The sequence below is a fragment of the Microbacterium sp. 5K110 genome (assembly GCF_005774735.1).
Classification (GTDB): Bacteria; Actinomycetota; Actinomycetes; order Actinomycetales; family Microbacteriaceae; genus Microbacterium.
In genome coordinates this window covers 1-56511 of sequence record NZ_VBUM01000009.1, presented here as the reverse complement: position 1 = coordinate 56511, position 56511 = coordinate 1, and the positions used below count along the sequence as shown (strand labels likewise).

56 protein-coding genes (1 of these 56 only partly in view) are annotated in these 56511 nt (G+C 69.9%); 34 read left to right on the top strand and 22 right to left on the bottom strand.

Annotated elements, in window-relative coordinates:
• The 3 genes from FE256_RS04355 to FE256_RS04345 form a co-directional block, all read right to left on the bottom strand.
• Nucleotides 1-151 carry the start of a universal stress protein gene (locus tag FE256_RS04355; RefSeq protein WP_138173144.1) on the bottom strand. 680 nt of this gene lie to the left of the window's left edge, so the window shows 151 of its 831 coding nt (coding positions 1-151); its start codon is at nucleotides 149-151; its stop codon lies beyond the left edge, outside the window.
• A gap of 71 nt (nucleotides 152-222) precedes the next feature.
• Complete coding sequence (locus FE256_RS04350) at nucleotides 223-858, bottom strand: response regulator (RefSeq protein ID WP_138173142.1); 636 nt, start codon at nucleotides 856-858, stop codon at nucleotides 223-225.
• Nucleotides 855-2534 carry a sensor histidine kinase gene (locus tag FE256_RS04345; RefSeq protein ID WP_171024195.1) on the bottom strand — a complete coding sequence of 560 codons (1680 nt, stop codon included), beginning with the start codon at nucleotides 2532-2534 and terminating at the stop codon, nucleotides 855-857. Before FE256_RS04345 ends, FE256_RS04350 begins: the two co-directional genes overlap by 4 nt.
• Before the next feature lie 162 nt (nucleotides 2535-2696).
• Between FE256_RS04345 and FE256_RS04340 the strand changes: the two genes are divergently transcribed.
• A complete protein-coding gene (locus FE256_RS04340) occupies nucleotides 2697-3233 on the top strand; it encodes a pyridoxamine 5'-phosphate oxidase family protein (RefSeq protein ID WP_138173138.1) in 537 nt (178 codons plus the stop codon).
• A gap of 66 nt (nucleotides 3234-3299) precedes the next feature.
• Here FE256_RS04340 and FE256_RS04335 read toward each other — a convergent pair whose 3' ends face one another.
• Nucleotides 3300-4136, bottom strand: coding sequence for a universal stress protein (locus tag FE256_RS04335; RefSeq protein ID WP_138173136.1), 837 nt, complete (start codon nucleotides 4134-4136; stop codon nucleotides 3300-3302).
• A 138-nt stretch (nucleotides 4137-4274) separates the two neighbouring features.
• Here FE256_RS04335 and FE256_RS04330 point away from each other — a divergent pair, with 138 nt between their 5' ends.
• Nucleotides 4275-5333, top strand: coding sequence for a zinc-dependent alcohol dehydrogenase (locus FE256_RS04330; protein ID WP_138173134.1), 1059 nt, complete (start codon nucleotides 4275-4277; stop codon nucleotides 5331-5333).
• Between the two features lie 114 nt (nucleotides 5334-5447).
• Here the strand turns inward: FE256_RS04330 and FE256_RS04325 are convergent, their stop codons facing one another.
• The 7 genes from FE256_RS04325 to FE256_RS04295 form a co-directional block, all read right to left on the bottom strand.
• On the bottom strand, nucleotides 5448-6194 hold the full coding sequence (locus FE256_RS04325; RefSeq protein ID WP_138173132.1) for an IclR family transcriptional regulator: 747 nt from the start codon (nucleotides 6192-6194) through the stop codon (nucleotides 5448-5450).
• A 21-nt stretch (nucleotides 6195-6215) separates the two neighbouring features.
• Complete coding sequence (locus FE256_RS04320; protein WP_138173130.1) at nucleotides 6216-7229, bottom strand: cyclase family protein; 1014 nt, start codon at nucleotides 7227-7229, stop codon at nucleotides 6216-6218.
• A 3-nt stretch (nucleotides 7230-7232) separates the two neighbouring features.
• Nucleotides 7233-8318 carry an extracellular solute-binding protein gene (locus tag FE256_RS04315; RefSeq protein WP_138173128.1) on the bottom strand — a complete coding sequence of 362 codons (1086 nt, stop codon included), beginning with the start codon at nucleotides 8316-8318 and terminating at the stop codon, nucleotides 7233-7235.
• A 110-nt stretch (nucleotides 8319-8428) separates the two neighbouring features.
• A complete protein-coding gene (locus FE256_RS04310; RefSeq protein ID WP_138173126.1) occupies nucleotides 8429-9556 on the bottom strand; it encodes an ABC transporter ATP-binding protein in 1128 nt (375 codons plus the stop codon).
• Between the two features lie 21 nt (nucleotides 9557-9577).
• On the bottom strand, nucleotides 9578-10447 hold the full coding sequence (locus tag FE256_RS04305; protein WP_138173124.1) for an ABC transporter permease: 870 nt from the start codon (nucleotides 10445-10447) through the stop codon (nucleotides 9578-9580).
• Nucleotides 10444-11322: an ABC transporter permease gene (locus FE256_RS04300; RefSeq protein WP_138173122.1), complete on the bottom strand. Its 879-nt coding sequence runs from the start codon at nucleotides 11320-11322 to the stop codon at nucleotides 10444-10446. The genes FE256_RS04305 and FE256_RS04300 overlap by 4 nt, the downstream gene beginning before the upstream one ends.
• 19 nt (nucleotides 11323-11341) lie before the next feature.
• The gene (locus FE256_RS04295) at nucleotides 11342-12193 is read right to left on the bottom strand and encodes an IclR family transcriptional regulator (RefSeq protein WP_138173120.1); all 852 of its coding nucleotides are present in this window, start codon (nucleotides 12191-12193) and stop codon (nucleotides 11342-11344) included.
• 196 nt (nucleotides 12194-12389) lie between these two features.
• Between FE256_RS04295 and FE256_RS04290 the strand changes: the two genes are divergently transcribed.
• From FE256_RS04290 to FE256_RS04225, 14 genes are all read left to right on the top strand, one after another.
• Entirely contained in the window at nucleotides 12390-13394 is a 1005-nt protein-coding gene (locus FE256_RS04290) for a DUF6282 family protein (protein ID WP_212743473.1), read from the top strand.
• Between the two features lie 8 nt (nucleotides 13395-13402).
• Nucleotides 13403-14335, top strand: a complete 933-nt coding sequence (gene kce, locus FE256_RS04285; protein ID WP_138173118.1) for a 3,5-dioxohexanoate:acetyl-CoA acetone transferase — start codon at nucleotides 13403-13405, stop codon at nucleotides 14333-14335.
• 23 nt (nucleotides 14336-14358) lie between these two features.
• Complete coding sequence (locus tag FE256_RS04280; RefSeq protein WP_138173116.1) at nucleotides 14359-15300, top strand: cupin domain-containing protein; 942 nt, start codon at nucleotides 14359-14361, stop codon at nucleotides 15298-15300.
• A complete protein-coding gene (locus FE256_RS04275) occupies nucleotides 15300-16085 on the top strand; it encodes an HpcH/HpaI aldolase family protein (RefSeq protein WP_212743472.1) in 786 nt (261 codons plus the stop codon). The genes FE256_RS04280 and FE256_RS04275 overlap by 1 nt, the downstream gene beginning before the upstream one ends.
• Nucleotides 16082-16540 carry an acyl-CoA thioesterase gene (locus FE256_RS04270; RefSeq protein ID WP_138173114.1) on the top strand — a complete coding sequence of 153 codons (459 nt, stop codon included), beginning with the start codon at nucleotides 16082-16084 and terminating at the stop codon, nucleotides 16538-16540. Before FE256_RS04275 ends, FE256_RS04270 begins: the two co-directional genes overlap by 4 nt.
• Before the next feature lie 14 nt (nucleotides 16541-16554).
• On the top strand, nucleotides 16555-17313 hold the full coding sequence (locus tag FE256_RS04265) for an SDR family NAD(P)-dependent oxidoreductase (protein WP_138173112.1): 759 nt from the start codon (nucleotides 16555-16557) through the stop codon (nucleotides 17311-17313).
• The gene (locus FE256_RS04260; protein WP_171024194.1) at nucleotides 17310-18545 is read left to right on the top strand and encodes an iron-containing alcohol dehydrogenase; all 1236 of its coding nucleotides are present in this window, start codon (nucleotides 17310-17312) and stop codon (nucleotides 18543-18545) included. The genes FE256_RS04265 and FE256_RS04260 overlap by 4 nt, the downstream gene beginning before the upstream one ends.
• 17 nt (nucleotides 18546-18562) lie before the next feature.
• A complete protein-coding gene (locus tag FE256_RS04255) occupies nucleotides 18563-19990 on the top strand; it encodes an NAD-dependent succinate-semialdehyde dehydrogenase (RefSeq protein ID WP_138173108.1) in 1428 nt (475 codons plus the stop codon).
• Between the two features lie 351 nt (nucleotides 19991-20341).
• Entirely contained in the window at nucleotides 20342-21226 is an 885-nt protein-coding gene (locus tag FE256_RS04250; protein ID WP_138173106.1) for a hypothetical protein, read from the top strand.
• Between the two features lie 133 nt (nucleotides 21227-21359).
• Nucleotides 21360-22790: an HNH endonuclease signature motif containing protein gene (locus tag FE256_RS04245; RefSeq protein WP_138173104.1), complete on the top strand. Its 1431-nt coding sequence runs from the start codon at nucleotides 21360-21362 to the stop codon at nucleotides 22788-22790.
• A 127-nt stretch (nucleotides 22791-22917) separates the two neighbouring features.
• Nucleotides 22918-23610, top strand: a complete 693-nt coding sequence (locus tag FE256_RS04240) for a phosphatase PAP2 family protein (protein ID WP_138173102.1) — start codon at nucleotides 22918-22920, stop codon at nucleotides 23608-23610.
• A 16-nt stretch (nucleotides 23611-23626) separates the two neighbouring features.
• Nucleotides 23627-24430, top strand: coding sequence for a DUF1206 domain-containing protein (locus FE256_RS04235; RefSeq protein WP_138173100.1), 804 nt, complete (start codon nucleotides 23627-23629; stop codon nucleotides 24428-24430).
• A 90-nt stretch (nucleotides 24431-24520) separates the two neighbouring features.
• Nucleotides 24521-27355, top strand: coding sequence for an aminotransferase class III-fold pyridoxal phosphate-dependent enzyme (locus FE256_RS04230; protein WP_138173098.1), 2835 nt, complete (start codon nucleotides 24521-24523; stop codon nucleotides 27353-27355).
• Nucleotides 27356-27431: 76 nt separating this feature from the next.
• Nucleotides 27432-28451, top strand: a complete 1020-nt coding sequence (locus FE256_RS04225) for a zinc-dependent alcohol dehydrogenase family protein (RefSeq protein WP_138173096.1) — start codon at nucleotides 27432-27434, stop codon at nucleotides 28449-28451.
• Between the two features lie 80 nt (nucleotides 28452-28531).
• Here the strand turns inward: FE256_RS04225 and FE256_RS04220 are convergent, their stop codons facing one another.
• Nucleotides 28532-29338: a DeoR/GlpR family DNA-binding transcription regulator gene (locus FE256_RS04220; RefSeq protein WP_138173094.1), complete on the bottom strand. Its 807-nt coding sequence runs from the start codon at nucleotides 29336-29338 to the stop codon at nucleotides 28532-28534.
• Nucleotides 29339-29571: 233 nt separating this feature from the next.
• Between FE256_RS04220 and FE256_RS04215 the strand changes: the two genes are divergently transcribed.
• The 5 genes from FE256_RS04215 to FE256_RS04195 all read left to right on the top strand — a co-directional run bounded on the left by FE256_RS04215 (nucleotide 29572) and on the right by FE256_RS04195 (nucleotide 34871).
• Nucleotides 29572-30864 (top strand): ABC transporter substrate-binding protein, encoded by a 1293-nt coding sequence (locus FE256_RS04215; protein ID WP_138173092.1) that lies wholly within the window; start codon nucleotides 29572-29574, stop codon nucleotides 30862-30864.
• 73 nt (nucleotides 30865-30937) lie between these two features.
• Nucleotides 30938-31867 carry a carbohydrate ABC transporter permease gene (locus FE256_RS04210; RefSeq protein ID WP_138173090.1) on the top strand — a complete coding sequence of 310 codons (930 nt, stop codon included), beginning with the start codon at nucleotides 30938-30940 and terminating at the stop codon, nucleotides 31865-31867.
• Between the two features lies 1 nt (nucleotide 31868).
• Entirely contained in the window at nucleotides 31869-32714 is an 846-nt protein-coding gene (locus FE256_RS04205) for a carbohydrate ABC transporter permease (protein ID WP_138173089.1), read from the top strand.
• A gap of 33 nt (nucleotides 32715-32747) precedes the next feature.
• Nucleotides 32748-33611: a ketose-bisphosphate aldolase gene (locus tag FE256_RS04200; protein WP_138173087.1), complete on the top strand. Its 864-nt coding sequence runs from the start codon at nucleotides 32748-32750 to the stop codon at nucleotides 33609-33611.
• Between the two features lie 18 nt (nucleotides 33612-33629).
• A complete protein-coding gene (locus FE256_RS04195) occupies nucleotides 33630-34871 on the top strand; it encodes an ADP-dependent glucokinase/phosphofructokinase (RefSeq protein ID WP_138173085.1) in 1242 nt (413 codons plus the stop codon).
• Nucleotides 34872-34884: 13 nt separating this feature from the next.
• Here FE256_RS04195 and FE256_RS04190 read toward each other — a convergent pair whose 3' ends face one another.
• Nucleotides 34885-35850, bottom strand: a complete 966-nt coding sequence (locus FE256_RS04190; RefSeq protein WP_138173083.1) for an alpha/beta fold hydrolase — start codon at nucleotides 35848-35850, stop codon at nucleotides 34885-34887.
• Between the two features lie 78 nt (nucleotides 35851-35928).
• Between FE256_RS04190 and FE256_RS04185 the strand changes: the two genes are divergently transcribed.
• On the top strand, nucleotides 35929-36174 hold the full coding sequence (locus tag FE256_RS04185; protein ID WP_138173081.1) for a DUF3072 domain-containing protein: 246 nt from the start codon (nucleotides 35929-35931) through the stop codon (nucleotides 36172-36174).
• Nucleotides 36175-36194: 20 nt separating this feature from the next.
• Here FE256_RS04185 and FE256_RS04180 read toward each other — a convergent pair whose 3' ends face one another.
• Nucleotides 36195-36674, bottom strand: coding sequence for a MarR family transcriptional regulator (locus FE256_RS04180; protein WP_171024193.1), 480 nt, complete (start codon nucleotides 36672-36674; stop codon nucleotides 36195-36197).
• A gap of 147 nt (nucleotides 36675-36821) precedes the next feature.
• On the opposite strand from FE256_RS04180, the gene FE256_RS04175 reads away from it, so the two are divergent.
• Together FE256_RS04175 and FE256_RS04170 are read left to right on the top strand one after the other, a co-directional pair.
• Nucleotides 36822-37358 (top strand): MarR family winged helix-turn-helix transcriptional regulator, encoded by a 537-nt coding sequence (locus tag FE256_RS04175; protein WP_138173077.1) that lies wholly within the window; start codon nucleotides 36822-36824, stop codon nucleotides 37356-37358.
• A 90-nt stretch (nucleotides 37359-37448) separates the two neighbouring features.
• Nucleotides 37449-37703: a hypothetical protein gene (locus FE256_RS04170; protein ID WP_138173075.1), complete on the top strand. Its 255-nt coding sequence runs from the start codon at nucleotides 37449-37451 to the stop codon at nucleotides 37701-37703.
• A gap of 1 nt (nucleotide 37704) precedes the next feature.
• On the opposite strand, the gene FE256_RS04165 is transcribed toward FE256_RS04170, so the two are convergent.
• Nucleotides 37705-38022 carry a DUF7882 family protein gene (locus tag FE256_RS04165; protein WP_138173073.1) on the bottom strand — a complete coding sequence of 106 codons (318 nt, stop codon included), beginning with the start codon at nucleotides 38020-38022 and terminating at the stop codon, nucleotides 37705-37707.
• 109 nt (nucleotides 38023-38131) lie between these two features.
• Between FE256_RS04165 and FE256_RS04160 the strand changes: the two genes are divergently transcribed.
• A complete protein-coding gene (locus FE256_RS04160) occupies nucleotides 38132-38449 on the top strand; it encodes a DUF7882 family protein (protein ID WP_138173071.1) in 318 nt (105 codons plus the stop codon).
• A gap of 2 nt (nucleotides 38450-38451) precedes the next feature.
• Here FE256_RS04160 and FE256_RS04155 read toward each other — a convergent pair whose 3' ends face one another.
• On the bottom strand, nucleotides 38452-38778 hold the full coding sequence (locus tag FE256_RS04155; protein WP_138173069.1) for a DUF7882 family protein: 327 nt from the start codon (nucleotides 38776-38778) through the stop codon (nucleotides 38452-38454).
• Nucleotides 38779-38898: 120 nt separating this feature from the next.
• Here FE256_RS04155 and FE256_RS18090 point away from each other — a divergent pair, with 120 nt between their 5' ends.
• The 7 genes from FE256_RS18090 (at nucleotide 38899) to treZ (ending at nucleotide 47711) form a co-directional block, all read left to right on the top strand.
• Nucleotides 38899-39036: a hypothetical protein gene (locus FE256_RS18090; RefSeq protein ID WP_171024192.1), complete on the top strand. Its 138-nt coding sequence runs from the start codon at nucleotides 38899-38901 to the stop codon at nucleotides 39034-39036.
• Nucleotides 39037-39077: 41 nt separating this feature from the next.
• A complete protein-coding gene (locus FE256_RS04150; protein ID WP_138173067.1) occupies nucleotides 39078-39755 on the top strand; it encodes a GTP pyrophosphokinase in 678 nt (225 codons plus the stop codon).
• A 22-nt stretch (nucleotides 39756-39777) separates the two neighbouring features.
• Nucleotides 39778-40632 (top strand): transposase, encoded by an 855-nt coding sequence (locus FE256_RS04145; RefSeq protein ID WP_138173065.1) that lies wholly within the window; start codon nucleotides 39778-39780, stop codon nucleotides 40630-40632.
• Entirely contained in the window at nucleotides 40629-41129 is a 501-nt protein-coding gene (locus FE256_RS04140) for a glutaminase (protein ID WP_138173063.1), read from the top strand. The genes FE256_RS04145 and FE256_RS04140 overlap by 4 nt, the downstream gene beginning before the upstream one ends.
• A 79-nt stretch (nucleotides 41130-41208) precedes the next feature.
• Nucleotides 41209-43431 carry a glycogen debranching protein GlgX gene (gene glgX / locus FE256_RS04135; protein WP_252370897.1) on the top strand — a complete coding sequence of 741 codons (2223 nt, stop codon included), beginning with the start codon at nucleotides 41209-41211 and terminating at the stop codon, nucleotides 43429-43431.
• Between the two features lie 6 nt (nucleotides 43432-43437).
• On the top strand, nucleotides 43438-45864 hold the full coding sequence (gene treY / locus FE256_RS04130; protein WP_138173061.1) for a malto-oligosyltrehalose synthase: 2427 nt from the start codon (nucleotides 43438-43440) through the stop codon (nucleotides 45862-45864).
• Between the two features lie 95 nt (nucleotides 45865-45959).
• The gene (treZ, locus tag FE256_RS04125; protein ID WP_138173059.1) at nucleotides 45960-47711 is read left to right on the top strand and encodes a malto-oligosyltrehalose trehalohydrolase; all 1752 of its coding nucleotides are present in this window, start codon (nucleotides 45960-45962) and stop codon (nucleotides 47709-47711) included.
• 92 nt (nucleotides 47712-47803) lie between these two features.
• Here treZ and FE256_RS04120 read toward each other — a convergent pair whose 3' ends face one another.
• Together FE256_RS04120 and FE256_RS04115 are read right to left on the bottom strand one after the other, a co-directional pair.
• The gene (locus FE256_RS04120; protein WP_138173057.1) at nucleotides 47804-48631 is read right to left on the bottom strand and encodes a TspO-related membrane protein; all 828 of its coding nucleotides are present in this window, start codon (nucleotides 48629-48631) and stop codon (nucleotides 47804-47806) included.
• Between the two features lie 119 nt (nucleotides 48632-48750).
• Nucleotides 48751-49479 (bottom strand): glutamine amidotransferase-related protein, encoded by a 729-nt coding sequence (locus tag FE256_RS04115; protein ID WP_138173055.1) that lies wholly within the window; start codon nucleotides 49477-49479, stop codon nucleotides 48751-48753.
• A gap of 64 nt (nucleotides 49480-49543) precedes the next feature.
• Between FE256_RS04115 and FE256_RS04110 the strand changes: the two genes are divergently transcribed.
• Entirely contained in the window at nucleotides 49544-49864 is a 321-nt protein-coding gene (locus FE256_RS04110; protein ID WP_138173053.1) for a hypothetical protein, read from the top strand.
• 31 nt (nucleotides 49865-49895) lie between these two features.
• Here FE256_RS04110 and FE256_RS04105 read toward each other — a convergent pair whose 3' ends face one another.
• Nucleotides 49896-50615, bottom strand: a complete 720-nt coding sequence (locus FE256_RS04105; protein WP_138173051.1) for a LysR substrate-binding domain-containing protein — start codon at nucleotides 50613-50615, stop codon at nucleotides 49896-49898.
• A gap of 22 nt (nucleotides 50616-50637) precedes the next feature.
• On the opposite strand from FE256_RS04105, the gene FE256_RS04100 reads away from it, so the two are divergent.
• On the top strand, nucleotides 50638-51027 hold the full coding sequence (locus tag FE256_RS04100; protein ID WP_138173049.1) for a DUF1304 domain-containing protein: 390 nt from the start codon (nucleotides 50638-50640) through the stop codon (nucleotides 51025-51027).
• A gap of 212 nt (nucleotides 51028-51239) precedes the next feature.
• On the opposite strand, the gene FE256_RS04095 is transcribed toward FE256_RS04100, so the two are convergent.
• The 3 genes from FE256_RS04095 to FE256_RS04085 form a co-directional block, all read right to left on the bottom strand.
• Complete coding sequence (locus FE256_RS04095) at nucleotides 51240-51647, bottom strand: transferase (protein ID WP_138173047.1); 408 nt, start codon at nucleotides 51645-51647, stop codon at nucleotides 51240-51242.
• Between the two features lie 209 nt (nucleotides 51648-51856).
• Nucleotides 51857-52633 (bottom strand): DNA-formamidopyrimidine glycosylase family protein, encoded by a 777-nt coding sequence (locus FE256_RS04090; protein ID WP_138173045.1) that lies wholly within the window; start codon nucleotides 52631-52633, stop codon nucleotides 51857-51859.
• Nucleotides 52626-56511: ATP-dependent helicase (locus tag FE256_RS04085; RefSeq protein ID WP_138173043.1), on the bottom strand; the 3886-nt coding region annotated here is incomplete at its 5' end. The genes FE256_RS04085 and FE256_RS04090, both read right to left, overlap by 8 nt.

Sequence of the window (56511 nt, the reverse complement as noted above, 5' to 3'; positions counted from 1 at the left end):
CCCTGTCAGCTTCTTTGCGGTCGGACGAGAACATGTTGGTCACCAGGATGACCGTGACCTCTGTCTGCTCGGAGCGGGCTCGGAAAGCGGCCCACTCCAACGCGGCATCCGACTCGGGGCTGCCGTCATACCCCAGAACCACCCGCTCCATGGCCTCACTCCCTCCGGATGCCCCGAGCGTAGGAGGGCCGCTGAGCGGACGGTGGGCAGAAGGTCCCGCGGTCAGAGCTCGGGGTGCCCCAGTCGGAAGACGGCCGCCTGCGTGCGCGATTCCATCCCCAGCTTCGTCAGCAACGACGACACGTAGTTCTTGACGGTCTTCTCCGCGAGGCCGAGTCGTTCGCCGATCTGGCGGTTGGTCAGCCCGTCCGCGATGAGGGCGAGCACTTGACGTTCGCGGAGACCGAGGGAGCCCAGTCGCGGATCCTCGTCTTGGGAGCGCTCGCGCAGGCTCGACGCCGCGCGGGCGGCCGCGGCGGTGCGCATCAGCGAGCGGCCCGTGCTGACGGCGCGGATGTCTTCGAGCAAGCGCATGGCGGCGATGTCCTTCAGCAGGTACCCCGCCGCCCCCGCGACGACGGCGGCGTACGTCGCGGCGTCGTCGTCGTACGCCGTGAGGATCAGGCACGCGACCTCGGGCATCGACGAGCGGATCTGCCGGCACAGGTCGATTCCGCTGCCGTCGGGCAACCGGACGTCGAGGACGGCCACGTCGGGTCGAGCGGCCTCGATGCGGGCCAGCGCATGGCGGACGGTGCCCGCCTCGCCCACCACCTCCAGATCAGCGGCGTCGTCGATGAGGTCGGCGAGCCCCCTCCGCACGATCTCATGGTCGTCGACGAGAAAAACACGCGTCATGGCGCTGACTCCTCCGTGTCGTGTCCGTCGAGCGGGACCCGCCACTGTACGCGGGTACCGTCCGGGCCTGTATCGAGCGTGAGGGCACCGCCGCGGGCGCCCGCGCGCTCGGCGAGGTTGTGAAGACCGCTCCGGCGGTCGCTGCGGATGCCCGTGCCGTCGTCGGTGACGATGATCGACACCTCCCGCTCCGTGACGCCGACATCGAGCGAGATGGTGTGCGCCCGCGCGTGCCGCACGCTGTTGGACAGGAGCTCGCGAGCCACCCCCACGACATCCTCCGCCAGCGGCCCGGTGATGGTGTTGTCGACAGGGCCGGCGAATCGCAGGGCGGGCGGTCGGCGAAGCGCCCCCGACAGCTCTGCGACGACATCGATGAGTCGATGGCGAAGCGAACTGCCGTCTCGGGTGGAGATCGCGAAGATCACGGTGCGGATCTGGGCGATCGCATCGTCCAGTTGGCCGATGACCTGATCGACGCGGCTCCGGTCGCGGGGGTCGTCCAGAGTGAGCGCCACCGACTGCAGAGTGAGACCCGATCCGAAGATCTGCTGGATGACGTGGTCATGCAGATCCCGTGCGATCCGCGCACGCTCGTCACTGAGGATCGCTTTGTGCTGTTCGCTGCGCGCGCGCGAGAGTTCTAGCGCGATGCTCGCCTGGGAGGACAGATCGCCCAGCACTTCCAGCTCGAGCGCGGTGAACTCGCGCTCGCCGGGTGCGCGAGCGACGGTGAGCGCACCCCACGTACGCTGGCGCGTGCGCATCGGCGCGGCCATGGCCGGTCCGGTCTCCTGATCCACGGTGAGCAAGGTCGGATCCGGTCGGCTCGACACGTGCGGCGCGGTCGCGACTCGGACGCCGCCGTCTTCCATCGCCCTCGCCGCGATGCTGCCGGAGTCGATCGACGTCGTGCCGAGCAGGTCGAGTTCGTGGGGCCCGCGGGCGGCGGCGACGCGCAGCACGTCGACCTCGTCGGTGGGGACAACGATCGTCACCCGCGTGCCCGCCGACAGGTCCACGATGCGTCCCGCGATCAGGTCGAAGACCTTGTCCGGTGGGGTCGAGAGGATGGCCGCGGACAACTCCGCCGTCGCCGTCATCCACGCCGCGCGGGTGCGTGCTTCGTCGAAGAGGCGCGCATTCTGGATGACGAATCCCGCCGTCGACGCCAAGGCCCGGAGCAGCTCCTCGTCCTCGGCGGAGAAGGACCCCCGACGCGCATTGGTCAGATAGATGTTGCCGAACACGTCGCCGCGAACCGTGATCGGCACCCCGAGGAACGAGTCCATCCGCGGATGGTGGCTCGGGAATCCCGCGGCGCGCGGATCGGCGTCGAGATGCACCAGCCTGATCGGCTCGGGATTCGCGATGAGCGCCCCGAGGACGCCGTGGCCGCGGGGAAGATGACCGATGGCTGCAGCGTCCCCCGCAGCGAGCCCGACGTGGATGAACTGATCGAGGGAGGACCGATCGGCTCCGATGACGCCGAGTGCGCCGAACTCGGCATCGACCAGCTCGACCGCTGCCTCCACGACACGACGCAGGACGACGGGCAGCTCGATCTCGCCGACCATGGTCTCGACGGCGCGCAAGAGCCCGCGCAGACGTCCCTGCGAAGACCGCACGCGCTCGGCCTGGGCGATCAGCTCCGCTATCGCTTCGTCCAGTTCCACCCGAGGTGCGTCGGGAAACGATAGGTGGTCTTCGCGCGTCATCGGAGGCCCCCTCTTCCGGAGTCCAATCTACGACCGAGTTCGCCTGCTGACCAGGACAGCAGGACCTTCGACCCGCCCGGATGCCACCTTCCGCGGTGTACTCGAGGAAGGAGGGCCATCATGAGCCACGAGCCGACCGACGCCTCATCCGTCGCGACCCTGAGCACCTCCGAGTGCTGGCGGCTGCTCGAGACCCAGCGCCTGGGACGATTGGCGCTCATCGACGCTGCCGGGGAGCCGCGGATCTACCCAGTGAACTTCGCCAGTCGCGACGGCGTCCTCTACATCCGCAGCGCGAACGACGCGAAGCTGCGCTTCTTGCGGGCGCGCCCGACGGTCGCGTTCGAAGTCGATGGGCAGGACGGCGACGAACGGTGGAGCGTCGTGCTGCGCGGAGAAGCGGCCCGGGTCGATGCGGACGCGGAGATCCGCACCAGCAGAGAGACCGACCTGCGTTCGATGAGCCCGACGCCCAAGCCGTACGTCATCCGCCTTCATGCGCGCAGCGTGACGGGGCGCCGATTCCCGGAGCACGGCAGCGATGAATCGGAGGCGCCGATGCGTGCGCGGATCATCGTTCCGACGGCCGAGTCGCTTCCCCCTGCCGGGCGACGCCCGCACCCGATCCCGAGCTTCACGCCGCTGAACGACGACTGACCGGCTCGGAAGACCACGGATCCGCCGGCGGGGCGTGGGGCCCTCGCCGGCGGATCGCCGAGGCGCTCACCGGATGACGGCGGTGACCGTGGGCAACTGATCCAGAAGCGCTTGGCTGGTCGAGCCCAGGAGGAAGCGAGCGATCGCTCCGCGCCCGTGGCTCCCGACGACGAGCAGCCGCGCGCGGTGAGCCGTGCGGGCGATGACCGCCGCCGGATATCCGGACTCGACCACGGTGTGCACCGTGAGGTCGGGGTAGTCCTGCCGGAGCCCGGCGAGGGAGATCGCGAGAGCCTCCGCCGTGAGGTCCTGCATGCGCTCGAGATATCCCGGCGGATAGGTCTCCATCTCGAACGGCACGGGAACGGGCGACCACGTCATCACCGCGGTCAGGGGTTCGTCGAGACGATCCGCCTCCGCTGCGGCGAAAGCGACGGCCTTCTCCGACGACTCCGACCCGTCGACCCCCACCACGACTCCGGTGCGTCCGTCTCCGGCGTCGTCGGGAACGACGACCACCGGGCAGTGCGCCGCGGCGGTGATCCGTACGCCCCGCACGCCGCGCAGGTGAGAGCCGCCGTGCGCGAAGTCGCTGCCGAGGACGAGCAGGTCGACCCGCTGCGAGACATCGAGGAGCCGGGCGACGGGATCGCCCCGCTCGAGCAGTGTCTCGGTCGTCGCCCCGGCCGAGCGCGCTTGCGCCGCCGCCGACTCCAGCATCGCCTCGGTCACCTGCGTCGCATGGTCGAGGAGCGGCTCCTCGCCACCGACCCCTCTTCCGGACCCCACGACGGACACCAGCAACAGCCGTTCCCGTCGTGCCACCGCACGCTCGATCGCCCACTGGAGGGCCCTCCGGGCTCCCGATGCATCGGTCACACCGACCGCAATGGTCTCGCTCATGATCGCTCCTCTGCTCGTGCCGCTCGTCGGCTACGGCCCACTCTGCCGCCGGCCGATCGCGTCCGGCGGGACCTTCGACCCGCCGACGCGGTCCCCGACCGCGAAGACTCGAGGGAGGCCACGATCGAAGGAGAGGTCATGCGAGTAGCAGTCGTCCAAGAGTTCGGTTCGCCCGCGGCAGTGGAGGAGCGGCCGATCCCGCACCCCGGTCCGGGACAGGTGCTGGTCCGGCTGGAGACCTGCGGGCTGTGCCACACCGACATCCACGCGATGAACGGGGACTGGCCGGTCAAGCCCGGTCTCCCGCTCGTTCCCGGGCACGAGGGCGTCGGCATCATCGAGGAGCTCGGCGCCGGGGTGACCTCCCGCACGGTCGGGCAGCGCGTCGCGATGCCCTGGCTCGGCCACGCGTGCGGTGAGTGCCGCTACTGCGTCGACGGGCGGGAGAACCTGTGCGAGCAGCAGTTCAACAACGGCTACGGCGTCGATGGGGCGTACGCCGAATACATGCTCGCCGACGCGCGTTTCGCCGTCCCGGTGCCCGACGGTGTGACTCCTCTCGACGCTGCGCCCTTGACCTGCGCGGGCGTCACGACGTACGCGGCCGTCAAGAACGCCCGGATCACGCCGGGCGAGACCGTCGCGGTGTTCGGCGTCGGCGGGCTCGGTCATCTGGCCGTGCAGTACGCGCGTCTCGTGGGGGCGAAGGTGGTCGCCGTCGACGTGACCGAAGACAAGCTGCGGCTCGCCTCCGAACTGGGGGCGGATCACGTGGTGAACGCGCTCACCACGGATCCGGTGGAGGCGATCCGGCAGTACGGAGGAGCGGATGCCGTGATCGTTCTGGCCGTCGCTCCCGCGGTGTTCCGGCAGGCGTTCGACTCGCTCAACCGCGGAGGCCGACTCGTGCTGGTGTCGCTGCCTGCGGGCGGCGAACTGACCGTCCCGATCTTCGACACCGTGCTCAAGGGCATCAGCATCATCGGCTCGATCGTGGGTACCCGTCAGGATCTCGCCGAGGTGTTCGCCCTGCACGCGCTCGGACGCACCCGCGTGATCACCGAGACCCGCGACCTCGCGGACGTCAACCGCTCGGTCGACGAGGTGCTGGCGGGAAGCGTGCCCGCCCGGTTGGTCTTCGCCTACCACACGGCCGATCTCGTACCCGTCGCGAAGGTTGCGGACGCCGCCGAGTAGAGCAGGGGCTTCATACGGGCGTCGGTCGCGACCCCACGACGCGAGAGCCCGGCGAACGCGCCGCGTCGAGGAACAGAGTGAGCACCGTGCGCCACGAATCGGATGCGCACGGACTCAGGGGGCGAGCAGAGAACTCAATTCCTCTCCGGCGGCACGGAGGGCGTCGATTCTCGGAGCTGCTTCGTCGCCGACGAGGAGCGCGGTCGTGCCGATGAGGCCGATCGCGGCCACGGCGTCATGGCCACCGCCGAACACGGGTACGGCCACCGACTCCAGCCCGGGGCGCCGCAGATCGGCCCACGCCAGCCCGTCCCGGCGTGCCTTGGCGAGCTCGGCCTGTTCCGTTCGGGCTTCGGCGGGGGGCAAGGCAGCGAGCGCGCGCGCGACGGCGTTCGGGTCGGTCTGGTACGCGAGGAGGATGCGGGATTGTGCGGCGCGGGGTTCGAGCACGGTGCCCGGGCGCACGGTGAGCAGGATGGTGTCGTCGGGGGCCTCTTCGACCAGTGTGGCGATCGCCCCGCCTCGCCCCGGCAGGCTGAGCACCGCTGTCAGGCCGGCGCGGTCGGAGAGCCGGCGCAGCACGGGCGGCGCGAGAGTGACCAGCTGCTGCCGGGTGGAGACCAGGGCCGCGAGCTGGTCCACGAGCGGGCCCAGCCCATTTCCCGCGGAGAGAAACCCCGCCGTCTGCAGCGCGTGCAAATAGCGATGAGCGGTCGAACGGTTCAGCCCGAGGCGGTCGGCGACGAGTGCGGGAGTGAGGGCGTGGGTGTTCTCGTCGAAGAGGGCGAGCACCGCCGCGGCGCGGTCGATCGACTGGATCGGTCCTCGATCATCCGCATTCGGGGTGGTGCTGCTGCGCATGGGCCAAGTCAATCATCCGCATCACTTGATGGCGATCGCATTCGGTGGTGAGCCGACGCCGCCGACGAGATGGAGCGGCTTCACGGTCAGGAGGAATTCGTATCGGCCGTCTGCTGCGCAGTCCGCGGCGAGCTCGTCGAGTCGCCAGAGCTCCCCCATGGCCATTCCGAGTAGGGCGATGAGCGGTCGGTGCAGCATGCCCGCGTGGTCGACGCCGCGCTCGGGCGGCCGATCGTCTGCGGAGCGGAAGTCGCTCTCGATCACCGGATCGGCCTCGACGGCGAGGTTGTCGGCTGCGACCAGGGCGATCTCGTTGTCCCACAGCCAGCGGAGCACGCTCCTCTTCTGCGCGAGACCCGGGCTGAGTCGCCACGGCGCGGTCGCTCGTTGCGCGGGGCTCTTCGCGAGGTAGGTCTCTGCCCATCCGGTCCGCAGGAGCAGCAGATCACCCCCCGCGAAGGTCACCCCCTGGGAGCGCGCGATCTCGTCGAGCAGCGGCGCATCGAGCGCGATCGTGCTGTCGCTGCTGTAGGAGCGGCCCTCGGCGGCGAAATACCTCGGCACGTCCAGCAGGACACCGCGGCCGACGATCCCCGCGTCGGCATACGTGTGGATGCCGAGTGCCGTCGAATCGCCGGTGTTGTGCTCCGGGGCGAGTCCCCCGTAGAAGCCCCGGCCCGGCTGGCCGATGTGGCGGAGAGCGTCGAGCTGCGACGACGACTGCAGGTAGAAGGAATCCACCCAGTCGTCCCGATGGAACTCGTTGTTGGAGAACACATGATGCTCGATCGGCCGGCGCGTCCCCGTCGGGTAGGGCTCGAACGCGTCGATCGGGTAGTCGAGCCCGAACCAGCGGCCCGTGCGCACGAGCTGCGCAGCGGCGGCGGCGCGATCGGGGGAGAGGAAGTTGGTGGTGCCGAGTTCGTCCTCGGGACCGAAGTGGGCCCAGCTCGTGCCGTCGGGGAGGTCGTCGTACGCGGGGCGGGGCCCCCCGCCGAGCCGGGATCCCCGTCCGGCGGGGGGCGTTTTGCTCATCGGTCAGCCCGCGAGCCAGTTGGTGAGCTTCGTGGACGCGTCGTTGAAGTTCTTCGTGTACCAGGGGATGTCCTGGAGGACGGTGGTCCCCGCGTTGGTGGCGGGGTTGTACACCTCGACCTGGGAGGTGAACTCGTCGAGTTTCGGTTGCGCGGCCTCGTTGATCGGGGCGACCCCGAGGAGCTCGGAGATCTTCGCCACCGGGCCCGGCTCCATGACGCTTGCGAGGAACTGTTCGGCCGCCGTCTTGTGAGGTGATCCCTTGGGGACGGCGAAGGCATTGATCGAGGCGACCGTGACGTCCCACACGACGGTCACATCGGTCCCCTCCTGCAGGAGCGGCACGATACGGGAGTCGGGAAGGAAGAACATGTCGACCTGTCCCGCCGACACGGCCTGCTGCAACGCGCCGACATTGGGGGCGAAGGTCGTCGAGGACCGGATGGTGTCCAGCTCGTCCAGAGCCTTGTCGACGTCGAGCGGGTAGAGCTTCTCGGGGTCGGCGCCCCCGGCGATGGCGGCGTACTCGAGGATCCCGTTCTGCAGATTGGTGACCATTCCTCGGGTACCCGGGAACTTGTCCACGTCGAAGAAGTCCTCGACGGTCTTGGGCCCGCCGTTGGGGAAGGCATCGGTCCGATACGCCAGCGGCGTCGCGTTGATCCAGTTCGCCGTGTAGCACTTGCCGATCGAACCGGGTGCCAGATCCGCCTCGGGAACGGAGAGGGTGATGTCCAGGGGCTCGAAGAGCGTGTCGCAGTTCTGCTCGGCGGCGTACGGAGCGGTCGCGACGACGTCCCACTGCACGGCTCCGACGTCGACCTGGGCCTTGACCTGCGCGACGTCCGGCGGCGACGTGTTGACGAAGGTGACGTTCGGGTGCGCCTCCGTGTACGGCTTCTGCCACGCCTCGATCTGCGCATCCTGTCCCGCGCCGCCGTAGCCGACGTAGGTGATGGTGACGGGCGCGTCCGCGCCGGGCTCCGTCGGTGCCGACGAGCCGGCGCAGCCGGCGAGCAGGCCGATCGCCGTCAGGACGCCGACCGCGGTGACGGTGCTGCGCCGGCGGATGGTTGTGGTCTGGGACATCGCTGTCCACCTCCGATTCGTATGTACTGCTGCGTGCCCGAAACGGTTTCGGGAGTTGTCGACGGAGTCCCAGCCGTCGATGGGTCGCGGACGCTGTGCGGCCGCGAGGTCTAGACGGCGACGACGCGCTGCCGCTCGGGGCGCCAGCAGGCGATGACGTCGTCGCCGGGAGAGACGGTGGCCTCGACGGCGTCGAGGCGTGCACGACCCCTCGCCTCGCCCGAGCCGAACGCCAGCATCGCGGTGCGATACGAGCCCATGTACTCGACGTCGGTCACTCGAGCGGGCGCGCGGTTGGCGCCTTCGGGGATCTGGTCCGGCGTACGCGCCAGGCGGACGTCCTCGGGGCGGACGATCACCGCGGCCCGCGAGCGGACCCCGCGATGGCGGGACACGGACGCGGGGTCGACGTGCCACGTGTGTCCTTCCCATCCGGTCGTACCGTCGCCGACACCGCCCTCGAGGGGGAAGACGTTCGAATCGCCCAGGAAGCGCGCGGTGAAGAGCGTCTCCGGCTCGCGATAGAGCTGCTCGGGCGTACCGACCTGTTCGATGTGACCGGCGTTGAACAGCGCGATGCGGTCCGAGAGGTTCATCGCTTCCTCTTGGTCGTGGGTGACGAAGACGAAGGTCGACCCCACCTCCCGGTGGATGCGACGGATCTCGGTCTGCAGCGCGCCGCGCAGATTGCGGTCGAGGGCTCCGAGCGGTTCGTCCAGCAGCAGCGCTTTGGGGTCGAAGACGATCGCACGCGCGAGTGCGACGCGCTGCTGCTGTCCCCCCGACAGCTGCTGCGGATAGTCGTCGTCCCGCCCGGTGAGTTGCACGAGCTCGAGGACCGCGGCGACCTTCTCGGCGATCACGTCCCGCGGCATCCGTCGTTCGCGCAGCGGGTACGCCACGTTCTGCGCGACGGTCATGTGGGGGAAGAGCGCGTAGCTCTGGAACAGCATCCCCAGATCCCGTCGGTGCGGCGGCAGGGCCCCGACGTCGGCTCCGTTCAGCGAGATCGCCCCGCTGGTGAGTGTTTCGAAACCGGCGATGAGGTTGAGGGTCGTCGTCTTGCCCGAGCCGGATGGTCCGAGCAGTGTCATGAATTCGCCCGGAGCGATCGTGAGCGAGATGGCGTCGACGGCGGGTTGGTGGGCCCCGTACTGCTTCGTGACGTCCTGTAGGCGGATCTCGGTGCCCCGCCGGGTCCGCGTCGGCGCGGGGGCGGTGCGGCTCTGAATGGTCATCGGTGACTCCTTCTGGGCGGCTTAGCGACGCCGCGTTCGACGGACGAAGAGGGGCACGAGCAGCAGCAGGGTCACCGTGACCACGACGAGGCTCGACGAGGCCGCGATGGTCGGATCGACTTCGACGGTGACGGCGGTGTACATCTGCACGGGCAGGGTCTGGAACGTGGGGGAGCGCAGGAACAGGGCGATCACGACCTCGTCCAGGCTCGTGACGAAGGCGAAGATCGCCCCCGTGAGCACTCCGCGCCCGATCAGGGGCAGCGTGATGCGGAGGAAGGTCCGCGCGGGCGATGCGCCCAGGGAAGCCGAAGCGCGCAGCAGCCTTGCATCGAACCCTCCGAGCGAGCTCGTCACCGAGACCAGCACGAACGGAACGCCGAGAGCGGCGTGGGCGAGGACGTACCCCCAGACCGACCCGACCAGGTGCCACTGCAGGAAGCTGATGTACACGGCGACTGCCACGACGATCGCCGGTGTGACCATCGACACCATCAGCAGGGTGCGGAGGAACTGGGCCAGGCGTCCGGACAAGGCGTACAGCCCGACCGCGGCCGCGGTTCCCACCACGGTCGCCAGGAGCGAAGCCAGCACCGCCACGAGAAGCGAGTTGCCCAGCGACCCGATCCACTTCGGGTTGGTGAAGAAGTTCCGATAGAGGTCGAGCGACCATTCCCGCGGGGGGAATTGGAAGCTGCCCGAACCGCCGAAGCTCATCGGGATCACGAAGATCGTGGGCAGGACGAAGTAGAGCGCCACGGCGACGCCGATCACGATGAGCCACCACGGGATCGGATCGACGGAGCGATCGCGGCGACGCCGCCCGGGCCGGCCCGCGGTCAGCGTCGCCGTCTCGACGGCGGGTTCGTTCTGTGCGGTTGCCGCGGTCATGACCGGGTCCCCCCTGAGGTAGCGACGACACCGATCGCGGACACCGCTCCGCCCACGCGGTTGGCCCACCAGACCAGTACGAGCGTGACGACGAGGACGAGCATGCCCAGCGCGCTCGCGCCGGCGAAGTCGAGCAACTGTGTGGTGCGCTGTGCGAGAAGCTGCGCGATGAGCGACTGCTGAGGCGAGCCCAGGAGTGCGGGAGTGACGTAGAAGCCGAGACTCAACGTGAACACCAGGATGAGACCTGCCACCACTCCGCCACGCGACAGCGGCCAGTAGATCTTCCAGAAGGCGGCCAACGGGGTCGACCCGAGTCCGCGCGTAGCCAGGAGGAGTCGACGGTCGATACCCCCCAGTGAAGAGAACAGGGGCAGCACCATGAACGGGAGGAGGACCTGGCTCATCGCGATGGTCACACCGATGGGGGATCCCACGAGCTGGACGTCGCCCAGCCCGATCCATGAAAGGGCGGTGCTGACCGGTCCACCGCGCTGGAGGATCGTCAGCCACGCGAAGTTGCGGGCCATGACCGAGGTCCAGAAGGGGATGAGGACGATCACGAGCATCACGGCCCGCGTCGTTCCGCCCACCCGGGTCATCAGGTACGCATAGGGGTAGCCCAGAGCGAAGGCGACCACGGTCACGACGAAGGCCGTGGCGGCGGTTCGGCCGAGTACGGTCAGGGTCACGCCGTCGGTGAAGAGGTGCGCGTAGCTGTCCAGCGACCACGTCCCCCCTGCGCTGGGTGGGGTCTGGATGCTGCGGACGAAGCTCTGCCCGAGGGGGAGGAGGAGCACTCCCGCGAGAAGGGCCAGCGCCGGCACCAGGAGCAGCCAGGCTGCTCGTGGTCGTCGGGGGTGTGATGTCGTCATTGTCCTCTCCCGGGACGGCTCATGGGGCGAGAAGTGTGCTGAGGCGGTCGGCGGAGTCGCGAAGCAGCCGGACCTTCGGCGATCCGGATTCCCGGGGCGGCAGCATCGCACTCGTGCCGATGAGGGCGAGGGCTGCCTGGGTGTCGTGCGCGCCGAAAACCGGCGCCGCCACGGACGACAGCCCGACGCGCCCCAGATCGCCCCAGGCGAGGCGGTCCTTGCGCACGCGGGACAGCTCGGCGGCTTCGTGCGCCGATTCCTTGAGCCCCAGGCCGGAGTGCGCGCGGCTGACGATCTCGGGGTCGCTCTGGAAGGCGAGGAGGACGCGGGACTGCGCCGCGCGCACTTCGAGGTTCGTGCCGACCCTTACCGTGAGGATGATCGTGCCCCGGTGCGCCTCCTCGACGAGGGTCACGACCGCCCCCGTCCTTCCCAGAAGGCTCAGCACGCACGTGGACTCGGTCGCGTCGGAGAGCTCGCGCATGATCGCGGGGGCCATACCGAGGATCTGCTGGCGCCCCGAGATGAGTGCGGCGAGCTGATCGAACAGGGGGCCCAGGCCGTAACCGGCGTCGAGGAATCCGGCTCCCTGCAGGGACTGAAGGTATCGGTGCGCGGTCGACCGGTTGAGGCCGAGGCGCTCCGCGACCATCGCGGGGGTCAGGGCGCGGGTGTTCTGGTCCAGGAGCGCGAGAACGGCCGAGGCCCGGTCGATGGACTGGATCGCCCCCCTCTCGGCATCCGGAAGCGGCGATCGGGTCTCCTCGTCGGGAGCGGGGTGCGCGGTCGGGATCGGGTTCCCGGACGGGGGCACGATCCTCTCGCTCCGCGTCGGGGATGCCACCGCGTCGCCGATGACGTCGAGATCCATGCCCACCTCCTCATCGAGTGATCACTGCGTTCGCATTACAGGCGAACCATTCAGATTATGAACGCTAGGCCTGGGCGCCGGAGGTGTCAAGAGGGGAAATCCCGCTTTTCTGACCGCCGACATTCACGGTGGACAAACCGGAATGTGTGTCATATCGTGAACGCCACTACTCACAATACGAACGGGAGGTCGTCCGATGTCCACGTCAGACGCACATGCCACTCCGTCCTACACGGCTACTGCGCCGACGGCGGCGCTGTTGAAGGTCATCGACGGCGCCGTCGATCTGCACACCCACTCGGGCCCCAGCCCGTTCCCCCGACGACTGAACCACGTCGAGGCGTCGCACGATGCGGCGCGACTGGGAATGCGCGCGATCCTGATCAAGTCGCACCACCACAACACCGTGATGGATCTGCTGGCGATGCGCGATCTCCTGCGCGACGCCCCGACGCCGGCTTACGGAGGTGTCGCGCTCAACTCCGAAGTGGGCGGGATCAACCCCTCGGCCGTCGCCGTCGCGATCCAGATGGGCGGACGTGCCGTGTGGGCGCCGACGGTGTCGGCCAAGCAGCACATCGATGCGCACAGCCACGACGACGGGTTCCCCACGACGGGGTCCGACCTGGAGGAGCGCGAGGAATCGATCTTCGACGCGAACGGCGACGTCTCGGCGGACAGCATCCGCGTCACGCAGCTGGTCGCCGAGGCCGACATCCTCCTCACCGGCGGTCACCTCGACGTCGAGTCGCAGAAGGCCTGGTTCGCGACCGCGCAGGAGAACGGTGTCAAGAGACTCCTCCTGCATCACCCCGACTTCATCATCGGCGCCGACGGGCACGACGTGGAGGAGATCCTCTCTTACGGCGCCTACGTCGAGCACGAGATGTCCATGTACCATCCGGGCGTCCCAGCGCCCGGATGGCCGATCTCCCGACTCCTGGACTGGATCGATCGGATCGGCCCCGAGCGCACCGTTATCGACTCCGATCTCGGCCAGCGTGACAATCCGCCCCCCACGGAGGGCTACCTCTACGTGGTGCAGGCGCTCCTCGATCACGGCGTCTCGGAGAAGGACATCCGCCGCATGATCGTGCACAACCCCGCCTACCTCCTCGGCCTCGAGGACTCGCCCGAGCCGGAGAAGCAGACCGGCAGCCGCGTCCTCCCGTGGTCGGGTGCCCCGCAGGGCAAGGCGTAGGACACCCCGTGCGCATCGCGGAGAAGGTGATCATCACCACGGCCGTCACCGGCAGCGTCAACGTCCCCTCGCAGAGCGACCACTTACCGCTGACGACCGATCAGGTGGTGCAGGCCGCCCTCGAGGCCGCTGCCGCGGGTTCGGCGATCATCCACCTGCACGCCCGTCACCCCGACGGGCGCCCGGCCTGGGAGGCCGAGATCTACGAGCAGATCGTGCCCAGGATCCTCGAGCAGGTCGATGTCGTCATCAACATCACGACCGGCGGATCGTCGCAGATGACGATGGAACAGCGGCTGGCCGGGGCCAACCGGTTCGCCCCGGAGTTGGCGAGTCTGAACATGGGCTCGATGAACTTCGTGTACTCGGGCATCGCGGACAAGGTCACGACGTGGAAGCACGACTGGGAGAAGCCGTACGTGCTGGGCACGTACAGCCACCCGTTCATCAACAGCTTCGACCGCATCGAGCAGACGCTGCGCGAACTCGGTGAGGGGCGCGGCACGCGCTTCGAATTCGAGTGCTACGACATCGGACACCTCTATACGCTCGCCTACTTCGTCGACAAGGGTCTGGCCCGACCGCCGTTCATGATCCAGGGGGTCTTCGGCATCCTGGGCGGCATCGGAGCCGATCACGCCAACCTCGAGCACATGGTGCGCATCGCCGACAAGCTGTTCGGGGACGAGTACTTCTTCTCCGCGTTCGCGGCGGGGCGCGCGCAGATGCAATTCGCGACGCACTCGGCCTGGCTCGGCGGACACGTGCGGGTCGGGCTCGAGGACAGTCTCTGGATCGGCCGAGGACGACTGGCCCGGAGCAACGCCGAACAGGTCCAGAAGATCCGCGCCGTCGTCGAGGACCTCGGCAGCGAGATCGCCACCCCCGACGATGCCCGCCGCATGCTCGCCCTCAAGGGCGCGGCCGGCGTCACCCTCTGACCGCTGAGACATCCAGGACCACCATGCACAAGCAATACGCGGCGGATGACATCCGTTCGACGCTCGAGAAGACCGCCCCCACCGTCGAGGTCGACCCGTCGACACCGATCAAAGCGTCCCAGTGGATCGAGTTCCTCACCCGGGAACCGTCCGAGACGACGCCCCGGGGGAGCAGGACGTGGCTCGCGCGCAGCGCGACGCTCGTGGTGGCGTACACCACCGCCAAAGCCGGCGACGTCTTTCCCCGTGTCCACCAGCCCGACGAGTACGCCGTTCTGCAGTACTCCGGGAGCGCGCCGCTGCGCGTGCGTGCCGGATCGGATGCCGCCGAGATCGATGAGGAGGCCTTCGTGGTGGTGCCGCCCGGCGACTCCGCGATCGAGATCCTCGAGGACGGGATCCTCATCCGACTCTTCTCGGTCGTCGCCGATGATCTGCGCACCGCCGCGCTGAACGCGGACGCGTACGCCGAACCTGACCTGCGCGCGGCGCCGCTCGGACAGTGGCCGGATCCGGTCGACGGGTATCGCCTGCGGGTGTACCGCCTCGCGGACACCCCGATCGCGCCCGGCCGCTTCGGGCGCATCTTCCGGACCTCCAACCTCATGGTCAACTTCCTGGCCGAGGAGCCCGAGCCGCGTGATCCGCGCAAGCTGTCCCCGCACTTCCACGACGACTTCGAGCAGATCTCGCTCGCGGTCCAGGGCCGCTTCGTCCACCACATCCGCTACCCCTGGGGCCCCGACTCGACCCGGTGGCGTCCGGACAAGCGTCGCGAGATCGCCACGCCGTCGATCTGCGTCATCCCCCCGCCCACCGTGCACACGACGCAGGGCGTCGGGCCGCACCAGCAGCTCATCGACATCTTCTCGCCGCCGCGCGCGGACTTCTCCGCGTCGGGCTGGGTCCTCAACGCCGCCGACTACCCGGCGCGGCCGGGGCTCGGCATCCCGGAGGGGTACTGATGAGCGCGATGCGGAGACGGAGCTTGTTCCGTGCCGCCCTCGCACGCGAGGACGCCCTGCCGTTGGGGACGTGGGTCAAGCTGCCCGCCGTCGAGAGCATGGAGCTCGTCGCCCTCGCGGGCTTCGACTTCGCCGTGATCGACCTCGAGCATTCCGCCATGGACCTCGAGACGATGCACCGGCACATCGGAATCGCGCTGTTGACCGGGGTCGCCCCGATCGTCCGCGTGCCTTCGCTCGACGGAGGCATCGTGCAACGCGTGCTCGACGCCGGCGCCGAAGGCATCATGCTTCCCCACGTCGACACCGTGGAGCATGCCCGCGCGGCGGCGTCCGCGGTGCGCTTCGCGCCGCGCGGGAGCAGGGGAGTGGGGTCGACGAGCCGGGCCGGCGCCTGGGGCGCACTGTCCCGCGAGGAGTATCTCCGGTACGGCAACGAAGAAGTGGTGCTGATCCCTCAGATCGAGAGCGCGGACGCGGCCTCCGCGGCGGGCGCGATCGCGGCGGTCGACGGCGTCGACGCTCTGCTCGTGGGCGCAGCCGATCTCTCGACGAGTCTGGGGCGCTCCGAGACGGATGCGACGGTGGTCGATCTCGTGTCCGGTGTCGTCCGCGCCGCACACGCGGCGGGGGTGGCGATCGGCAACGCCGGAGGGGCGACAGCGACTTCGGTCGAATCGGCGGTGCGGACCGGGTTCGACTTCACCATGATGAGCAACGACGCGAGTCTGCTGGGGGCGGCGGCGAAGGCGGCCGTCGACGCCGGCAGGACGGTGCGCCGGTGATCCCGAGCACGATGCTGCAGGTGCGCTGGGCCGACACCGATCAGTACGGGCACGTCAACAACGTCGCCGTGGCGCGACTCGTCGAAGAGGCCCGCATCCGCCTGTTCGGCCTGCCCGACAAGCCTGCGCAGGCACCCCCGGGACGGGCGCCGGCACTCGCGGTGCTGGGGAGGGGGACCTTCACCGTGACGGCTGCGCAGCGCGTGGAGTACACCTCGGAGATGCCCTATACCGGGGGTGGCGTCCGCGCCGAGGCGTGGCTGTCCCGGATCGGCACCCGATCGCTCACGATCGACTGCCGCCTGCTCTCCGACGACACCGCCCTCGAGTACGCGCGTGCTCGAACGACCCTGGTGATCATGGACATCGGGGGGCATCGACCGCGCGACCTGACCCGCACCGAGCGAGAGGACCTCGCCCCCTATCGGGCCGAGCCGCTCGCTTTCCGAGACTGACGGAGGAGAACCTGATGAACACACCATTGCTGAACGACAAAGCGGTGCTCCTGATCGGTGCGAGCACGGGTATCGGACGCGAGGCCGCGCGCGTCTTCGCGGAGGAGGGTGCGCGGCTCGTGCTGGCGGCGCGGTCCGCCGACGCCCTCGAGGAGATCGCCGACGACCTGCGTTCCGATGGACACGAGGTCCACCTCGTGGTCGGTGACGTGACGTCGCCGGCGGACGTCGCCCTGATGGTCGACGAGACCGTGTCCCGCTACGGACGATTGGACGGTGCCTTCAACAACGCCGGCATCGGCCAGCTCGGGCTCCTCCACGAGGTCTCGGAGGAGGACTTCGACCGCGTCATGGAGGTCAACGTCAAGGGCATGTGGCTCTGTCTGCGCGAAGAACTCCGCGTCATGCGGGTCCAGGGCTTCGGCTCGATCGTCACGACGTCCAGCGTCGGCGGCTACAAGGGCAACACCGGTCTCGGCGCCTATCAGGCGACCAAGCACGCCGTCATCGGGCTCACCCGGAGCGCCGCGCACGACAACGGCGGCCTCGGCATCCGTGTCAACTCCGTCGCGCCCGGCCCGACCCGCTCGGCCATGATCGACGCGATGCTGGCCGACGACCCGCACGCGATGGACAGGCGCCTCGCCACGATGCCGTTGCACAAAATCGGAACCGGGGTCGAGGTCGCCAACGCCGCGGCGTGGCTTCTCAGCGACCGGTCGAGTCACACCACCGGTGTCGTGCTTCCCGTCGAAGGGGGGATGACCGCGTGAGCGCCCATGATCACGTCGCTTCCGCCCACGGAGTCGTGCGGGCACCGGATGCCATCCACTTCGGCAGGGGAGCGCGAGCCTCGCTCGCCGCGGCCGTCGCCGAGCTCGGTGGGCGCGCGCTCGTCGTGGTGGACCCGTTCCTGGCCACGACGGATTCCTTCGCCGAGTCGCTCGCCGCGCTCGAGGGGGCGGGGGTCACCGTCCGAGTGCACGCCGATGTCGTTCCGGAACTGCCCGTCGACGATGTCGTCGCCGCCGCGGAGGCCGCGCGCGGCTGGCGACCGGACGTCGTCGTGGCGTACGGGGGCGGGTCCGCCCTGGACCTGGGGAAGCTCGTGGCGCTTCTGCTGTCCCAGCCCGGCCCTCTCTCCGACTACTACGGCGAGAACCGGGTGCGCGGACCGGTGCTGCCGATCGTGGCCGTTCCGACGACGGCGGGCACGGGTTCGGAGGCGACGCCCGTCGCCGTGGTGTCCGATCCGGAACGCGAGCTGAAGGTGGGGGTGTCGGATGCCGCTCTCGTCCCCCGTGTGGCCATCGTCGACCCGGACCTCACGACCGGCGTCCCCGCGCGGGTGACGGCGTATTCGGGTATCGACGCGATCGTGCACTGCGCGGAGTCCTTCACCGCGGTCCGCCGTGAGCCGGTGTGGGCGGAGCGGCTCCCGATCTTCGTCGGACGCAACCGGATGAGCGCGCTGTTCGCGCTGGACGGCCTGTGGGCGATGGGGGGTGCCCTTCCGCGCGCGGTGGCGGACGGCGCCGACCGCGAGGCGCGCGAGCAGATGGCGTGGGGGAGTCTGCTCGGGGGCCTCGCGTTCGGGTCGGGGGGAACGCATCTCTCCCACGCGCTGCAATACCCGATCGGAGCGATGACCCATACGCCGCACGGCCTGGGGACCGGTCTCATGCTGCCGTACGTGCTGCAGGCGTGCCGCGCCGAGACGTCGCCCCAGCTCGCGGAGATGGCCGTCGCCCTTGACGTCGCGAGCGGGTCCGAAGCGGACGACGCTCAGGCCGCCATCGACCGTCTCGCCGAGATCTGCCACGCCATCGGGCTGCCCGCCTCGCTCGCCGACCTGGGTGTCACGCGGGCGCAGTTGCCCCGGATCGCGCAGCTCGCCGCCGGCGTGACCCGACTGGCCGCGCTCGCCAGCCGGGAGGCGACCCCCGACCTCCTCGAGCGCATCCTCGACGCCGCGTACGACGGCGACCGCTCTCGTCTCGTCTGACCCAGAAAGTGACAACCATGGACTACCGTTCCGATCTGTTCATCGGCGGGGCGTGGCGCCCCGGCGGCGGTGGCGACACCTTCCCCGTGCTCGACCCGGCCGACGGCTCGACGATCGCGCACTTCGCGATCGCCTCGCTCGACGACTGCACCGCGGCCGTCGATGCCGCCGCGGTCGCCTTGCCGGAGTGGTCGGCGACCACCCCGCGGGCCCGGTCGGAGATCCTTCGCCGCGCATTCGACATCCTCACGGCGGAGAAGGATGCCTTGACCGAGGTCATGGTGCGCGAGAACGGGAAGTCGTGGGCGGACGCGGCGGCTGAGGCCGCTTACGCGACGGAGTTCTTCCGGTGGTTCGCCGAGGAGGCCGTGCGTGTCCCGGGAGACTTCCGCCTGTCGCCGAACGGGGACAAGCGGATCCTCGTCACCCGCGAACCGATCGGCGTGTCGCTGCTGATCACGCCGTGGAACTTCCCCGCGGCGATGGCGACGCGCAAGCTCGCGCCGGCGCTGGCGGCGGGGTGCACGACGGTGCTGAAGCCGGCGCGCGAGACGCCGCTGACGGCGGCATACATCGTCGATGTGCTGACGCGGGCGGGCGTTCCCGACGGCGTGGTGAACCTCGTCACGCCGGTGCCCACGGGTCCGGCGGTGGCGCACATGATGCATCACCCCGCCGTCCGCAAGCTCTCGTTCACCGGGTCCACCGAAGTCGGCCGGTTGCTGCTGCACGAGGCCGCCGACACCGTCGTGTCGACCTCGATGGAGCTGGGCGGGAACGCGCCGTTCCTCGTGCTACCGGGGGCGGACGTCGACGAAGCGGTCACCGGCGCCATGCTCGCCAAGATGCGCAACGGGGGCTCCGCGTGCACCGCGGCCAACCGGTTCTACGTGCACTCCTCGGTGCACGACGAGTTCGTGGCGAAGCTGGAGGCCGAACTGGCCGCGGTGTCCTGGGGCAGGGGCCTCGACCGCGAGAACACCCTCGGCGCTCTCGTCTCGGTCGCCGAGCGCGACAAGGTCGCCGAGCTCGTCGTCACCGCCCGGAGCGAGGGCGCGCGCATCGCGCTCGGGGGCGAGGTCTCCGACTCCGGTGCCTTCTACCCGCCGACGCTCCTGGTGGGCGTCGAGCACGGGTCGACGATCAACAGCACCGAGATCTTCGGACCCGTGGCAGCCGTCGTCCGGGTCGACGACGTCGACGAGATGGTGCGCATGGCGAACGACACCATCTACGGACTGATCGCCTACGTCTTCGGTGAGGAGGCGATCGCGTTGCGCACCGCTCTCCGTCTGGAGGCGGGCATGGTGGGGGTCAACAAGGGCGTGCTGTCGGATCCGGCGGCGCCCTTCGGCGGGATGAAGCAATCCGGGTTGGGGCGCGAGGGGTCGAGCGAAGGAATCCTGGAGTACCTGGAGGAGAAGTACATCGGCATCGCTCCCTGACCGCCCGCAAGCGGTCCCCTTCGCGGGTCGGCACCTGCCGCGATCAAGGCATGGCTGCCACTTTGGACGACGCCCCGACCCGCCCGAAGGCCCGCCTGGCGGCGAGGGTCCCCGACGGCCGCCGCGCCCGCGCTCCTCGTCGGGGTCCTCGCCACCGTGCTGTCGTCACGATCCGGCTGCTCGTCGCCCTGTCAAACTCCTTCGCGCACCACACCGCCGACCTCGTGCCGGTGGACGAGGGCGCACGCGTCATAGGGGACGCGGCGGTCCGTCCGTTCCCCCGTCGTCCACCTCACGGATGCCGACACCCCGTATCGTGTGCGCGACGCCCCATCCCCCAGGGAGGTCCGCATGACGACGACGGCCGCACCGCGGAGGCTCTCGCGAGCGGGAATCGTGGGAATCGCCGTCGGCGCCGTCGCGCTCATCGGGATCGGGGTCGGCGGGCTGGTCCTGTTCGGCTGGATGGTCGACGAGACCCATTTCGATCGTCCCAGTGCCGAGTTCGATGCCCTCGAGACCGAGGTCCTCGCCCTGCCCGGCGTCGAGACGGTCGAGAAGGAGCGATGGGTGGAGGCTCCGACGTTCGCGAATCCGACGTCGTCGATGCGGGTCACGCTCGACCGGGCCGCGTTGCCGTCGCTCCTCGACACCGCCTGCTCGAGCGGCTACCCCGACCCCGTGATGTGGGGGCTCGCGGTGCGCACACCGTCGGACGCGGAGGTGTCGGTGTTCGCCGATCCCGTGACGTCCGCCCCGTCTCCGGGCTGCCCCGACTTCGGGCTCGATCTCGTCGCCACGGTCGACGCCCTCGACGCGCTCGCCCCGGGTCGGAGCATCCAAGCCGCGATCTGGGAGAACGGGCGACTGTCGTTCTCCGACCTGTTCGACGTCGGCAGCGATGTCGCGGGCATGGTGCCGCTCGTCGAGGCGGCCGACGAGCTGCGGCGGACCGCCGGCGTCGACCCCGACGCGGAGGTCGAGATCAGCGGACCGATGTTGACCGCGGTGGTGGCACCCGGCGACGCTTCGGCCTACGCCGCCCTGCTGCGCACCCTCGTCGACGACTACGGCGTGACGACCTTCTGGGACGGCGCCGGCGGGGGCACACCGATCGACGGCGTCGCGAAGACCCAGGTTCGGTGCGACCCGGAGGATGCCGCGGCCGTCGAGACCGCGATCCGCGCGTCGGGCCTTCCCCTCGCTGATGCGCCCATCCTCTTCCGCGAGGACTGAACGGCGGCTCCGAGGTGTGCGGGCTGGCGAAGGGTGGGGCACCCCTCCTCCACACCATGCGCTGCGGGGGAACTGTCCCCATATTGCCTCTGGGGCCGGGTTGGATGTCGGAGGCCTTCGTTAGCATGCATGCATGTCTTTCGATCGCCCTCCGACACCACCCGATGACGGGGCTTCGGCCCTCTCCTCGGTGCTGGTCGAGGTGCGCGGAATGGATGCCGAACTCGCCTCCGCCGAAGCCCGACGCGTGCGCGCGCTGGCCCGGGCGGGGCACCTCGCCCTGGACGCGTCTGCGGGGGTGCGGGCGTCGGCGAGGGCGGCGGAGTTGGCGTTGCGGGAGGTCGCATCCGAGATCGCGGCGGCATCCTCCCTGTCGGATCGGAGTGTGCAAGCGCAGGTCGGTCGTGCGATGACCCTCGCCGATGACTTCCCGGTCACGCTGGATGCGTGGGAGGCGGGGGCGCTGACCCGCGCGCACGTCAGGGTGATCGTGGATGCCGGGCTGCCCCTGCCGTCCGAGCGGCGGCACGAGTTCGACGTCCTCGCCGTCGCCACCGCCGACGGGCTGAGTCCGGGGCGGTTGAAGACCCGGTTGGCCGCCCTGGCCGAGTCGCTGCAGCCCACGACCCTCACTGAACGCCACCACCGCGGCCGCGACACCCGGTGCGTGCGCGTGGTCGCCGGAGAGGACGGGATGTCCGACCTGATCGCGACGCTCCCGACGGTGCTGGCGGTGGGGATCTACGACCGGCTCGTGCAGCAGAGCGCCGCGATCGTCGACATGCGCCGAGACGCCGCACGCGGTGATGCGCCTGCGGGTGCACGCGCGGACGGCCGCGCGTGCGGCGACGAACGCGGTGACCGCGCGGAGACCGTGACGACTCCCGCGCCCGATACCCGGACCGCCGATCAGGTGCGCGCGGACATCCTCGCCGACCTGCTGCTGACCGCCGCGCCCGACGCCGACCCCACCCGTGGCGACGACGGCCCCGGCGCCCTGGGCGCGATCCGGGCACGGGTGCAGGTCGTGGTCCCGGCGTTGACGATGCTGCGCCCCGGGGCGGAGAAGTCCGACCCCGCCGACCTCGTCGGTCACGGCCCCATCGACGTCGGCACCGCCCGCGCCCTGGCCGAAGCCACCACCCTGCCCTGGGACCGGGTCATCACCCACCCCGTCACCGGAGCCGTCCTCCGCACCGACACCTACCAGCGCACCACCGCGATCGACCGGCACCTCCGCGCCCGCGACCGCCACTGCCGGTGGCCCGGCTGCGTCGCCCCGGCCGTGCGCTGCGAAGTCGACCACACCCACGACTGGGCGCTCGGCGGACCCACCGACGTGCGAAACCTCGCCCCCCTCTGCCAAAGACACCACACCCAGAAACAGTTCACCCGCCGGACAGTCCGACAACTCCCCGGCGGGGTCCTCGAGTGGACCTCTCCGACGGGACGCGTCTACACCGACGAACCCCTCCCCTACACGCCAGCGGTCCGATTCCTCCCCGACGACCCAGCCCCACCACCACCAACCGCCGCCGATGAACACGAACAGACACCGTTCTGAGCGGGCCAACGGGCGCGGCGTCCGCGCCCACGCCATGCACCCTCACGCCATGCACCCCCACGGCGACACCACGAAACGGTCTGCGCAATCCCCGCCTCGCAGACGTGCGAAGTGGCACGCTCTCAGGATGGACGCCACCGCCGACGACGCCACTGCCGACACCGTTGCGCCGGCCTCGCGCGTCGACCCGGACGCGCGCCATGCCCACGCGCTGGTCGTCGGCGTCGTGGCCACCGTGCTCTTCGTCACGCTGCGGCTCGTCGTCGCCCTGTCCAACTCCGCGCCGCTACCGATCGACGCGGCGTGGGACGGCACGATGTCCTCGCTGGCCTCGCCCGTCGGCGTGATCATCGCGTGGGTGCCGGCGATCGTGGGCGGCACGATCGGCATGATCCTCATCGGTGTCGCCACCACGATCGTCTTCCTGGTGCGCCGTCGGCCCTGGGATGCGCTCAACGTGGCGGCATCCATCGCCCTCGTCGTCGCGATCGGGGCACCGATGGCCGCGGTCATCGCGCGGTCGCGCCCCACCCATTCGCTCGCCGAGACCGTGGCTACGTCGTTCCCCTCCGGCCATACGGCCGTGGCCACGACGATCGTGGTGACGCTCGGTCTCATCCTCCGACGACGGTGGGTGTGGGTGGGGGGAGTGTTCTGGGTCGTCCTGATGATGTGGAGCCGGACGTACCTGCACGCGCACTGGTTGTCGGACGTGACGGCCGGCATGCTCGAAGGCGTCGCCGTCGCCACACTCGTCTGGGCGGCCGTCGAAGTAGCGAGAGAGCGGCGAGCGCAACGGGCTGCGGCCGCCACGGCCTGAGCGATACGGTGCACGGATGACTTCCGCCAGCGCAGCGGCCGACAAGGCACAGGATTCCACCGCTTTCCGCGTCGCCGCACGCGTCGGGTACGTCGTGCTCGGACTCCTCCACCTGCTCATCGGCGTGATCGCCATCGCGATCGCCACGGGCGGAGCGGGCGACAGCGCCGACCAGTCCGGGGCTCTGCAGCAGGTGGCATCCGCTCCCGCCGGTCTGCTGCTGCTCTGGGTCGTCATGGTCGGTCTCGTCGCCCTGGCGATCTGGCAGATCAGCGAGGCCATCGTCGAGCGGAACCCGGATGCCAAGAAGCGCTGGGGTTCCCGCGCGAAGTACGTCGGTACGGCGGTCGCGTACGCCGCGATCGCCGGCACCGCGTTCACGGCGGCGATGGGTGGTCGCTCGGAATCCTCGGAGTCCACCCAGAACCTGAGCGCGAGTCTGCTGGCGGCACCGGGCGGCGTCTTCCTGCTCGTCGTCGTCGGCTTGGCCGTCGCCGCGGTCGGAGTCGCGTTCGTCGTCCGCGGGATCACCCGCGCCTTCCTGAAGAACCTGTCCGTTCCGAGCGGGCCCGCGGGACGTGGCATCCGGGTCTTCGGAACGGTCGGTTACGTCGCGAAGGGCATCGCCGTCGGTGTCGCCGGAATCCTGTTCGTCGTCGCGGCGCTCACGCACGACCCGAACGCCGCGACCGGGCTCGACGGGGCCTTGCGCTCACTGGCCGGACTGCCGTTCGGGCAGGTCGTGCTGTGGCTCGTCGGCGCGGGGCTCGTCGTCTACGGGCTGTTCTGCTTCGCCCGGGCGCGCTACGCCCGGATGTGACGCGCGGGGGCACCTCGCTAGTGTTCTGAGGGTCACCCGAAGACCGGGGCACCGTTGCCCCCACCCGTTCCGCGCCCCATGGAGCCCGTCATGACCGACGCCCTGTTCGACTACTTCACGGCCGGCGAATTGCCGACGCCGACCCTCCCCGCCGGCGAGGCCGTCGCTCTGTTCCGTCACGCCCACGGCTTCGACATCCAGGTGCAGAGCCTTGGGAGTCAGCAGGACCAGAACTTCCTCGTGCGCCCCGCCGACGGCGGCGATCCGATCGGTGTCCTGAAGATCAGCAACCCGGTCTTCAGCGAGTCGGAGATCGAGATGCAGGATGCCGCGGCCGCCGCGGTCGCGCGGGCGGAACCCGGACTGCGCATCCCCGAGATCGTCGCAGGGCCCCGCGGCCCCCTCGCCGGCTGGTGGGAGACCAGCCAGGGCCGGCTCCACGCCCGGGTGATCTCGTTCGTCCCGGGCTCGACCCTCACCGGCTCGGGCTACCTCGCGCCGCGCACGGTCGCGCGTCTGGGTGAGCTGGCGGCCGCCGTCAGCGTCGCGCTGGCGGGCGAGACGCATCCCGCCTCGGGGCGCGTGCTGCAGTGGGATCTGCGCCATGCCGAGCGCGTGATCGCCGACATCGCGGCCTCGGAGCCGGATGCCGAGGTGCGCGAGTACTGCGCCGCCGCCACCGCCGCTGCGCTCGCCGCGCTCCACCCGGTCGCCGACGCCCTCCCGCGGCAGCTCGGCCATTTCGACGTCACCGACGACAACGTCCTGCGCCCGCACGGTGTCGACACGCTTCCGGACGCCGTGATCGACTTCGGCGACGTCATCGAATCGTGGGCCGTGGGCGAGATCGCGGTGACGGTATCGTCGGTGCTCCATCACGACGGCGCGACGTCCGCCTCGACTCTGCCCGCGATCGCGGCGTTCGACCGCCGCCGTCCGCTCTCCGACGACGAGATCACGGCGCTCTGGCCGCTGGTCGTGCTCCGCGGGGTCGTCCTGGTCCTGAGCGGTCGCCAGCAGGTGCGGCTCGACGACGCGAACGACTACGCCAGCGGCGCGCTCGATCGCGAGTTCGAGATCCTCCGTCGGGCCATCGCCGTGCCCATCGAGGTCGCGACGGCGCGGATCCGTCACGCTCTCGGACGCGACGTGTCCGACGCGCCGGCGTGGGGAGGCGCATCGCTCCTGCCCGCCGGGGTGCGGCCGGTCGTCCTGGATGCCACGACCCTGTCCCCGCTCGCCGACGAGGGCGCGTGGCTCGCCGCCGACGCGCTCGAAGTCGCAGCGCAGCGCCTGATCGACGGCGGTGCCGATGCGGTGGTCCTCCCCGCGCTCGTCCCGACGCTGCTCGGGGCCCCCTCCCGCACGCCGGAGGAGCCCGCAACCGTCCCCACGGCCGCGTCGGTGTGGTTCGCCGAGCCGACGACCCTCGAGCTGCCCGACGGCGCCCTGTCCGTGCGGGTGGGCGATGGCATCCCGAACTCCTCCGCGGACGTTCCCGCGCGCACCCGCGTGCGGGTGCTGCTCACGTCCCTCGATCCCGCCGACGTCCCGGACGCCGTGCGCCCCAGCGACCTCCCCGGCTGGCGCGCCGTGATCGGCGACGCGACCCCCGCGCTCGGCGTCGCCGCGCCGGAGGCCGCCCCGGACGACCTCCTCGAGCGCCGCGAGGCGGTCGTCGCCGAGGTGCAGGAGCACTACTACTCGCGGCCGCCGCGCATCGAGCGGGGCTGGCGCGAGTACCTCGTCGGCGTGGACGGTCGCGTCTACCTCGACATGGTCAACAACGTCGCCTCGGTCGGGCACGCGCACCCCCGGATCGCCGCCGCGGTGTCGCGGCAGACACGGTTGCTGAACACCAACTCGCGATTCCACTACGCCGCGATCACCGAGTACGGCGAGCGGCTCGCGGCGACCCTCCCCGACGAGCTCGACACGGTGTTCTTCGTCAACTCCGGCTCCGAGGCCGTCGACCTCGCCATCCGCCTCGCGATGGCCGCGACCTCCCGCCAGGACGTCGTCGCCATGGCCGAGGCGTACCACGGCTGGACCTACGCCAGCGATGCGGTCTCGACCTCGATCGCCGACAATCCGCACGCCCTCGAGACCCGCCCCGACTGGGTCCACACGGTCGACGCCGCGAATTCGTACCGCGGTCGCCACCGGGGAGCGGATGCCGCCCGCTATGCCCCCGAAGCCGTCGCGCGGCTCCGCGCGCTCGCCGCCGCGGGGCAGGCGCCCGCGGCCTTCCTCAGCGAGACCTTCTACGGCAACGCCGGCGGCGTCGCCCTGCCCGACGGCTACCTGCGCGAGGTCTACGCCGCCGTCCGCGAGCTCGGCGGACTCGCGATCGCCGACGAGGTGCAGGTCGGCTTCGGTCGCCTCGGGTCGTGGTTCTGGGGCTTCCATCAGCAGGGCGTCGTGCCCGACATCGTCGCGGTCGCCAAGTCGATCGGTGCCGGCTTCCCGCTCGGCGCGGTCATCACCCGCCGCGAGATCGCGGATCGCTACCGCACGCAGGGCTACTTCTTCTCCTCGACGGGAGGCTCCCCGCTGTCGTCCGTCGTCGGCATGACGGTGCTCGACATCATTAAGGACGAGGGGCTCCAGGAGAACGCCCGTGTCGTCGGCGGACACCTCAAGGCCCGTCTCGAGGCGCTGGGGGAGCGGCATCCGCTCGTCGGCACCGTGCACGGCTCGGGGCTGTACCTCGGCCTCGAATTCGTGCGCGACCGGGAGACCCTCGAACCCGCGACCGAGGAGACCGCCGCGATCTGCGACCGGCTGCTCGAGCTCGGCGTCATCATGCAGCCGACGGGCGACCACCAGAACGTGCTGAAGATCAAGCCGCCGCTGTGCGTCTCGCGCGAGTCCGTCGACTACTTCGCCGACATGCTCGACCGGGTGCTGTCGACCGGGTTCTGATCGCGCAAGCCCCGCACGACGCGAAGCTCGGGGGAGTACACCGGGAGGAGCCACTTCCCACCCGAGAGGAGCCCCCATGCGTGGAGTCATCATGCACGCCGCCGGAGACGTACGCGTCGAAGACCGAGACGACCCGACCATCCAGGAACCGACGGATGCCATCATCCGTCTCGCCGCGTCGTGCATCTGCGGGTCCGACCTGTGGCCGTACCGCGGGTCGGACGAGGTGGATGCCACCCCGATGGGCCACGAGTACGTCGGCGTGGTCACCGAGATCGGTGACGCGGTGAAGAACGTGAAGGTGGGCGATTTCGTCGTCGGCTCGTTCATGGCATCCGACAACACGTGTGAGATCTGCCGGGCCGGATACCAGTCGCGGTGCGTGCACGTCGTCCCCATGGGGCGCGTGGGAACGCAGGCCGAGTTCGTCCGCATCCCGCTCGCCGACGGCACTCTCGTCGCGACTCCGGGTCAGCCCGACGCCGATCTCATCCCTTCGCTGCTGGCCGCCTCCGATGTGCTCGGCACCGGCTGGTTCGCCGCCGTGGCGGCCGAGGTCGGCCCCGGGAAGACCGTCGCGGTGGTCGGCGACGGTGCGGTGGGGCTCCTCGGCATCCTGGCCGCGAAGCAGCTCGGCGCCGAGCGCATCATCGCGATGTCGCGCCACGCCGACCGGCAGGAGCTGGCCCGCCGCTTCGGGGCGACCGACATCGTCGAGGAGCGCGGCGACGAGGGTATCGCGAAGGTCAAGGAGCTCACCGACGGGCTCGGCGCGCACTCGGTGATCGAAGCCGTCGGGACGCAGCAGTCGATGGAGCAGGCGATCCGGTCCACTCGCGCCGGCGGGCACATCGGCTTCGTCGGCGTCTCGCACGACGTGACGCTCGAGGGACAGGAGCTGTTCCGTTCGGCCGTGCACCTCCACGGCGGTCCGGCGCCGGTGCGGCGTTTCCTCCCCGAGCTGATCCAGCTCATCTGGGACCGGAAGATCGACCCGGGCGCGGTGTTCGACCTGACGCTGCCGCTCGAGGACGCCGCCGAGGGCTACCGTGCCATGGACGAGCGCCGCGCCACCAAGGTCCTGCTGACGGTCTGACCGCATGCCCTGTTTCGGGGACCGGATGCCGCGGCGTGCGAGGCCCCGCGGCCGTCTGCGCCCGCGCGCAGGCCGCGGTCTCAGGGCGTGAGCACCGTCACGCCCGCCTCCGCCAAGGCCTCCGCGAGGTCGGGGGAGGGCGGCGCGTCGGTGATGAGGTAATCCGCCATCTCGAGCGTTGCGACCTGGGCGAACAGGCGCCGGTCGAGTTTGGTGGAGTCCGCGAGGATCGCGGTGCGATCGGCGCGCTGGATCATCTCGCTCATCATCGTGGCGTCGCCGAGGTTGCTGGTCGAGAAGCCCGAGGCATCCACAGCTCCGACGGCGATGAGGGCGTAGTCGCACCGGATCTCGACGTCGGGGCTGTGCGAGCTGGTCGCCAACGTCACCGGGCCGGTCGTGGCTTGAGTGATCGTGCGCACGGCGCCGCCGAAGATGAACAGGTCGCGGAAGACCTGCGGCGAGATCTCCGCCGGTATGCGGAGGTTGTTGGTCGCGATCGTGAGGTTCCGGTGATTGCGGAGGGCTCGCGCGACGGCCAGCGTCGTGGTGCCGGCGTTCAGCACCACTACGGAGCCGTCCTCGATGAGGTCGGCGGCGATCGTGGCGATCTTCTCCTTCTCGGCGATCTGCATCTGCAGACGGACGTCCAGGCCGCGGTCGCGGCCGGGGACCGACATCGCACTGACCGCGCCGCCGTGGGTGCGCACGACGATTCCCTCGCGATCGAGCTGGTCCAGATCCCGGCGTACGGTGTCGATCGAGACGCCGAAATGCGAGGCCAGGTCGACGACGGTCACCTGTCCGGATTGAGCGACATAGGCGGCCAGTTCGGCCTTCCTGCCCGCCGGAAGCCGTCTCTTGGTCGTGTTCGTGGTGCCCTCCATGCCGTCATCTCTAGCACAGAGCCGCACGCGGCACGAGGTATTTTCGGCTATTTCAGCATGAAACGGCACAGATAGGCCGCTTTATGCAGGTTTGGATGCCACTGCGTGCCGTAATGATCACGAATGTGCATCGGAGACTTGACGCGTGCCGCAGACCCGCGCATACTCATGCTGAAAGATGCAAGAACGCGCAGAACAGCGCGAAATACAGCAGATCTCAATGAGGAGAAACGATGGACAACAGCGGGCGCGGGCGTCGGAACGCCATCAAGCTCGTCAGTGCCGCCGCGGCGGCCACGACCCTCCTGGCGATGGCGGGGTGCTCGTCGAACTCGGACGCTCCCTCCGGCGGCGGAGACGTCACTCTCGAGTTCGCTCAGTGGTGGGAGCCGGAACTGCCCGACGGCCAGTTCCGTGCGCTCATGGACCAGTTCGAGCAGGAGAACCCGGGCATCAAGGTCGACCTGGTCAGCGGCCCCTACGCCTCGACCAAGGAGCAGCTCTTCGCCGGCGCCGCGTCGGGCACCATGCCCGACGTCGTGGGCCTGGACGGTGCCTGGGTCAGCGACTTCGCCAAGCAGGGCGTCATCGCCGACATGTCGAAGCTGATGAGCGACGCGGGCTACGACGACAGTCAGCTCGCCAGCCAGATCCAGGTCGACGGCAGCACCTACATGATCCCTGTCATCAACTTCGTGTACCCGATGTTCACCAACGACGCGCTGCTGTCGCAGGCGGGCGTCAGTGCACCCCCGTCCACGCGCACGGAGTTCGCCGACGCCGCCAAGAAGATCAAGGCCCTCGGCGGCGATGTGTCCGGCTGGGTGCTGCCGCTGTCCCTCGAAGCGCCCAACGGCGTGCAGAACGACGTCATGTCCTGGGTGTGGGCCTCCGGCGGGTCGATGCTCAAGGACGGCAAGCCCGACCTGACCAACGCCGACGTCACGTCGGCGACCGCCTACATCCAGCAGCTCTGGAACGACGGGGTCATCGCACCCGGATCCTTCACGATGAAGGAGCAGGACAAGGTCGAGGAGTTCACCAACGGCCGCGTCGGCATGATGATCGACTCGCTCGCGCACATCAACCTGATCCGCGAGTCCAACCCCGACCTGACCTTCTCGATCTCGGCGATCCCCGCCGAGGACGGCTTCACGGGTGAACGCGGCATCCCTTACGCCTCGTGGGGAATCGGTGTCGCCGAGAACTCCGAGCACAAGGATGCCGCCTTCAAGCTCGTGCAGTTCCTGATGGGCAAGGACGTCAACGCCGAGCTGTCCACGATGGCGAAGGCTTTCCCGGGCAACACCGAGGCCGTGCCGACCTTCGTCGAGGACGACGCCCTGTTCAAGACCGCCTTCGAGATCTACAAGGCCGGCTACCCGGCCAACGAGTTCACGGGCCTGCCCGTGGCCGAGGAACTCATGCGCCAGTTCGGCCAGCAGTTCCAGTCCGCGCTGGACGGTCAGCAGTCGATGAGCGACGCGCTGAAGAAGGCCCAGGACGAATGGACGTCGGAGTTCTGATCCGACGCTGACACGGGATGCCGCATCGCCGCCGTTCGCGATGCGGCATCCCGCTCACCGAAAGCCGCACACCATGACCATGCGCACCCTCACACCCCCCGACACCGAACTCATCGTCACCGGACGCCCCGCGTCCCGCCGCACCCGCCAGCTGCGGAACGCCTCGGAGGCGTACACCTTCCTGGCCCCGACGCTGATCCTGCTGTTCGTCCTGATGATCGTCCCGATCGTCATGGTCGTCGGCTACTCGTTCCAGGACAACGTCATCACGAACAAGAACCCCCAGCTCGTCGGTGTCGACAACTACATCTCCGTGCTGACCGATCCCGGGTTCTGGAAGGCCACCGGGAACACGCTCTTCTTCACCCTCACGAGCGTCGCCGCGCACCTCGTGCTCGGACTGTCCGTCGCGATGCTGCTGAACAGCCGCCTCATCGGCGCCGTGCCCCGTGCGATCTTCCGGGGCCTGTACGTGCTGCCGTGGCTGTTCACCGTCGCCGTCATCGCGGTGCTGTGGCGCATGCTCCTGGCCCCCAACGGCATCGTGAACTTCCTGCTCAACACGAACATCGAGTGGCTCGCTTCGCCGCAGCTCGCGCTGGGCACGGTCACCTTCATCAACATCTGGGCCGGCTACCCCTTCTTCATGGTGAGTCTGCTCGCCGGCCTCCAGGGGATCCCGAGCGACCTCTACGAAGCCGCGACCGTCGACGGTGCGAGCCCCGTCCAGCGCTTCTGGAACGTCACCATCCCGCAGCTGCGGCCCATCATCGTCAGCCTCCTGCTGCTCGACCTCATCTGGACCTCGCAGCAGTTCGCCCTCATCTGGCTGACCACCGGCGGCGGTCCCATCGACGTCACCGAGATGCTCAGCACGTTCACCTACAAGCTCGCGTTCGCGACCTACGACTTCTCGATGGCCTCCACCTCCGCGGTGCTGGTCCTGGCGATGTCGATGATCATCGCGGTGCTCTACGTCCGCCACCAGAAGGCGAGGGACTGACATGGCCATGACCTCCGCGACCCGCACCCGCGTCGCCCGTACCGGGGTGATCGTCGGGCTCCTGCTGGGGGCCGTCTTCGCCGCCGGTCCCGTGCTGTGGATGCTCTCGAGCTCGTTCAAGTCGAACACGCAGATCTTCGAGCTGCCGCCGCGCCTGATCACGGACACCTTCTCGTTCGACGCCTACGTGAAGATCTTCACCACGCCCGAGACCGTGCGCTTCTTCATCAACAGCTACGTCGTCGCCGGCGCCGTGACGATCCTGACGCTCCTCGTCGCGATCCAGGCCGCCTACGCGTTCAGCCGGTTCGAGTTCCGCGGCAAGCGGATCGTGAACGTGATCATCGTCAGCGTCCAGGCCGTGCCGCCCATCACGCTGCTCATCCCGTACTTCGGGCTCATGGTGGCGCTCAAGCTCTACAACACCTACCCGGGCCTGATCCTCACCTACATGGTGTTCACGCTGCCCTACGCGATCATCATGATGACGGGGTACTTCAACACCCTCCCGAAGGAGCTCGACGAGGCCGTCCGCGTCGACGGGGCCGGCTCCTTCACCGCCCTGTGGCGCGTCCTCGTGCCGATCTCGATCCCCGGGATCGTGTCGGTGGGCATCTACACGTTCATGATCGCGTGGAACGAGTTCCTCTTCGCGCTGACCCTCACCCGGACCATCGACATGCGCACCGTGCCGATCGGCATCCAGCTGCTGATGGGCCAGCACTCCTACGAGTGGAACCAGATCATGGCGATGAGCATCCTCGGCTCGATCCCCGTGCTGATCCTCTTCCTGTTCTTCCAGCGCTTCTTCATCAGCGGCCTCACGGCCGGTTCGGTGAAGAGCTGACCACCGCCGACCCACCCCAACAAGGAGAAATCCGTGCTCTACACCGGCAAGTCCATCCTCGACGTGGCCAACACCCACAGCTTCGCCATCCCCGCCTTCAACATCAGCGACTGGGCGATGTTCACCGGGATCATGGACATCAGCGAAGAGAAGTCCGCTCCGGTCATCATCGCCATCCACCCCGACGAGGTCTCGCACATCACCACCGACCTCATCGCGGCGATGCACGCCCGCGCGCACCGCTCGAGCGTCCCCGTGGCGATCCACTGGGATCACGGCGGGTCGTACGAGCAGATGATCACGGCGATCCACTCCGGCTTCACCTCGGTGATGATCGACGCGTCGCTCGAGCCGTTCGAGCAGAACGTCGCGATCACCCGCAAGGTCGTCGAAGCCGCGCACGCGGCCGGCATCCAGGTCGAGGGCGAGCTCGGCACCATCGGCGCGAACGACAGCTACGGCGAGTCGGGTGCCGCGGAGATCATCTACACGAACGTCGACGACGCCGTGCGCTTCGTCGAGCAGACCGGAGTGGACAGCCTCGCGATCGCCATCGGCACCTCGCACGGCCTGTACCCGTCCGACAAGAACCCCGAGCTGCGCCACGATCTGCTCGAGCAGATCAAGGCCGCCGTCGGCATCCCGCTCGTCCTGCACGGCGGCTCGAGCAACCCCGACGCCGAACTGCGCCGGGCGGTCGAGCTGGGTGTGAACAAGATCAACATCTCCAGCGACATCAAGGTGGCGTACCACGACCGCATGCGCGAGGTGCTCGGCACCGACCGTCGCCTGCGCGAGCCCAACGCCATCCAGCCCGAGCCCATCGCCGCGATGAAGATCACCGCGGCCGAGAAGATCGACCTCTTCGGCGCCGCCGGCAAGGCCGACCTGTACTGAACGGAGATGATCGGCGTCATGGCACACGACCTCGTCCTCGGGCTCGGCGGCACCGTCGACTACGAGATCCGGTGGGATGCCGACGTGCTCTCCGCCCTCGCGGAGGACTACGGCATCCGTCGGGACGACCTGGTCACCACGACGCCGATCATCGACGAGCGCGCCCTCGTCGTGACGGTGCTCGCCTTCCTCGCCACCGGCGGGGGAGGCGAGCGCTTCGTCCTCTCGTCCGAGATCGTGGAGCGCTTCGCGGCGCACTTCGACGTCGAGATCACCCTCGGAGGCACGGGCGTGCGTGCCGGCATCGCGCTGGACCGGATCGGCGTGCCCACCGTGCAGCACCTGGTGAGCATCGACGACAACGTGCGCCGGCTGCTTCCCTCCTCGATGCGGGTGCTGTCCTCGGCCACGCGCGACACCCTCGATCCGCACCTGATCGTGCAGTATCCCGAGGGCGCGTCGGTGCGCCTGGTCGACGGGGAGGTCGTCGCCCCGGCATCCAATCGCCTCATCTTCGCCAACGACGCACCCAACCGGGAGATGGCGATCGCCCCCGGTCTCGGTGACGCCCTCGCCGAGGCGGCGGCGTTCCTGGTGTCGGGGTTCAACACGATGCAGGATGCCGCCCTGCTCGACCGGCGGCTGCACGACGTGCGTGCGGCGATGCGACGTCTGCCGGATTCGGCGTTGGTCTACTACGAAGACGCCGGCTTCTACGAGCGGTCGTTCGCCGGTCTCGTGCGGACGCGACTGATGGACCGCATCGACGTCTACGGCATGAACGAGGACGAGCTCCAGGAGTACCTCGGGCGGCCCGTCGACCTGCTCTCGCCCGACGACGTCGCCGCGGCGCTCGCCGACGTGCACGCGCTCATCCCCGCCCCGGCGCTCGTCGTGCACACGAAGTTCTGGGCCGTCGCGGTAGGCCCGGAGGCAGGCCGGCACCGCGCGGCGCTGGAGAGTGCGACGCGGACCGCCGCGACGCGCTACCGCCTCGGCGACGACTGCCGCGCCGACGACCTCGACGAGACCGCTCGGCTGCCCCGCCACGCGGGGGGTGCAGCGGTCGTCGCCGCCGTCGTGCAGCGGATGCCGGCCGTCGGCGTCCCCGCGTACGTCGTGGACGTCGCGCGCCCGACGACCATCGGGCTCGGCGACACGTTCGTGGGCGGGTTCCTGGCGGCGGTGCCGGCGGCGGCCCGGCTCACGACGGCGGCGGCGCTCAACCGTGCGCTGGACGCGGTGACGGCAGCGGAGTGACGCAGGCGGCTCCTCAGCGCCGCGACACGTAGGCGCGCCACAGCAGACGGGCGTGCCGCGACTTGGCCCGTTCGACTCCACGCTGATCGCCGCGCACCGCGCTCCACCATTCCGCGAGGCGGGTCGCGGTGGCATCCAGGATCATCCGCAGGTCGGCATGCCGCGCCGGCGGGACCTTCGCCTCGGCGGCGGGCATCCTCCCGCGCGGAGCCAGATCGTCGTCGAGGTGGCGCCGGACGAGCCGGGCGACGCCGACGGCGTGACCGTTGATGATCGAATGTGCCGCGCCCTCGATCTCCCACCGACGCGCGGTGCGCGCGCGAGCGACCAGTCGCGAGTGCAGGCGCCGGGGTGATGGGCGGTCGAACTCCCCGCGGATCAGCAGCAGCCGCGCGTGGGCCGCGCCGATGCGGTCCGAGATGCGGTACCGGAGCATGTGGGGGAGGACCTCGAGGAAGTAGAGGAACCCGCACAACACGTAGGCCGAGACGGCCATCACGGCGACGTGCACGGACTCGCGCGCCGTGGACTGCGCGAACCGGATCGCCTGGGCGAGGACCGAGGACTCGGTCTCATCGACGACGGGGCTCACCAGGACCGCGTGCGAGAGGTCGTCGCGGCGGGCGAGCACCTCGGTGACCACTTGCGTCCCCATCGAATGACCGATGAGGACCGGATCCTTCAGGCCGTAGTGCGCGATGACCCCTTCGACCTGGTCGGCGAAGAACGCGGCGGTCGGCTCCTCCCCGGATGCCGGCATCCCGGCGAACCCGGGGAGATCGAGGGCGTATACGTCGCCGTCCTCTGCCAACAGAGGCGCGAGGAACTCGAAGTAGCTCGCGGCCACCCCGATCCCGGCGATCAGCACGAAAGCGCGGCCGGATACGGCGCCGGAGGACACGATCGTCACTCGTGTCCGGGCATTCCCCCGTCGGATGGTCTCGACGTCCAGGTCGGCGGAGCGGGTGGCCTCGGGCATCGTCCCAGGATGCCCCACTCCCCGGTGCCACCTGTCAATCCCGGCGTCCCCGTCAGGAGGGACGCCTACCGTGACACCATGAACGATGCCCCTCGTGACCATGAAGAAGAGACCCTCGGCGCCGCGCGCGAGGGAGAGAACTCCGCCGAGAAAGATCCCTCCGACTGGGTCACCGGCGACGAACCGATGACCGCGCCGCAGCGCAGCTACCTCGACACCCTCGCCCGCGAAGCGGGTGAGGAGATCACCGCCGCACTGACGAAGGCGGAGGCGTCGGAGCAGATCGAGCGCCTGCAGGAGGAGACCGGCCGCTCGAACGGCTGATCCGTGTCCCGTCCCGCCGCTCAGGCGGGGCGGGTTCCTTCTTCGCGCGAACGCAGACGCTCCATCTGGTGCTGCTCGCCCCGTGCGACCTCGCCGAGGAAGTCGGCGACGACGCGGCGCTCTGCGGCGCCGAGGCGTGCCGCGGCGGCCGCGACCGACGAGCGTCGCACGGCGAGCAGGTGTCGCGCGGGGGATCCTTCGTCGACGGTGGCTCGCACGACGATCGAGCGACGGTCGCCCGGGAAGGGAACCCGCTCCACCCATCCCGCGTCGGCGAGGCGGTCGATGAGCGCCGTCGTCGCCGCCGAGGAGATGCCGAGCATCTCTGACAGGAGTCGGGGCGTGACCGGCTCGTCTGCGTCTCCCCGGGCCAGGAGGAACCGAAGAACCTTGGCGTCGTTGGGGCCGATGCCCAGCGACTGCAGGGCGACGCGCTCGGATGCCGCGCCGGACTCGGACAGGTCGTCGACGGCCTTCACCACGTCCGCTTCGGTGGCCATTCGCTTCGTCACCCCCCTGCCGGGATAGTTCGTGTTACTTGTATCTCAGAAGGCCATCAACTAGACGACCGATAGATCAACCATCGTATCTTCCGCCCCTGCTCGCAGGCAGGGTCTCGTCGTGCCGGGCTGACGTAGGATGCCGAAGTGGAGAACGGCTCGCAATCGTCGCGCTATTGGTATGACACGACCGAAGAGGACCGTCGCCGACGTGCCGTCGAAGTCCTGCAGGCCTTCCGGGTCTATCGCGCGGCCGAGGTCGCGATGCGTCGACGGACGCGCGAGTCCATGTCGATGGGCGAGAACGACCTCTTGGTGTTGCGCTTCCTGTTGCGGGCCTCGGGTCAGGGCCGTCAGGTCTCGCCGAGCGAATTGACGCGCTACCTGGGAGTTTCCACCGCCTCGACGACCGCGATCATCGACCGGCTCGAGAAATCGGGTCACGTCACGCGCGTGCCGCACCCCACCGACCGCCGCAGCATCCACGTCGTGGCGACCGCCGCGAGCGACGCCGAGGTGCGCGCGACCCTCGGTTCCATGCACTCACGGATGATGTCCGCCGTCGTCGACATGACGCCCGAGGAATGCGTCACCGTGATCGCTTGCTTGAGCAGATTGCAGGATGCCGTCGACCAGGTCGACCCGCATTCCGAGGTCCCCGTCGACGCCGACGTGACGCTCTGATCCTCGATCCTCACGGCACGTAAGAAGCTAGGAAGACTAGTCGAGTTCGGAGTATTAGGCATCGTTCGAGCTCCGTGAAACCATGAAGACATGGACGAGAACACGATCGAGGCGCGCCCCCGCGCCACCGCCGTGGACGCCGTCCAAGCCGTGGACGGAATCCCTGTGGCATCCCTGCGGTCGGTCGTCTCGCGACTGTGCCTGGACTACCCGGGTGAGGACCCCGTACGCATCGAGACGGTGGTCCTGCGCGAGTGGGAGGCGTTCTCGGCCGGGCGTCCGCTGGTGATCCCGACCGCGGTCGAAGAGGGCGCTCGAGAGGTCCTCGACCTGCGGTTCCCCTGAGTCAGTCGTCCGAGGCGTCGTCGGCCGGGTCGGGAACGAGCAACAGCCCGCCCGAGGAGTTCGCCGAGTTCGCCAGGGCCTCCACCCATGCCCGGCTGAGCAGGGCGGGTTCGGGATCGTCGAAGACGAATCGCAGCGGAATCGAGGGGTGCAGCCAGACGGTGCTGCGTCCCACCTCCTGCCCGGGTCCGTGCGTCCAGGAGAGCGTGAAGCTCTCGCCGCGGCGGAGCTTGGTCGCAATGACGACCTTGACGTGAGCGAGAGCGCGATCCTCGATGTCGATCGGAGTCGCGACGTCGCCGTAGTAAAGGGTTCCCACTCCTTCACGGTATCCGTGCCCCACCCGCCGGAACCGGGGGTTGATTCCGCGGGCCCTGCCGTGGCATCCGCGCGGCGTCCGGCGGTTCGTCTCGGATAGGCTCGTCGTCATGGGCCGATTCATCTACGACACCGTGGCCAACGCCGTCGACATCGATGACCGCACGTTGGCGCACTTGCGCATCGTCGTGATGAACAAGCTGCGTCGCTCCGAGTCGTTCATGTTCGACGTCGAAGTCGGTGACGGCAGTGGCCGACGGAGCTTCTGGATGCACCCCTCGGTGCCGATCCAGTTCCACTTCTACGGTAGCCGTCAGCCGCGGATCAACCGGGTGTGGGTCGAAGACCTCATGCTCGCGGCATCCGGGCCCAACGGGCTCTCGATCACGCCGGAGCCGTCGGAGGACACCCTCGTCGAAGAGGCGTGACCTCAGCGCTTGTGCGCGTCGTCGGCAGGAGCGATGTCTTCGGAGACCAGCATGATGCCTCCGGACGAGTTCGCGGATTCGACCAGACGCTCGACCCACTCGCGACTGAGCGTGGTGGGCTCGGCGTCATCGAAGACGAAGCGAAGCGGGATGGCAGGGTGCAGCCACAGGGTGCTGCGGCCCCGCGGCTGATCCTCGGGGTGCTGCCACGACAGGGTGAAGCTCTCGCCGCGGCGCAGCTTCGTGGAGATGACGACCTTGAGGTGCGCCAGCGCGCGGTCCTCGATGTGGACGGCCGTTCCGCCTCCGCCGTAGAAGATCGTGCCCATGCCCTCCACGATAGCGGCGGTCGCGTCAGGCTCTAAACGCCCACTCAGGGGGTGTCAAGGCCACCCCCTCTCGCCCGGGGGTTCTGCAACGGTGGGGAGTAGTCCACGGAAGGATGCCGCGTGAGCGCCCCCCGTTTCCCCTCGGTCCCGGAGCCCGAAGAGCCCGCAGACCTCCCCGGAGTCTTCGATCAGCTGATGGGGATCGACGTCATCGACGGCGAGCTGATGCCACGCAGCTCCGAGCACCCGGGGGAGTGACTCCCAGCACCCTCGTAGCCGGCGCCGCTAGCGTCTGGATCATGTCCGACCCGCTGGACGATCAGCAGATCACGGTGTCCGGAGCGTCTCTGCGTGCCTTGCGCGACGAGTTCCAACGCTTCCTCATGGAGTACCGCTTCGGTCTCGCCGAAGTCGAGACGAAGATCTCGATCCTTCGCGAGGAGTTCCAGGAGATGCACGATTACAACCCGATCGAGCACGTCTCCAGTCGCGTGAAGTCCCCCGACAGCCTCGTCGACAAGGTGCGGCGGAAGGGCATCGAGCCCGACTTCGACTCCATCCGGAGCGCCATCACCGACATCGCCGGCATTCGGATCACCTGCAGTTTCATCGACGACGCCTACCGTCTTTCGAACCTGTTGACGCAGCAGGACGACATCACCGTGCGCGACGTCAAGGACTACATCGCCCGGCCGAAGGCGAACGGCTACAAGAGTCTGCACGTGATCGTCGATGTGCCGGTGTTCCTGTCGACCGGACGGGTCGACGTCCCGGTCGAGGTGCAGTTCCGAACGATCGCGATGGACTTCTGGGCGAGTCTCGAGCACAAGATCTACTACAAGTACGACCGGCTCGTCCCGGACGACCTCCTTGCCGAGTTGAAGGATGCCGCAGAGACCGCGGCGGAGCTCGACGCGCGCATGGAGCGCCTGCATCGGCAGATCCGGGGTCCACGCCCCGGGGTGGTCCCGCTCTGACCGCACGCGTCACAATGGAGGGATGAGCGACGCGGCCACCCTCCTCGACGAGGTCGCGGCCGACCTGCTCGCCCTTCCTCCCGCGGGTTTCACCGCGGCGCGCGACGCGCGTGCCGCCGAGGTGGGAGGAGCCGTGGGGACGCGCATCGCGCGCCTGCGCAAGCCGACCCTCGCGGCGTGGGCGGTCAACCTGCTCGCGCGCGACGGACAGCTCGCCGAGGCCGTCGAGCTCTCGCGGGCGCTGCGCGAGGCGCAGGACGACGCGGATGCCGCCGAGCTCGCTCGTCTCGGACGTCAACGGCGGCAGCTGGTCGCTGCCCTCGCCCGACGGGCGGTCGACCTCGCCGCGGACGCGGGGGTCACCCTCAGCTCGGCGATGCGCGACGCCGTGGAGAAGACCGTCAACGCCGCCGTCATCGACCCGCACGCCGCCGCTCTCGTGCTCACCGGCCGATTGGTGGCCTCCCTCGACCTCGCGGACGACACCGACCCGGCCCGCGCGGTGGCCGGGTCGGTGCCCGACGCCTCGGCATCCGCGATGGAGGGCCCCGCCCCGGACGATCTCGCTCAGCGGCGGGCCCGGAAAGCCGCGGAACGCGCCGTGCGCGACGCGGAGCGCGCTCGCGCCGACGCCGACCGCACGCTCACGGGGGCGCGGGCGCGGGAGGCGACCGCGCGCGAGCACGCGGACCGGGTCCGGGAGCGGGTGGCGGGCCTGCGCGCCGAGATCCCGCGCGTGGAGCAGGATGCCACCGCCGCCGAGGCGGCGCTGCGGGAGGCCGAGCGCGAGACGTCGACGGCGCGTGAGACCGCTGATGCGGCGGAACGCTCCCTCGATCGCGCCCGCTCCGCGGCCGCCGAGGAGACGACCGCATGACCGGCCCCGACGCCATCGCCCGCGTGGAGGAACTGCTCGCCGCGGCACGGAGCCGGCTCGTCGACGCGCCGCGCGAGCGGTTGGGCGACCTGCAGGAGGGGCGCCGTTTCCTCGGCATCCCGCGCGCCCCCCGCATCGTCGATCGCGGGCGGGCCTGGCACCTGGGCGTGCTGCTGCTCACTGATGAGGCGGTGCTGTCCACCGGCGACATCGTCCGTTCGCGGGCCGAGGTGCGGCGCGGCTTCCCCGCGGAATCGCAGCGGCGCCGTGCCGAACTGGCGGCCGCGGCCGAGCGGGGCGGCGTCCCGGAGGGCGAGACGGTCCACATCGGTTGGCAGCCCGTGGATCTCGGTGCGCTCGACGACAGGAGCGCGCCGCTCGCCCTCCGCGACGGGGAACCGGCGGTGCGGTGGAGCGCGCGGGGAGGGTACGTGCCGCTGGCCGGCTATCTCGACGAGCGCATCGATCTGCTGCAGCATCCGCCCGAACGAGCCTGAGCGAATTCGCATAGTCCGCGGGGGTGGGGGTGTCAACGGATGCGGCCCCGGCAGTCGCGTGTCGCAGGGCTGGTCTATCGTGAGCGACGTGCAGCAGGTATGGCCAGGATCCAGTTATCCCCTCGGGGCGACCTACGACGGCAACGGGACGAACTTCGCCCTGTTCAGCGAGGGAGCCGAGCGCGTCGAGCTCTGCCTCTTCGAAGAAGATGGAACGGAGACGTGCTTCGAGCTCGTGGACGTCGACGCGTTCGTGTGGCACGCCTATCTTCCGAACATCCAACCCGGGCAGAGGTACGGCTACCGGGTGCACGGTCCGTACGACCCCGCGAGCGGGCAGCGCTTCAATCCGAGCAAGCTGCTGCTCGATCCCTACGCCAAAGCGGTCGAGGGGCAGATCGAGTGGGGTCAGCCGGTCTTCAGCTACGAGTTCGGCGACCCCGACTCGTTCAACGACGAGGATTCCGCCGCGCACATGATGAAGGGCGTGGTCATCAACCCGTTCTTCGACTGGACCGGCGACCGCCACCCCAAGACGCCGTACGCCGAGAGCTTCATCTACGAAGCGCACGTCAAGGGCCTCACCCAGCTGCACCCCGACGTTCCCGAAGAGCTGCGCGGCACCTACGCCGGTATCGCCCACCCGGCGGTCATCGATCACCTGCGCAAGCTCGGCGTCACCGCGATCGAGCTCATGCCGGTGCACCAGTTCGTCAACGACTCCACCCTCGAAGAGAAGGGGCTGTCGAACTACTGGGGATACAACACCATCGCTTTCCTGGCCCCGCAGAACACCTACTCCTCGACCGGTGACCACGGTCAGCAGGTGCAGGAGTTCAAGGCCATGGTCAAGGCCCTCCACGCCGCGGGCATCGAGGTCATCCTCGACGTGGTCTACAACCACACCGCCGAGGGCAACCACATGGGCCCGACGCTGTCCATGCGCGGCATCGACAACGAGGCGTACTACCGCCTCGAAGACGACGACAAGCGGTACTACACCGACTACACGGGCACCGGAAACAGCCTCAACGTCGGCAACCCCCACACGCTGCAGCTGATCATGGACTCGCTGCGCTACTGGGTGCTCGAGATGCACGTCGACGGATTCCGGTTCGACCTCGCCTCGACCCTCGCGCGCGAGTTCTACGAGGTCGATCGCCTCGCCGCCTTCTTCGAGCTCGTGCAGCAGGACCCGGTAGTCTCGCAGGTCAAGCTCATCGCCGAGCCGTGGGACGTCGGTCCCGGGGGGTACCAGGTGGGCAACTTCCCGCCGCAGTGGACGGAGTGGAACGGCAAGTACCGCGACACCGTGCGCGACTTCTGGCGCGGCGAGCCGCAGGCCCTGGGCGAGTTCGCCTCTCGGCTCACCGGCTCGGCCGACCTGTACGAGCACTCGGGGCGTCGGCCCGTGGCATCCATCAACTTCGTCACCGCCCACGACGGCTTCACGCTGCGCGACCTCGTGTCGTACAACGAGAAGCACAACGACGCCAACGGCGAAGACAACAACGACGGCGAATCCCACAACCGCTCGAACAACCTGGGTGTGGAGGGGCCGACGGACGACCCCGAGATCCGCACGCTCCGAGCCCAGCAGCAGCGCAACTTCATCGCGACGCTCCTGTTGAGCCAGGGTGTCCCCATGCTGCTGCACGGCGACGAGCTCGGGCGCACGCAGGGCGGCAACAACAACGGTTACGCCCAGGACAACGAGATCACGTGGGTGGACTGGTCGAACATCGACCACCCTCTCGTGGAGTTCACCGCCGCCCTCGCGCGGCTGCGGAAGGAGCACCCGACCTTCCGTCGCAGCCGCTTCTTCGACGGCCGGCCCGTGAAGATGGAGGAGGGCGCTCCGCTGCCCGACGTGGTGTGGTTGCGCCCGGACGGCACGCTCATGCACCCCGAGGACTGGGACTCCGGCTTCGGCCGCGCCGTGGGTGTGTTCCTCAACGGTCAGGGCATCCGCGAGCGCGACCGTCGCGGCGAGTCGATCAGTGACGACCACTTCCTCGTGCTGTTCAACGCCGGCGACGAGACGGTCGACTTCCGCATGCCCGACATCGCCTACGCCCCGAAGTGGGACGCGTACGTCGACACCGCGGGGGAGCGTGCGAACACCGAGCCCATCGCGCCCGGTGAAGCCCTCACGCTGGAGCCGAAGTCGCTCATGGTGCTGCGTGAACACCACGTCCCCGAGCCGGAGGTGGACCACTCCGTGGCCGCCTCGCTCACCGCGCAGATCGCCATCACCGCCACCGACGACCTGCCGGGGCAGGCCCCCAAAACGGAGCTCTGATTCAGAATGCGGCATCCGCTTTCGACCTACCGCCTGCAGATCCGCGAATCCTTCCCCCTCGATGACGCCGCCGAGATCACGGGCTACCTCCGTGATCTCGGGGTGTCCTGGGCCTATCTCTCCCCGCTGCTCGAGGCGACGCCGGGCTCCGACCACGGGTACGACGTGGTCGACGTCACGCGCGTGGATCCCGCGCGCGGCGGCGCCGAGGGCCTTGAGCGCTTCGCGGTGAAGGCCCGCGCCGAGGGTCTCGGCATCCTGATCGACATCGTGCCCAACCACATGGGCGTCTCGGACCCGCGCGCCAACGCGTGGTGGTGGGACGTGCTGCGTCAGGGGCGTGCGTCCGCGCACGCCACCGCGTTCGACATCGACTGGGAGTTCGGAAACGGTCGAGTGCGCGTGCCGGTGCTCAGCGCCGACCTCGCCGAAGTGATCGGCGAGATCTCGTACGACCCGACGCCCGCCGCCGACGCCCCCGACGGGCTGATCCGCTACTACGACCACGCGTTCCCCGCGGCTCCGGGAACGGGCACGGATGCCGCGGTCGCAGGTTCGCGCGATGCGATCACCGCTCTGCTGGCGGCGCAGAACTTCGAACTGCGTTTCTGGCAGGACGAAGCCGCCGAGCTGAACTACCGCCGCTTCTTCGCCGTCACGACCCTCGCGGGCGTGCGGGTCGAGCGCCCCGAGGTCTTCGCGGCCACGCACGCCGAGATCCTGCGCTGGGTGCGCGAGGGGCTCGCCGACGGGCTCCGTGTGGACCACCCGGACGGTCTCGTCGACCCCGGTGGCTACCTCGACCGCCTCGGCGCGGCGCTCGCCGAGGCCGGCGCCCCCGAGGCCGGGTACGTGCTCGTGGAGAAGATCCTCGAGCACGGTGAGGCTCTGCCGTCGTGGTGGAAGACCGCCGGGACCACGGGGTACGACGCTCTCGCCGAGGTCGACCGCGTGCTCACCGACGCGGCCGGCGAGGCGGCGCTCGACGCGCTCGACGCGCGGCTGCGGGCCGACACCGGGCTCGAGACGCTGACCGGCTGGCACGACCTCATCCACGACACCAAGCGCCGCATCGCCGACACGATCCAGGTGTCGGAGATCCGCCGGATCGTCCGCGGGCTCCCGGAGGGCATCAGGAGCGAATTCGAACCGGCCGTGCTGCAGGACGCGCTCGCCGAGATCCTCGCGTGCTTCCCGGTGTACCGCTCCTACCTCCCCGCCGGACGTGACCGGTTCGACGCCGCGGTCGGCGAGGCCGAGATCCTTCGCCCCGAGCTCGGTGACGTGATCGAGGCGCTCGTTCCGGCGCTCACCGACACCTCGCTCGAGATCGCGTGGCGCTTCCAGCAGACCACGGGCCCGGTCATGGCCAAGGGCGTCGAAGACACCGCGTTCTACCGCTTCACACGCCTGGGCTCGCTCACCGAGGTGGGCGGGGACCCGGCGCAGTTCGCGCTCGACGTCGCCGGTTTCCACTCCGCGCAGGCGGGCCGTCAGGCCTCGTGGCCCACGGCCATGACGACGCTGTCGACCCACGACACCAAGCGCGGCGAAGACACCCGCGCCCGAATCGCCGTGCTGGCCGAGATCCCCGAGCGCTGGGACGAGGTGCTGACAGAGTTCCGCGGCATCGCCTCCACCGGACACGGCCCCTTCGACGCGCTGCTGTGGCAGGCGATCGTGGGCGCGTGGCCGGCGTCGGCCTCCACTCCCGCGGGCCTCGCGGACTACCGCGAGCGTCTGCACGCCTACGCCGAGAAGGCCGCGCGCGAGGCGTCCGAGGTCACCGGCTGGTGGGAGCAGGACGAGGCGTTCGAGCAGCGCATGCACGCCCTCGTGGATGCCGCGACCGGTCCCGCCGCGGAGCGCGTGCGCGCCTTCGTCGACGAGATCGCGGCCGACGGGTGGTCGAACGGCCTCGCGGCGAAGCTGCTGCAGATCGCCGGACCCGGCGTTCCCGACGTCTACCAGGGCTCGGAGCTGTGGGAGCAGTCGCTCGTCGACCCCGACAACCGTCGCCCCGTCGACTTCGCCGAGCGGGCCCGTCTGCTCGCCGAGATCGACGCCGAGGGGGCGTCGGTGCCGGCGGTGGATGCCACGGGCGCGGCGAAGCTGCTCGTCACTTCCCGCGCGCTGCGCGTGCGCCGCGACTGCCCCGAGCACTTCTCGCTGTACCGTCCGCTCGAGGCCGCGGGCGCGGCATCCGGTCATGTCGTCGCCTTCGACCGCGGCGGTGTCTCGGCGGTGGCGACGCGGCTGCCGCACGGACTGCGCGCCGCGGGCGGCTGGCGCGACACGGTGCTGCTGCGCCCCGACGTGCCCGCCGTCGACGTACTGACCGGTCGTCGGTACCCCGGCGGCCCGGTGCTGCTGTCGGAGCTGCTGCAGGATCTGCCCGTGGCGCTGCTGGTCGACGAACCGGCCTGCTCCTGATTCCCGGGCGCGCGAGGGGTCATTTTCTGTCGCCTCGCAGCCCCCTAAGCGACAGAAATTGACCCCTCACGCGTGAGGCAGAGGAGGAGGATGCCATGAGCATCGAGGTGTGGGCACCCAAGGCGGGCCGCGTGCGGCTGCGGCGGTTGGACGAGAGCGGCTCGAACGTCGTCGAGGACGTCGAGATGTCCGCGGCGGACGGCGGCTGGTGGGGCGCCGACGTGCGCCTCGCCGACGGGGAGCGCTACGGCTTCGTGCTCGGCGACGGCGACGACGTGCGCCCCGACCCGCGCTCGCGCCGGCAGCCCGCCGGTGTGCACGAGGCATCCGCGTGGTTCGACCCGTCGACCTTCTCCTGGACGGATGCCGCCTGGACCGGACGACAGCTCGCCGGCGGCCTCATCTACGAACTGCACCTCGGCACCTTCACGCCGGAAGGCACTCTGGATGCCGCGATCGGACGCCTCGACCATCTCGTCGACCTCGGGGTCACCCACGTCGAACTGCTGCCGGTCAACGGCTTCAACGGCACGTGGAACTGGGGGTACGACGGGGTGCTCTGGTACACCGTGCACGAGGCCTACGGTGGGCCCGCCGCGTACCAGCGGTTCGTCGACGCCGCCCACGCGGCCGGTCTCGCCGTCATCCAGGACGTGGTCTACAACCACCTCGGGCCGTCGGGCAACTACCTGCCCGAGTTCGGTCCGTACCTGCGCGAGGGCAGCCGCAACACGTGGGGCGACTCGGTCAACCTCGACGAGGATGCCGTGCGCTCCTACATCGTCGAGAACGCGCTGATGTGGATGCGCGACTACCGCGTCGACGGACTCCGATTGGATGCCGTGCACGCCCTGCTCGACCATCGCCCGGTGCACGTGCTGCAAGAGATCGCCGAGGGTACAGACTCGCTGTCGGCGCACCGCGGCATCCCGCTCACCACGATCGCCGAGTCCGACATGAACGATCCGAAGCTGATCCTGCCGCGCGAGGCGGGCGGGTATGGGCTCACGGCGCAGTGGTCGGACGATTGGCACCACACGGCGCACGTGGCGCTGAGCGGCGAGACGGTCGGCTACTACGAGGACTTCGCCGACCTCGACGCGTTCCGCAAGGTGTCGGAGAGCGGGTTCTTCCACGACGGCACCTACTCGTCGTTCCGCGGCGAGAAGCACGGGCATCCGATTCCCGACGCCGTGCCGAACTGGCGCCTGGTGACCTTTGCGCAGGACCACGACCAGATCGGCAACCGTGCCGCGGGCGACCGGCTCTCGCAGACGCTGTCGTTCGACCGGCTCGCCGCGGCCGCCGTGCTCACGCTCACGGCACCGGGGACTCCGATGCTGTTCATGGGCGAGGAGTGGGGCGCCACGACCCCGTGGCAGTTCTTCACCTCGCACCCCGAGCCCGAGCTCGGCGAAGCGACGGCGAAGGGCCGTGTGGCCGAGTTCGAGAAGATGGGCTGGGACGAGTCGGTCGTCCCCGACCCGCAGGATCCCGAGACCTTCCGGCGGTCGAAGCTCGACTGGGCCGAGCCGGGCCGTGAGGGTCACGCCGACCTGCTGGCGCTGTACCGGGAGCTCGCGAAGCTCCGGCGCGCGCGCCCCGAGTTCACCGACCCGTCACGTCACGGTCTGTCGGCGCGGGCTGTCGAGGCCGAGGGTGGCCGCGTGTACGAACTCCGTCGCGGTGCGCTCGTCGTGATCGTCAACCTGTCGGATGCCGAGGCCGCGGTGTCCGTGGCATCCGGTGCGGGGATCCTGCTGGCCACTGTCGAGGGCGCGGTGCTCGACGGCGATCGGCTGCGCGTTCCCGCCGGCGGCAGCGCGATCGCGGCACCTCCGCTCTGACCGATGCACGAACGCCCCGTCGCGACCTCGGGTCGTCGGCGGGGCGTTCGTGCGTTCCGGTGCGATGCTCGCGGCGGTATTCCGCCGCCCGTTCAGTCGACGCTGGGGCGGATGAGACGCAGTCCCGAGATGGCTGCGGGCGGCAGCAGGACGAGAAGAGCGACGACGATCGCCGCGATCGCGATGGGCGTGCTGGTCGGCGAGCCCGTCAGCCGCTCCACCGCGAGCCACGAGAGCCCCCAGGCCAGGGCGAGGGCCGGGGCGACGCGCCAGTCGCTGCGCCAGGCGATCGCGAGGCCGATCAGGGCGACCACGACGAGGACGGCCACGCCGATCGCGCTCGCCGCGTTCTCCCACGCCGGCGGGACGATGGTCGTCAGCCACGCCGCCGTGTTGGCCACGGTCGCCAGCGTTACCCAGCCGAGGTGGAGGCCGGTGACGCCGTCGATGAGCACCGAGTCCACCGCGCCGCCCCGCGGATCGCGGGTGAGCACCGCCGTGCGGAACGCCCAGCCGAGCGCGATGAGCAGGAGCACGATCACGACGACCGTGAGGAACAGGGTGCCGAAGCGCGCGGCGACGAGCCACAGCCCGTTGAGGATCATCGTCACGGCGATGGGCCACCCCATCCGGCGCTGACGTTCGGAGGCGCGCTGGCGGGGGAGGGCCTGCCAGACGGCGTAGGCGATGAGGCCGAGGTAGATGACCGACCAGATCGAGAACGCGGGCCCCGCCGGGGCGAGGTACGACCCGTCCGTGTCGAGCGCTCCGCCCTGCTGGTCCTCGACGGCGGTGTTGCCGAAAGCGCCCGCGCCGATGACGGCGGCGATGAGCATGAAGGACACCGCCGACAAGAGGACGATCTGCCGGGCGAGGTCCGACCCCCGCGTTGCCGTGGTTGCGTGGTCTCGTGCGTGCATGAGAAGAACACTAGATAAGCTAGCCAATTCACCTCGGCAGGCTTGACACGGCCCGACATGTCGGGGAGCCTCGCCGGTGGCATCCCGGGTCGGCGTGACGTGCGGCGAAAGCGGGGTTCTCAGGCGGCCAGGGCGTGGGCGGCGAACGTGCGCAACAGCAGCGTGGGCTGCTCCACCGACACCGTGCGCACGTGGGCGGCGACCTCGTCGAAGGCGTCGGCGTCGAAGTACCCCGCCGCGCGGTAGACGGCCATGCGGGCCACGAACGCGTCGGCGGTGGGCTCGGGGTGGAACTGCGTCGCCCACAGCGCGGTCCCCGCGCGGTAGGCCTGCACCGGGCACGCCGCGTTGCGCGCCAGCAGGGTCGCCCCCGGCGGAACCTGGGCCGTCCCCTCTTTGTGGGCGGTGAGCGCCTTGAACGTCGGATCCAGGATGCCGAAGAGCTCGTCGCGGGCGCCCTCGTCGGTGAGCGCGATCTCGGCGGGGCCCGTGCCCTCGGGGTGCTCCAGGGTCACGACGCCGCCGAGCAGACGCGTGACGACACCGATGCCGAAGCACGTGAACATCGCGCGCGTCCGGCCCTCGAGCGCGGCGGATGCCAGGACCTCGAGGTCGTGCTCGAGGCGGAGCTGCGCGTCCGTCTTGTCCGCGTCGGTGACGTTGAACGGGCTTCCGCCCACCACGACACCGGCGTAGCGATCGAGATCAGGCGGCAGCGGGTGGCGCACGAGGTCGTGATGGACCAAGTCGGCGTCGTCGACCCCGAGTCCGTCGCGGAACGACGCCCACTCCGCGGTCGCCGCTTCGCGCTGCGGGCGCGCGCAGACGTAGAGGAGGCGACCGGTCACCCAGGGATTCTATGCGGGTCGCCCCGGCGGCCCCTCCCCGTGTGACCTTTCGAGACAATGGGGCATGACCACCTCGACACTGCTCGTCACCGACGTCGAGAATCTCGCCGACGTCGTCGCCCTCCTCCGTGCCGCCGCCGCCGACCTCGACTGCGGGCTGAGTGTCCGCACGCTCGCCGGTGACGAGGTCGACGAGGCCGAGATGGCCGCCGCGGCTCGGCGCGACCGGGAGCGCAAGCGTCTCCCCACGCCGGTGCGCGTCGACCTGCACGCGACGACCGAGGGTGCCACGGTCGACGCCGAGGCGGTGCTGCGCGGCGCGCGGGCCCGTGGTCTCGTCCGCGGCGCGACGGTCGACGAGGTTCGGCGCACGAGCGGGCGCTGAGCGAGGTGCCGCGGGGTCGTCCGGTCCGGCGTCAGCGGGACGAACGTGCCGTGCGACCGCGCACGATACCGATGAAGGTCTCGACGTCCTCCGTCGTCGCCTCCCGTCGCCAGGCGAGCGCAACGGTGGAGACGGGGCCGTCGGCGAGCACCCGGTACTCCACGTCGCGGCGCTGATTCGCCCGGGCGAGCGACATCGGGACGATCACCACACCGACGCCGGCGGCGACCGTCGCGATCGCCTGGGCGGTGTCGACCGGGGGCGCGAACGTCGGGGAGACGGCATCCGGGATCTGCGCCGCGAGCACGTCGTCGGCGGGGACGATGACGACCTCGCCCGCGAGGTCCGCGGCCGAGATCTCGTCGTCGGCGGCGGTCAGGGCGGACTCCGTCGACATCACGACGACGGGGAGCTCGTCGTAGAGGGGGATGACGTGCAGGTCGTCGGGGTCGTCGACGGGGAGACGCACGAGCCCGGCGTGGACGTCATCGAGAGCCGCACGCTGGCCGGCGACGGTGATCGCCTGCAACTCCAGTGCGACGTGCGGCATCCGTTCGCGCCACACACCGATCCATTTGCCCGGTGTCGCACCGGGGACCACGCCGAGCGTGAACGTGCGCGGCTCTTCGGCACGGGCGCGCGGGGCGGGCTTCGTCGCCTTCTTCGGCGTGGGGCGGCGTTGCGGTGTCGCAGCGGCCCCCCGCCGGGACTTGCGCGGCGCGCCCCCGCGGTTCCCGCTACTGCCTGCCATGGCTCCAGGCTAACGTGAAGGCATGATCGGCATCCTGGCGCTCGTCTTCGCGGGGCTCGCCGCCCTGCTGCACGTCTACATCTTCGTGCTCGAGAGCGTGCGCTGGTCGCACCCGAACGTATGGCGGAGGTTCGGGGTCGCCTCGCAGGAAGCGGCCGACATCACCAAACCGATGGCGTACAACCAGGGCTTCTACAACCTGTTCCTCGCGATCGGCGCCGGCATCGGCGTCGTGCTGTGGGCCGTGAACGGCGTCGGCGACGTGGCCGGGCGCACACTCCTGCTGTTCTCGCTCGGCTCGATGCTGGGTGCCGCACTCGTGCTCACGACCTCGGGCCGGAAGTACCTGCGCCCGGCGGCTGCTCAGGGCACTCTGCCGCTCATCGGATTCGTTCTCGCGATCGTGGCGTGACCCGGCCGAGTACTTCGACGTCGAGATTCCCCCACGGAAGAACTTCGATATCGAGCGAATCCGAGACATCCGGATTGTTCGATGTCGAGCGGAATCCACGGTGATTCTTCTCGACGTCGAGCAATTCGATGGGACTCGCACAGGTCGACGCAAAGAAAAGACCCGCACGCTCCGAAGAGACGTGCGGGTATGGATGCCTCGGCGCGTGAGCCTCAGGCGGCCAGACGAAGACCTCGGCGATCGGTCGCGACGGCTTCGCCGTCGTTGATGACCTCGTCGTCGCCGATGAGCGAACCCACGGCGATACGAGCGTTGGATCCCACCTGAGTGCGGACGCCGATGTGAGCCCCGGCGCCGATGACGGCACCCGCGCAGATATGCGCGTGCGGCTCGATGTGCGCTTCGGGGCCGATCACAGCGTCCGACTCGATCCAGGCGCCTCGACCGACACGGACACCGGCCGCGATCTGCACTCCGGGTTCGACGTACGCGCCGTTCTCCACCAGTGCCGACGGGTGGACCTTCGCGCCGTGCGCGACGAGTCCACGACCGTTGACGTGCTTGCGGTAACGCAGCGTCTCGCCGTGGTCGTTCTCGATGTCGATGTAGTTCTTTCCCACGATCCCCTCCGATCGGCCTTCGGGTCGGCCGACTTGTGTGACAACCGATGCGGGTTCACTCTCATTCCCGTGCATGGTTGTTCGGCGCGGAGGCCCCGACGGATTCCCGCCGGACCACGGTATTTTCCGCTGCGCCGGTTTGCCTTCCACCGTTGTCGCACGCTTGGTCATCCGGGAACGGCGGGTTGACATCGGCTTCGAATCCACTCTCATTCCGGCTGGCAGGTGGGGCACCAGAACACGTTGCGCTCGCTCGTGGCCGAGGCTCCGAGCATCGTCGCCCGGATCGGGGTGCCGCACCGTCGACACGGTGCCCCTTCGCGGCCATAGACCCACATGCGGCGACCGGGGCGGCTGTCTCCGGTGAACGTGCGTTCGGGGCGGGAGAGGTTGGCCTGGATCATGCGTCGACCGAGCGCGATCGTGGCTTGCGCATCGATCTCGGTGGCGGGCGTGGTCGGGGCGATACCGCGGACGAAGAGGAGTTCGTTGGCGTACACGTTGCCGAAACCGGCGACGTGACGCTGGTCGAGCAGCGCCACGTGCGCGGGCCGCGTGTCGGCGGCGACGCGTCGTACCGCTTCGGCCTCGTTCCAGTCGGGGCCGAGCAGATCGGGACCGAGGTGGCCGACCACCCGGTCCTCGTCGGCCGTGGGGAGCACCTCGACCATCGCCAGATCGAAGCCGACGGTGTCGGCTCCGGTCACCCCGACGATCGCCCGGGCCTTGAACGCGGGGCGCCGCCAGCGCTCGCCGGGGCGGTAGACGTCCCACCGCCCCTCCATCTTGAGGTGCGAGTGCAGCGTGTAGGCGCCGATGCGTTCGAGCAGATGCTTGCCTCGCGCGACGACCTCGTGAACGGTTTCGCCGCGCAGATCGGCGGTCGCGCTGCCCGGGACGCGGATGTCGAATCGCGTGACGGTGCGGCCGGCGAGGGCGGCCGACAGCTTCGCCGCTGCGCGATGGACGGTGTCGCCCTCAGGCACGGGCGGCCTCGCGCAGGGTGTCGCCCGCGGTGAGGCGGCGCAGGGTGAGTCCACGGGGCGACTCGACGAAACCGGCCTCGCGCAGGGCCCTGCCCACCGCGGTGCCGTAGACGAACTCCCCGTTGACCTGTTCGACGGTGAGGGTGTCGAGGCGGCGCCGCCGCGAGGCGTCTGCCAGGTCACGGGCCGCGGCCTGCAGCCGCGCCTCGTCGTCGGTGAACGCCAGGGCGCTGCGTCCCCCGCGCTCGAGGTACAGCGTCAACTCGCCGTCGACCAGGACGACCAGGCCGCCCGCTTTCCGGCCGGGACGATGGGTCACGCCCTCCAGGGCCGGCCAGCCGAGGGCGGCGCCGTAGGCGTTTGCGGGGTCGGTGGCCGCGAGTGTCACCGCGCGCAACGGGGGCGGATCGGCGACCGCGGCGAACTCGCGCAGACGGTCGACCGTCGCCGAGGCCGCGAACTGGGCTGCCCCGAGCTTCTCGATCACGTAGCCGCGTCGGCAGTGCCCGGCCTCTTCGAAACCGGCGAGGATGCGGTACACCTGCGCGAAGCCGCCGGGGACGCCCTCCGACTGCACCGCCCCGCGCGTGACCACGCCGTACCGGTCGAGCAGCAGGCTCGCCGTGGCGGTCGCCCGAGCGGCGGCATCCGGTTCGCGCTCTGGAAGCAACGACCAGCGCCCGCCGAGCGAAGGCGGTCGCGGAGCTGCCGTCGGCCGGGGGAGCGTCGCCCCGCGATACATGCGGGCGCGGGGCGCACGCCGAGCGACACGGTGCGCCTGGCCTCCGCCGCCGAGCAACGACCGCACCGGGGCGAACGTGTCGTTCGTGACGCGACCCGCCCACGTGAGCGCCCACAGGGCGTCGTTGACAGACTGCTCGTTCTCGGCGCTCACGAGCTGCTTCAGCTGCGGCGCGAAGTACGCGCCCCCGCTCTCGAGCGCGGCCAGGAGGCGGGCCTCCAGCGAATTGGGCGCGGGATCGGCCGGATCGTCGGGATCTTGAAGAGTGAACGGCGCGGCTTCGGCGGGGTGCAGGGCGATCCACCCGTCGCGCCCGGGCAGAGTGCCATGACCAGACCACACCACTTCTCCCGTGGCCGTCAGTTCGTCGAGGAGGGCCGGGGTGTAGTCGGCCACGCGAGAGGGCAGGACGAGCGATTCCCACGCGCTCGCCGGGATGGGCACTCCCGCGAGCTGCTCGACGACGGCGAGGACCCCGTCGACTCCCTCCAGCGGCCGGGTGAGGTGCTGCCAGACCGGGAGGAATCGGGCGTATGCGGCGGGCGGCACCGGTTCGACGCTGCCGCGGATCGCGGCGAGCGAGCGCATCCGCAGTCGCCGCAGCACTTCGGTGTCGCACCATTCGGTGTCGTCGCCGCGCCCGCCGGTGGCCTCGGGCAGGAAGAAGCCGCTCGACAGTCGTCCCTGCGACTCGAGCCGCTGCAGCGTGAGGCGTGCGACGGCGACGCCCACGCCCAGGCGCTCGGCCACCGCATCGGTCGTGAACGGACCGTGGGTGCGGGCGAATCGGGCGACGAGATCGCCGAGCGGATCGGCGAGCGGCTCGAGGAAGGCGTTCGGGATGCCGACCGGCAGCGCCGCGCCGAGCGCATCGCGCAGACGCCCGGCGTCTTCGATGCCCGCCACGCGGGACACGCCCGCGATCGTGACGGGGATGGCCCGCCTCTCATCGACGAGGGTCTTCAGGTGCGCGGACGCCTCGGCGGCGGCATCCGTCTCGGCATCCAGGCGCACGGCGACCTCGGCCGCGTCGAGGGGACCGAGCAGTCGCAGCAGGTCGGCGACCCCCTCGACGCCGCGGGCGCGGCGTTCGGGATCGAGGCGCTGCGCCTCGCGCTCGAACTGCGCGATCACGTCGGGGTCGAGGAGCTCGCGCATCTCGACCTTGCCGAGCAGTTCGCTCAGCAGGGCCGGGTCGACCGACAGAGCCGCGGCTCGACGCTCGGCGAGGGGGGAGTCGCCTTCGTACATGAAGGCGCCGACGTAGCCGAAGAGCAGGTCGCGGGCGTAGGGGGAGGGCTGGCTCGTCGTCGTCTCGACGAGTCGGATGCGCCGTTCGCCGATCTGCCGGGCCACCCGCAGCAGCGCGGGGAGGTCGTAGACGTCCTGCAGCACCTCGCGCAGCGTCTCGAGGATGATCGGGAACGACGGATGCCGCCGCGCCACCTCGAGCAGCTGCGCCGAACGCTGGCGCTGCTGCCACAACGGCGAGCGGCGGTTGGGGTTCAGGCGCGGCAGGAGCAGGGCGCGGGCGGCGCACTCGCGGAAGCGCGAGGCGAACAACGCCGATCCGCCGACCTCGTCGGTGACGATCTGTTCGAGCTCGTCGGGTTCGAAGACGAAGAGGTCGGCGCCCGGCGGTTCGGCCGCGGCATCCGGGACCCGCGCGATGATGCCGTCGTCACTGGCGACCGCGGCCCCCTCGACGCCGAGACGTTCGCGGATACGCGCGTTCACGGCCAGCGCCCACGGGGAGTGCACCTGCATGCCGTACGGGGAATGCAGGATGATGCGCCAGTCGCCCACTTCGTCGCGGCTGCGCTCGACCGTCAGCGTGCGGTCGGTGGGGAGGGTGCCGGTGGCTTCGCGCTGCTCGGCCAGGTAGGCGAGCAGGTTGGTGATCGCGTTGTCGTCGAGACCCGACTCACGCAGTCGCTCCTCGGCCTTGCCGCGTTCGGCGCCGGCCAGATCGCGAGAGAACTTGCCCAGCGCCTCGCCGAGTTCGGCGGGCCGGCCGATGCCGTCGCCGTGCCAGAACGGCAGCTTTCCGGGCTGCCCGAAGGCCGGTACGACGTTGACGCGGTCGTGCGTGATCTCGACGATGCGCCAGCTCGTCGTGCCGAGGGTGAAGACGTCGTTGACGCGCGACTCGTAGACCATCTCTTCGTCGAGCTCGCCGACGCGGGCGTTCTGCGACTCGCCCGCGACGAACACCCCGAACAGTCCGCGGTCGGGGATCGTGCCGCCGCTGGTCACGGCGACCCGCTGCGCGCCCGGACGGCCGGTGAGCGTGCCCGCGTCGCGATCCCACACCAGGCGCGGGCGCAGCTCGGCGAACTCGTCGGACGGGTAGCGCCCGGCGAGCAGATCCAGCGTCGCTTCGTACGCCGAGCGGGGGAGCGAGCGGAACGGCGCACTGCGCTTGACCGTCTCGAACCACTCCTCGACGTCGATGGCTCCCAGCGCCGAGGCTGCGACGGTCTGCTGCGCGAGGATGTCGAGCGGGTTCTGCGGCACCGAGATGGCCTCGATGCGCCCCGACAGCATCCGCTCGGTGACGACGGCGGTGTGCAGGACATCGCTGCGGTGCTTCGGGAACAGGGCGGCGCGACTCACCTCGCCGACCTGGTGCCCCGCACGTCCGACGCGCTGGAGACCGGATGCCGCGCTCGGCGGCGCCTCGACCTGGATGACGAGATCGACCGAGCCCATGTCGATGCCGAGCTCGAGGCTGCTCGTGGCCACGACGCAGCGCAGGGCGCCGGACTTCAGCTCGTCTTCGACTTGCGCCCGCTGCTCTTTCGAGACCGAACCGTGGTGGGCCTTGGCCAGGATCGCGGCCACCCCCGCCGACGAGCCCGCCTGGGCCATCATGGCGGCCGGCACGGTCGGCTCGGGCACGTCGATGCCCTGTCTCTCGGCGTAGATCTCGTTGAGGCGGCCGGTGAGCCGTTCGGCCAGGCGCCGGGAGTTGGCGAACACGATCGTCGAACGGCGCTGGAGGATGCGGTCGACGATCGCCTCTTCGACGTGCGGCCAGACCGACCCCGACATCTCGGTGCTCTCGGGGCGCTCCGAGAACCACTCGCCGTCGACAACGTCGTCGGGGGCCGGAGCTCCGGGCGGGGGCGGCGGG

Coding starts and splice junctions, on each gene's coding strand:
- FE256_RS04350 (WP_138173142.1), bottom strand. CDS start 858: ATGACGCGTGTTTTTCTCGTCGACGACCATGAGATCGTGCGGAGGGGG.
- FE256_RS04340 (WP_138173138.1), top strand. CDS start 2,697: ATGAGCCACGAGCCGACCGACGCCTCATCCGTCGCGACCCTGAGCACC.
- FE256_RS04335 (WP_138173136.1), bottom strand. CDS start 4,136: ATGAGCGAGACCATTGCGGTCGGTGTGACCGATGCATCGGGAGCCCGG.
- FE256_RS04330 (WP_138173134.1), top strand. CDS start 4,275: ATGCGAGTAGCAGTCGTCCAAGAGTTCGGTTCGCCCGCGGCAGTGGAG.
- FE256_RS04325 (WP_138173132.1), bottom strand. CDS start 6,194: ATGCGCAGCAGCACCACCCCGAATGCGGATGATCGAGGACCGATCCAG.
- FE256_RS04320 (WP_138173130.1), bottom strand. CDS start 7,229: ATGAGCAAAACGCCCCCCGCCGGACGGGGATCCCGGCTCGGCGGGGGG.
- FE256_RS04315 (WP_138173128.1), bottom strand. CDS start 8,318: ATGTCCCAGACCACAACCATCCGCCGGCGCAGCACCGTCACCGCGGTC.
- FE256_RS04310 (WP_138173126.1), bottom strand. CDS start 9,556: ATGACCATTCAGAGCCGCACCGCCCCCGCGCCGACGCGGACCCGGCGG.
- FE256_RS04305 (WP_138173124.1), bottom strand. CDS start 10,447: ATGACCGCGGCAACCGCACAGAACGAACCCGCCGTCGAGACGGCGACG.
- FE256_RS04300 (WP_138173122.1), bottom strand. CDS start 11,322: ATGACGACATCACACCCCCGACGACCACGAGCAGCCTGGCTGCTCCTG.
- FE256_RS04295 (WP_138173120.1), bottom strand. CDS start 12,193: ATGGATCTCGACGTCATCGGCGACGCGGTGGCATCCCCGACGCGGAGC.
- FE256_RS04290 (WP_212743473.1), top strand. CDS start 12,390: ATGTCCACGTCAGACGCACATGCCACTCCGTCCTACACGGCTACTGCG.
- FE256_RS04280 (WP_138173116.1), top strand. CDS start 14,359: ATGCACAAGCAATACGCGGCGGATGACATCCGTTCGACGCTCGAGAAG.
- FE256_RS04275 (WP_212743472.1), top strand. CDS start 15,300: ATGAGCGCGATGCGGAGACGGAGCTTGTTCCGTGCCGCCCTCGCACGC.
- FE256_RS04265 (WP_138173112.1), top strand. CDS start 16,555: ATGAACACACCATTGCTGAACGACAAAGCGGTGCTCCTGATCGGTGCG.
- FE256_RS04255 (WP_138173108.1), top strand. CDS start 18,563: ATGGACTACCGTTCCGATCTGTTCATCGGCGGGGCGTGGCGCCCCGGC.
- FE256_RS04250 (WP_138173106.1), top strand. CDS start 20,342: ATGACGACGACGGCCGCACCGCGGAGGCTCTCGCGAGCGGGAATCGTG.
- FE256_RS04245 (WP_138173104.1), top strand. CDS start 21,360: ATGTCTTTCGATCGCCCTCCGACACCACCCGATGACGGGGCTTCGGCC.
- FE256_RS04240 (WP_138173102.1), top strand. CDS start 22,918: ATGGACGCCACCGCCGACGACGCCACTGCCGACACCGTTGCGCCGGCC.
- FE256_RS04235 (WP_138173100.1), top strand. CDS start 23,627: ATGACTTCCGCCAGCGCAGCGGCCGACAAGGCACAGGATTCCACCGCT.
- FE256_RS04230 (WP_138173098.1), top strand. CDS start 24,521: ATGACCGACGCCCTGTTCGACTACTTCACGGCCGGCGAATTGCCGACG.
- FE256_RS04225 (WP_138173096.1), top strand. CDS start 27,432: ATGCGTGGAGTCATCATGCACGCCGCCGGAGACGTACGCGTCGAAGAC.
- FE256_RS04220 (WP_138173094.1), bottom strand. CDS start 29,338: ATGGAGGGCACCACGAACACGACCAAGAGACGGCTTCCGGCGGGCAGG.
- FE256_RS04215 (WP_138173092.1), top strand. CDS start 29,572: ATGGACAACAGCGGGCGCGGGCGTCGGAACGCCATCAAGCTCGTCAGT.
- FE256_RS04210 (WP_138173090.1), top strand. CDS start 30,938: ATGACCATGCGCACCCTCACACCCCCCGACACCGAACTCATCGTCACC.
- FE256_RS04205 (WP_138173089.1), top strand. CDS start 31,869: ATGGCCATGACCTCCGCGACCCGCACCCGCGTCGCCCGTACCGGGGTG.
- FE256_RS04195 (WP_138173085.1), top strand. CDS start 33,630: ATGGCACACGACCTCGTCCTCGGGCTCGGCGGCACCGTCGACTACGAG.
- FE256_RS04190 (WP_138173083.1), bottom strand. CDS start 35,850: ATGCCCGAGGCCACCCGCTCCGCCGACCTGGACGTCGAGACCATCCGA.
- FE256_RS04185 (WP_138173081.1), top strand. CDS start 35,929: ATGAACGATGCCCCTCGTGACCATGAAGAAGAGACCCTCGGCGCCGCG.
- FE256_RS04180 (WP_171024193.1), bottom strand. CDS start 36,674: ATGGCCACCGAAGCGGACGTGGTGAAGGCCGTCGACGACCTGTCCGAG.
- FE256_RS04170 (WP_138173075.1), top strand. CDS start 37,449: ATGGACGAGAACACGATCGAGGCGCGCCCCCGCGCCACCGCCGTGGAC.
- FE256_RS04160 (WP_138173071.1), top strand. CDS start 38,132: ATGGGCCGATTCATCTACGACACCGTGGCCAACGCCGTCGACATCGAT.
- FE256_RS04155 (WP_138173069.1), bottom strand. CDS start 38,778: ATGGGCACGATCTTCTACGGCGGAGGCGGAACGGCCGTCCACATCGAG.
- FE256_RS04150 (WP_138173067.1), top strand. CDS start 39,078: ATGTCCGACCCGCTGGACGATCAGCAGATCACGGTGTCCGGAGCGTCT.
- FE256_RS04145 (WP_138173065.1), top strand. CDS start 39,778: ATGAGCGACGCGGCCACCCTCCTCGACGAGGTCGCGGCCGACCTGCTC.
- FE256_RS04140 (WP_138173063.1), top strand. CDS start 40,629: ATGACCGGCCCCGACGCCATCGCCCGCGTGGAGGAACTGCTCGCCGCG.
- treY (WP_138173061.1), top strand. CDS start 43,438: ATGCGGCATCCGCTTTCGACCTACCGCCTGCAGATCCGCGAATCCTTC.
- treZ (WP_138173059.1), top strand. CDS start 45,960: ATGAGCATCGAGGTGTGGGCACCCAAGGCGGGCCGCGTGCGGCTGCGG.
- FE256_RS04120 (WP_138173057.1), bottom strand. CDS start 48,631: ATGCACGCACGAGACCACGCAACCACGGCAACGCGGGGGTCGGACCTC.
- FE256_RS04110 (WP_138173053.1), top strand. CDS start 49,544: ATGACCACCTCGACACTGCTCGTCACCGACGTCGAGAATCTCGCCGAC.
- FE256_RS04105 (WP_138173051.1), bottom strand. CDS start 50,615: ATGGCAGGCAGTAGCGGGAACCGCGGGGGCGCGCCGCGCAAGTCCCGG.
- FE256_RS04100 (WP_138173049.1), top strand. CDS start 50,638: ATGATCGGCATCCTGGCGCTCGTCTTCGCGGGGCTCGCCGCCCTGCTG.